General features: G+C 69.3%; 52 protein-coding genes and 2 pseudogenes (1 of these 54 only partly in view). 23 read left to right on the top strand and 31 right to left on the bottom strand.

Translation table 11 applies throughout. The features are described 5' to 3' along the window. The 4 genes from ACWD4J_RS39065 to ACWD4J_RS39050 all read right to left on the bottom strand — a co-directional run. Positions 1-66: the 5' end (the start) of a helix-turn-helix domain-containing protein gene (locus ACWD4J_RS39065; protein WP_451400304.1), read on the bottom strand. The gene continues 945 nt to the left of window position 1, outside the view; only the first 66 of its 1011 coding nucleotides appear in the window; its start codon is at positions 64-66; its stop codon lies off the left edge, out of view. After that, positions 48-1103, bottom strand: coding sequence for a helix-turn-helix domain-containing protein (locus tag ACWD4J_RS39060; RefSeq protein WP_451400303.1), 1056 nt, complete (start codon positions 1101-1103; stop codon positions 48-50). Before ACWD4J_RS39060 ends, ACWD4J_RS39065 begins: the two co-directional genes overlap by 19 nt. An 84-nt stretch (positions 1104-1187) precedes the next feature. Next, positions 1188-2174 carry an alpha/beta hydrolase gene (locus ACWD4J_RS39055; protein ID WP_451400302.1) on the bottom strand — a complete coding sequence of 329 codons (987 nt, stop codon included), beginning with the start codon at positions 2172-2174 and terminating at the stop codon, positions 1188-1190. A gap of 123 nt (positions 2175-2297) precedes the next feature. Further along, on the bottom strand, positions 2298-5390 hold the full coding sequence (locus tag ACWD4J_RS39050) for a helix-turn-helix transcriptional regulator (RefSeq protein ID WP_451400301.1): 3093 nt from the start codon (positions 5388-5390) through the stop codon (positions 2298-2300). 56 nt (positions 5391-5446) lie between these two features. On the opposite strand from ACWD4J_RS39050, the gene ACWD4J_RS39045 reads away from it, so the two are divergent. Next, positions 5447-8224 (top strand): AAA family ATPase, encoded by a 2778-nt coding sequence (locus ACWD4J_RS39045; RefSeq protein ID WP_451400300.1) that lies wholly within the window; start codon positions 5447-5449, stop codon positions 8222-8224. A 104-nt stretch (positions 8225-8328) separates the two neighbouring features. On the opposite strand, the gene ACWD4J_RS39040 is transcribed toward ACWD4J_RS39045, so the two are convergent. After that, entirely contained in the window at positions 8329-8832 is a 504-nt protein-coding gene (locus ACWD4J_RS39040) for a carboxymuconolactone decarboxylase family protein (RefSeq protein WP_451400299.1), read from the bottom strand. Between the two features lie 109 nt (positions 8833-8941). Here ACWD4J_RS39040 and ACWD4J_RS39035 point away from each other — a divergent pair, with 109 nt between their 5' ends. The 4 genes from ACWD4J_RS39035 to ACWD4J_RS39020 all read left to right on the top strand — a co-directional run bounded on the left by ACWD4J_RS39035 (position 8942) and on the right by ACWD4J_RS39020 (position 11945). Next, positions 8942-9922 (top strand): pirin family protein, encoded by a 981-nt coding sequence (locus ACWD4J_RS39035; RefSeq protein WP_451400298.1) that lies wholly within the window; start codon positions 8942-8944, stop codon positions 9920-9922. 12 nt (positions 9923-9934) lie between these two features. Further along, positions 9935-10276: a GNAT family N-acetyltransferase gene (locus ACWD4J_RS39030; protein ID WP_451400297.1), complete on the top strand. Its 342-nt coding sequence runs from the start codon at positions 9935-9937 to the stop codon at positions 10274-10276. A gap of 41 nt (positions 10277-10317) precedes the next feature. Next, complete coding sequence (locus ACWD4J_RS39025; RefSeq protein WP_451400296.1) at positions 10318-11457, top strand: winged helix DNA-binding domain-containing protein; 1140 nt, start codon at positions 10318-10320, stop codon at positions 11455-11457. 284 nt (positions 11458-11741) lie between these two features. Further along, positions 11742-11945 carry a cold-shock protein gene (locus ACWD4J_RS39020; RefSeq protein ID WP_451400295.1) on the top strand — a complete coding sequence of 68 codons (204 nt, stop codon included), beginning with the start codon at positions 11742-11744 and terminating at the stop codon, positions 11943-11945. A 73-nt stretch (positions 11946-12018) separates the two neighbouring features. Here ACWD4J_RS39020 and ACWD4J_RS39015 read toward each other — a convergent pair whose 3' ends face one another. The 6 genes from ACWD4J_RS39015 to ACWD4J_RS38990 all read right to left on the bottom strand — a co-directional run bounded on the left by ACWD4J_RS39015 (position 12019) and on the right by ACWD4J_RS38990 (position 17300). After that, a complete protein-coding gene (locus ACWD4J_RS39015) occupies positions 12019-12930 on the bottom strand; it encodes a COG4705 family protein (RefSeq protein WP_451400294.1) in 912 nt (303 codons plus the stop codon). 139 nt (positions 12931-13069) lie between these two features. Next, complete coding sequence (locus tag ACWD4J_RS39010; protein ID WP_451400293.1) at positions 13070-14464, bottom strand: sensor histidine kinase; 1395 nt, start codon at positions 14462-14464, stop codon at positions 13070-13072. A gap of 125 nt (positions 14465-14589) precedes the next feature. Then, the gene (locus tag ACWD4J_RS39005) at positions 14590-15252 is read right to left on the bottom strand and encodes a response regulator transcription factor (RefSeq protein WP_451400292.1); all 663 of its coding nucleotides are present in this window, start codon (positions 15250-15252) and stop codon (positions 14590-14592) included. Beyond that, positions 15206-15988 (bottom strand): phosphatase PAP2 family protein, encoded by a 783-nt coding sequence (locus tag ACWD4J_RS39000; RefSeq protein WP_451400308.1) that lies wholly within the window; start codon positions 15986-15988, stop codon positions 15206-15208. The genes ACWD4J_RS39005 and ACWD4J_RS39000 overlap by 47 nt, the downstream gene beginning before the upstream one ends. Positions 15989-16011: 23 nt before the next feature. Then, a complete protein-coding gene (locus ACWD4J_RS38995) occupies positions 16012-16638 on the bottom strand; it encodes a phosphatase PAP2 family protein (protein WP_451400291.1) in 627 nt (208 codons plus the stop codon). Next, positions 16635-17300 carry a DedA family protein gene (locus tag ACWD4J_RS38990; RefSeq protein ID WP_451400290.1) on the bottom strand — a complete coding sequence of 222 codons (666 nt, stop codon included), beginning with the start codon at positions 17298-17300 and terminating at the stop codon, positions 16635-16637. Before ACWD4J_RS38990 ends, ACWD4J_RS38995 begins: the two co-directional genes overlap by 4 nt. A gap of 123 nt (positions 17301-17423) precedes the next feature. On the opposite strand from ACWD4J_RS38990, the gene ACWD4J_RS38985 reads away from it, so the two are divergent. Together ACWD4J_RS38985 and ACWD4J_RS38980 are read left to right on the top strand one after the other, a co-directional pair. After that, positions 17424-17837, top strand: coding sequence for a BlaI/MecI/CopY family transcriptional regulator (locus tag ACWD4J_RS38985; RefSeq protein WP_451400289.1), 414 nt, complete (start codon positions 17424-17426; stop codon positions 17835-17837). Beyond that, positions 17834-18796 carry a M56 family metallopeptidase gene (locus tag ACWD4J_RS38980; RefSeq protein ID WP_451400288.1) on the top strand — a complete coding sequence of 321 codons (963 nt, stop codon included), beginning with the start codon at positions 17834-17836 and terminating at the stop codon, positions 18794-18796. The genes ACWD4J_RS38985 and ACWD4J_RS38980 overlap by 4 nt, the downstream gene beginning before the upstream one ends. 99 nt (positions 18797-18895) lie before the next feature. Here ACWD4J_RS38980 and ACWD4J_RS38975 read toward each other — a convergent pair whose 3' ends face one another. The 3 genes from ACWD4J_RS38975 to ACWD4J_RS38965 all read right to left on the bottom strand — a co-directional run bounded on the left by ACWD4J_RS38975 (position 18896) and on the right by ACWD4J_RS38965 (position 21367). Next, positions 18896-19921: an alcohol dehydrogenase gene (locus ACWD4J_RS38975; RefSeq protein WP_451400287.1), complete on the bottom strand. Its 1026-nt coding sequence runs from the start codon at positions 19919-19921 to the stop codon at positions 18896-18898. A gap of 97 nt (positions 19922-20018) precedes the next feature. Next, a complete protein-coding gene (locus tag ACWD4J_RS38970; RefSeq protein ID WP_451400286.1) occupies positions 20019-20624 on the bottom strand; it encodes a GOLPH3/VPS74 family protein in 606 nt (201 codons plus the stop codon). 140 nt (positions 20625-20764) lie between these two features. Then, positions 20765-21367, bottom strand: coding sequence for a sugar O-acetyltransferase (locus tag ACWD4J_RS38965; RefSeq protein WP_451400285.1), 603 nt, complete (start codon positions 21365-21367; stop codon positions 20765-20767). Between the two features lie 258 nt (positions 21368-21625). Here ACWD4J_RS38965 and ACWD4J_RS38960 point away from each other — a divergent pair, with 258 nt between their 5' ends. From ACWD4J_RS38960 to ACWD4J_RS38950, 3 genes are all read left to right on the top strand, one after another. Next, complete coding sequence (locus ACWD4J_RS38960) at positions 21626-22999, top strand: FAD-dependent oxidoreductase (RefSeq protein WP_451400284.1); 1374 nt, start codon at positions 21626-21628, stop codon at positions 22997-22999. A 210-nt stretch (positions 23000-23209) separates the two neighbouring features. Then, positions 23210-24322, top strand: coding sequence for an ABC transporter substrate-binding protein (locus ACWD4J_RS38955; protein ID WP_451400283.1), 1113 nt, complete (start codon positions 23210-23212; stop codon positions 24320-24322). Between the two features lie 133 nt (positions 24323-24455). Then, positions 24456-24932 (top strand): MarR family winged helix-turn-helix transcriptional regulator, encoded by a 477-nt coding sequence (locus ACWD4J_RS38950; protein ID WP_451400282.1) that lies wholly within the window; start codon positions 24456-24458, stop codon positions 24930-24932. 208 nt (positions 24933-25140) lie between these two features. On the opposite strand, the gene ACWD4J_RS38945 is transcribed toward ACWD4J_RS38950, so the two are convergent. Further along, positions 25141-26709 carry a carbohydrate-binding protein gene (locus ACWD4J_RS38945; RefSeq protein ID WP_451400281.1) on the bottom strand — a complete coding sequence of 523 codons (1569 nt, stop codon included), beginning with the start codon at positions 26707-26709 and terminating at the stop codon, positions 25141-25143. Between the two features lie 495 nt (positions 26710-27204). On the opposite strand from ACWD4J_RS38945, the gene ACWD4J_RS38940 reads away from it, so the two are divergent. After that, a complete protein-coding gene (locus ACWD4J_RS38940; RefSeq protein WP_451400280.1) occupies positions 27205-27630 on the top strand; it encodes a PPOX class F420-dependent oxidoreductase in 426 nt (141 codons plus the stop codon). A gap of 180 nt (positions 27631-27810) precedes the next feature. Then, positions 27811-28455 carry a hypothetical protein gene (locus ACWD4J_RS38935; protein WP_451400307.1) on the top strand — a complete coding sequence of 215 codons (645 nt, stop codon included), beginning with the start codon at positions 27811-27813 and terminating at the stop codon, positions 28453-28455. A gap of 255 nt (positions 28456-28710) precedes the next feature. On the opposite strand, the gene ACWD4J_RS38930 is transcribed toward ACWD4J_RS38935, so the two are convergent. The 3 genes from ACWD4J_RS38930 to ACWD4J_RS38920 form a co-directional block, all read right to left on the bottom strand. Beyond that, positions 28711-29544, bottom strand: a complete 834-nt coding sequence (locus ACWD4J_RS38930; protein ID WP_451400279.1) for a DUF2690 domain-containing protein — start codon at positions 29542-29544, stop codon at positions 28711-28713. A 93-nt stretch (positions 29545-29637) separates the two neighbouring features. After that, positions 29638-30648: a phage baseplate protein gene (locus ACWD4J_RS38925; RefSeq protein WP_451400278.1), complete on the bottom strand. Its 1011-nt coding sequence runs from the start codon at positions 30646-30648 to the stop codon at positions 29638-29640. Positions 30649-30727: 79 nt separating this feature from the next. After that, the gene (locus tag ACWD4J_RS38920; RefSeq protein WP_451400277.1) at positions 30728-31159 is read right to left on the bottom strand and encodes an SH3 domain-containing protein; all 432 of its coding nucleotides are present in this window, start codon (positions 31157-31159) and stop codon (positions 30728-30730) included. 783 nt (positions 31160-31942) lie between these two features. Between ACWD4J_RS38920 and ACWD4J_RS38915 the strand changes: the two genes are divergently transcribed. Together ACWD4J_RS38915 and ACWD4J_RS38910 are read left to right on the top strand one after the other, a co-directional pair. Further along, the gene (locus tag ACWD4J_RS38915; RefSeq protein ID WP_451400276.1) at positions 31943-32155 is read left to right on the top strand and encodes a hypothetical protein; all 213 of its coding nucleotides are present in this window, start codon (positions 31943-31945) and stop codon (positions 32153-32155) included. A gap of 270 nt (positions 32156-32425) precedes the next feature. Continuing rightward, positions 32426-34969: a Pls/PosA family non-ribosomal peptide synthetase gene (locus ACWD4J_RS38910; RefSeq protein ID WP_451400306.1), complete on the top strand. Its 2544-nt coding sequence runs from the start codon at positions 32426-32428 to the stop codon at positions 34967-34969. A gap of 98 nt (positions 34970-35067) precedes the next feature. Here ACWD4J_RS38910 and ACWD4J_RS38905 read toward each other — a convergent pair whose 3' ends face one another. Together ACWD4J_RS38905 and map are read right to left on the bottom strand one after the other, a co-directional pair. Further along, on the bottom strand, positions 35068-36549 hold the full coding sequence (locus ACWD4J_RS38905) for a hypothetical protein (protein ID WP_451400275.1): 1482 nt from the start codon (positions 36547-36549) through the stop codon (positions 35068-35070). Between the two features lie 269 nt (positions 36550-36818). After that, positions 36819-37586: a type I methionyl aminopeptidase gene (gene map, locus ACWD4J_RS38900; RefSeq protein WP_451400274.1), complete on the bottom strand. Its 768-nt coding sequence runs from the start codon at positions 37584-37586 to the stop codon at positions 36819-36821. 61 nt (positions 37587-37647) lie between these two features. On the opposite strand from map, the gene ACWD4J_RS38895 reads away from it, so the two are divergent. Continuing rightward, positions 37648-37926, top strand: coding sequence for a helix-turn-helix domain-containing protein (locus ACWD4J_RS38895; RefSeq protein ID WP_451400273.1), 279 nt, complete (start codon positions 37648-37650; stop codon positions 37924-37926). A gap of 185 nt (positions 37927-38111) precedes the next feature. Next, positions 38112-39305 carry an AAA family ATPase gene (locus ACWD4J_RS38890; RefSeq protein ID WP_451400272.1) on the top strand — a complete coding sequence of 398 codons (1194 nt, stop codon included), beginning with the start codon at positions 38112-38114 and terminating at the stop codon, positions 39303-39305. A gap of 60 nt (positions 39306-39365) precedes the next feature. On the opposite strand, the gene ACWD4J_RS38885 is transcribed toward ACWD4J_RS38890, so the two are convergent. Both ACWD4J_RS38885 and ACWD4J_RS38880 read right to left on the bottom strand, forming a co-directional pair. Further along, positions 39366-39980, bottom strand: coding sequence for a flavin reductase family protein (locus ACWD4J_RS38885; protein ID WP_451400271.1), 615 nt, complete (start codon positions 39978-39980; stop codon positions 39366-39368). Between the two features lie 140 nt (positions 39981-40120). Then, positions 40121-40639: a DUF4188 domain-containing protein gene (locus ACWD4J_RS38880; RefSeq protein WP_451400270.1), complete on the bottom strand. Its 519-nt coding sequence runs from the start codon at positions 40637-40639 to the stop codon at positions 40121-40123. A 90-nt stretch (positions 40640-40729) separates the two neighbouring features. Between ACWD4J_RS38880 and ACWD4J_RS38875 the strand changes: the two genes are divergently transcribed. Then, on the top strand, positions 40730-41374 hold the full coding sequence (locus ACWD4J_RS38875; RefSeq protein ID WP_451400269.1) for a MerR family transcriptional regulator: 645 nt from the start codon (positions 40730-40732) through the stop codon (positions 41372-41374). 153 nt (positions 41375-41527) lie between these two features. After that, entirely contained in the window at positions 41528-42091 is a 564-nt protein-coding gene (locus ACWD4J_RS38870) for a cysteine hydrolase family protein (protein WP_451400268.1), read from the top strand. A gap of 93 nt (positions 42092-42184) precedes the next feature. On the opposite strand, the gene ACWD4J_RS38865 is transcribed toward ACWD4J_RS38870, so the two are convergent. Together ACWD4J_RS38865 and ACWD4J_RS38860 are read right to left on the bottom strand one after the other, a co-directional pair. Further along, positions 42185-42751: a hypothetical protein gene (locus tag ACWD4J_RS38865; protein ID WP_451400267.1), complete on the bottom strand. Its 567-nt coding sequence runs from the start codon at positions 42749-42751 to the stop codon at positions 42185-42187. Between the two features lie 175 nt (positions 42752-42926). Beyond that, on the bottom strand, positions 42927-43493 hold the full coding sequence (locus ACWD4J_RS38860) for a GNAT family N-acetyltransferase (RefSeq protein WP_451400266.1): 567 nt from the start codon (positions 43491-43493) through the stop codon (positions 42927-42929). A gap of 1220 nt (positions 43494-44713) precedes the next feature. Between ACWD4J_RS38860 and ACWD4J_RS38855 the strand changes: the two genes are divergently transcribed. Then, positions 44714-45499 carry a VOC family protein gene (locus ACWD4J_RS38855; RefSeq protein ID WP_451400265.1) on the top strand — a complete coding sequence of 262 codons (786 nt, stop codon included), beginning with the start codon at positions 44714-44716 and terminating at the stop codon, positions 45497-45499. Positions 45500-45588: 89 nt separating this feature from the next. Here the strand turns inward: ACWD4J_RS38855 and ACWD4J_RS38850 are convergent, their stop codons facing one another. The 4 genes from ACWD4J_RS38850 to ACWD4J_RS38835 form a co-directional block, all read right to left on the bottom strand. Further along, positions 45589-45792, bottom strand: coding sequence for an FCD domain-containing protein (locus ACWD4J_RS38850; protein WP_451400264.1), 204 nt, complete (start codon positions 45790-45792; stop codon positions 45589-45591). A gap of 247 nt (positions 45793-46039) precedes the next feature. After that, the gene (locus ACWD4J_RS38845) at positions 46040-48751 is read right to left on the bottom strand and encodes a M4 family metallopeptidase (protein WP_451400263.1); all 2712 of its coding nucleotides are present in this window, start codon (positions 48749-48751) and stop codon (positions 46040-46042) included. Positions 48752-48937: 186 nt separating this feature from the next. Then, a complete protein-coding gene (locus ACWD4J_RS38840) occupies positions 48938-50008 on the bottom strand; it encodes a hypothetical protein (protein WP_451400262.1) in 1071 nt (356 codons plus the stop codon). Between the two features lie 123 nt (positions 50009-50131). Beyond that, positions 50132-51382: a PP2C family protein-serine/threonine phosphatase gene (locus ACWD4J_RS38835; protein ID WP_451400261.1), complete on the bottom strand. Its 1251-nt coding sequence runs from the start codon at positions 51380-51382 to the stop codon at positions 50132-50134. 351 nt (positions 51383-51733) lie between these two features. Between ACWD4J_RS38835 and ACWD4J_RS38830 the strand changes: the two genes are divergently transcribed. Both ACWD4J_RS38830 and ACWD4J_RS38825 read left to right on the top strand, forming a co-directional pair. Next, complete coding sequence (locus ACWD4J_RS38830; RefSeq protein WP_451400260.1) at positions 51734-52114, top strand: hypothetical protein; 381 nt, start codon at positions 51734-51736, stop codon at positions 52112-52114. 11 nt (positions 52115-52125) lie between these two features. Then, a complete protein-coding gene (locus tag ACWD4J_RS38825; protein ID WP_451400259.1) occupies positions 52126-52482 on the top strand; it encodes a patatin-like phospholipase family protein in 357 nt (118 codons plus the stop codon). Here the strand turns inward: ACWD4J_RS38825 and ACWD4J_RS38820 are convergent. Then, a pseudogene (locus ACWD4J_RS38820) lies at positions 52465-53058 on the bottom strand (IS200/IS605 family accessory protein TnpB-related protein); the annotation flags it as partial. The gene ACWD4J_RS38825 and the pseudogene ACWD4J_RS38820 sit on opposite strands and share 18 nt — an antisense overlap. 97 nt (positions 53059-53155) lie before the next feature. Then, on the bottom strand, positions 53156-53605 hold the full coding sequence (locus ACWD4J_RS38815; protein WP_451400258.1) for a MarR family winged helix-turn-helix transcriptional regulator: 450 nt from the start codon (positions 53603-53605) through the stop codon (positions 53156-53158). 164 nt (positions 53606-53769) lie between these two features. Here ACWD4J_RS38815 and ACWD4J_RS38810 point away from each other — a divergent pair, with 164 nt between their 5' ends. Beyond that, positions 53770-54648 carry an LLM class flavin-dependent oxidoreductase gene (locus ACWD4J_RS38810; RefSeq protein ID WP_451400305.1) on the top strand — a complete coding sequence of 293 codons (879 nt, stop codon included), beginning with the start codon at positions 53770-53772 and terminating at the stop codon, positions 54646-54648. 18 nt (positions 54649-54666) lie between these two features. Here ACWD4J_RS38810 and ACWD4J_RS38805 read toward each other — a convergent pair whose 3' ends face one another. Then, the gene (locus ACWD4J_RS38805; protein ID WP_451400257.1) at positions 54667-55266 is read right to left on the bottom strand and encodes a DinB family protein; all 600 of its coding nucleotides are present in this window, start codon (positions 55264-55266) and stop codon (positions 54667-54669) included. A gap of 153 nt (positions 55267-55419) precedes the next feature. On the opposite strand from ACWD4J_RS38805, the pseudogene ACWD4J_RS38800 reads away from it, so the two are divergent. Beyond that, positions 55420-56265 (top strand): annotated as a pseudogene (locus ACWD4J_RS38800) (LLM class flavin-dependent oxidoreductase); the annotation flags it as partial. Positions 56266-56391: the final 126 nt, after the last annotated feature.

The following is a 56391-nucleotide window of genomic DNA, read 5'->3' as shown; positions in this document are numbered from 1 at the left end:
GGTTCCGGTTGTGTCCGTGGACAGGACCATCTGCGGCACACCGGTCGTCAGCTCGCCGCCAGGCACCAGTCCTCCTGGACCGAACGCCGGGCGCGTTCGAATCGAAGCCATTCGGTGGGGGACATTCCGTACTCCCTGCGGAAGGCCCGCCCGAAATGGGCAGTGCTGGTGAATCCCCAGCGGCGGGCGAGGCTTCCCACGCTCCCGCTCTGCGCGTCGGTGACCGGCAACTCCCTGCGGCACTCGTGCAGTCGGAGCTCAAGGATCCAACGGCCGACCGTCGTGCCTTCCTGCTCGAACAGCCGGTGCAAGTACCGCACTGAGATGCGATGGGCCCGTGCAATGGCCGCCGGAGTGAGGCCCGGTTCTGCCAAGTGCCAGCGAATGAACCTCTGGACGCGCAGCAGGAGGACCCGGTCGGCGCCGGGCAGGCCCGCCGGTTGCACGCCGAGTTGCTCGGCCGCGACCGCGGCCAGCAGGTCCACGACGCTGCCGGCCAGCCGTTCGGCTACCGGCCCGGAGTAGGACTCGGACGTGTCCGCCAGGCGCGACATGAACGGCGAGAGCACGGCTGCAAGCCCGGCCGCCGGGCGCATGGCGCGCCCCGTGATCCGGCTCAGGCCCGCCTCCGGCTGGCCGAGGAGGCATCGCGGCACGGCGAAGATCTTCATCTGGAACTGCTGCGGAAAGCACGTACGGAAGGGGCGAATTGTCTCGAAGAACGCGACATCGCAGGGCCGCAGCTCCGCGTACCGGTCATCCTGCTCGACCTGGGCGATGCCACTGCTCATCACGGCGACGAACACCTGCTTGCCGTCGCCGCGGTCGATGAAGCGCGGGGCCCGGTAGACCTCTGCGGGATCGGAGTCGACCGTGGTGATCTGAAGATCGCCGATGTGGTCCGTGCGCATCGTGGCGGCGTACGTTCCGCCCTCCGCGGAGATGTCCATCCCGACAAGCGTCGCCATGACGGCGTCATGCCAGAACTCCAGACTCTGCCGAGCAGGCACAGAAGTCGTGGACACTATCTGACCGCGTCGTCTTGCGGGCGAGTCATGGCCGAGGCCGCCGTCCCCGCTGAAGGAACCAGTGAACGCTGACATGCCCACCAGCGTGCCTTCGTCCAGATGCGTGATGCATCAGTCAGCCGACTGGTCTGCGTTTTCGCGCGGTGGCCTGAAGTCTTGTCAGCTCAGCTTCCGGCGCAGGAAAGCACCGCCCTGTCGCACGGCTGCCTGCGTTGGCGGACTGTCACGCAACGCGGTCAGCGACACGAAGTCGTGGACCGTGCCAAGGAAACGGACCGCGGTCACGTCGACTCCCGCACGGCGCAGCCGACTCGCGTACTGCTCGCCCTCGTCCCGCGTCACATCGGCCTCCGCCGTGATCACCAGCGCCGGCGGCAGCCCCGCGAGCTCCGCCAGGCTCGCGCGCGACGGGGACGCGGTCGGTTCCGCCTGCTCCCGGGGATCGTCGCTGTACTGCCGCCAGTACCAGAGCAGCGCGTCCCGGGTGAGGAGATACCCAGTGGCGAACTGCCGCTGGGACGGGCTGTCGCACCGTGCGTCGGTGATCGGGTAGTACAGCAGCTGGGCGCGAATCCTCGGGCCGCCGCGCGACTTCGCCATCATGGACAGCGCCGTGGCCATGGTGGCGCCCGCACAGTCCCCGGCGGCCACCAACCGGTCCGGGTCCAGCCCGAGCTCCGCAGCGTGCCGGACCGCCCAGGTCATCAGGGCGTAGCACTCCTCGACGGCCACGGGATAGCGGGCCTCGGCAGTGCGGCTGTACTCGGGGACGACGGCGGCCGCACCTGCGCTGAGCACGAGCTCGCTGACGAGCCGGGCGTGGGTGTGCGCGTCACCCAGCATCCACCGGCCCCCGTGGATGTAGAGCATGGCGGGGAGCGGGTCTCTCACGCCGGGCGGTCTGAAGATCCAGAAGCCGACCAGACCGGACGGCCCCACGGGTGCCACCTGGAAGGTCGCCTCCACGTCGAAGTCCTCGATCAGGTGGACCTGGGACTCCCTCAGCGCCTGCCGGCCGTCGACCGGTCGTAGCTCGTGCAGATAGGGCGGGGCCGAGGACGCGTCGACGAGCCGTTGCACCAGCGGATCGAGGATCAGGGAGGACGGGGACTTCCCGCCCCCGTTCTCGCTGGGGTCCGACTGCATCCCGCACACACCTCCCGCTCGGCCCTGTCGGTCCTGGTTCGTCGCTCGGTGGCCGAGGAGGACGAGCACGGGTCGTGCACCAACCCGTGGGCACCTGACGCCAGGTCTACTGCTGTGCGTCCGTCACTTGGCGTGCAGGAGAAGGTCGCGCAGCTGGTGGCGGCTGCTGATGCCGAGCTTGGGATAGACCTTGTACAGGTGCGAGCCCACAGTACGCGGCGAGAGGAACAGCTGTTCGCCGATCTCGCGATTGGACAGGCCGTTCGCGGCCAGCCGCACGATCTGCTGTTGCTGGGCGGTCAGTGCGGTCAGAGGATCTGCCGAGGCGGGAGCCTGGGCCACCCCGCTCGCGCGCAGCTCGCTGTGGGCCGATGCGGCGAGGTGACGGGCGCCGAGCCGGGCCGCTGTTTCCGATACGACGGTCAGCTGCGTGCGCGCTTCCAGGGGCCTCCTGCGCCTGCGCAGCCAGATCGCGTAGTGCAGTCGGGCCTGGGCCCGTTCCAGGGGCCACCTGGCTGCCTCCGTATTGACCACGGCCAGCTGGAAGTGGTGCTCGGAGTCGGCTTCCTTGTCGACGAGTGCCGCGGCATGGTGCATGAGCAGGGTCATCCGGGTCGTAGGCCGGGAGCCCTGGCGTTCCCGTACCTCCGTCAGGATGTGTGCCGCCTCCCGCTGCCGGCCGGTGCGCTGTGCGGCGGCGGCGAGTTCGGCGATGCAGCGAGGTGAAAGGTAGGGATCAAGAGGGGACCCGTCCTGCGCGAACAGGGCCCGCAAGTGACGGAAGGCGGTGTCTCCGTCCCCGAGGACCAACGCCGTCAGACCGCAGGCCCGCAGCATCCGGGCATACGTGGCCCGGTTCTCCTCCAGGCTGACAGAGCGCCAGTTCGGGCCGGTGAACTGCGTACCCGATGCGCTCTCGCCGCGAAGTGCGCGCAGGGTCGCTCGCAGGGCTTCGAGGTCCATCTCGATGCGGGTCCACCTGTGGACGGCGGCGAGAGAGAGGCCCTCCTCGATCAGGGTCTCGGCTTCCGCCCACCGTCCGATGCTCAGGAGTGCGTCCACCTGGGCCGCGAGGGTCCCTGCGTGGGGTCCCAGGGCCCCTTGCGAGCGAAGCAGCTCGCCTGCCTGGCGGTACTGCTCTGCGCAGAGGTCCGACTCGTCGGCGCGGTAGGCGACCGAACCGGTCGCGATCAGCCGAGTCAGCCGGCCCGGACCGCCGGGGGTGCCGGGACGGGGGCTCGTCAGCTTTCGCAGGGCGCTGTCGGCGTGGGCGGCTGGATCGATTGTCGTCGACACGAGGGTCTCCAGGGCCGCGAGGACCTCAGGCCCCACGGTCTCGGGAAAGGTGTTCGCAGGCATACGGACGCCCCGCGCCACCGTTGACCGGCCCTCCTGCCCGAACCGTTCCGTCCCCGGCTCTGCCGCCCGTACCGCTTGGTCGAGCAGGCGTGGCAGCTGCGTCCGGTGCTCGGGGAGTCCGGACTGGCAGGCGATTCCCGTGGCCACCGCCGCCAGGGCGAAGGCTGTTGCGGCGCTGCCCGGGGGAGTGTGCTGCGACACCCCGAGCAGCAGGTCGAAGGCCTCCCGCTGGAACGACAGCAGTGACAGTGCACCGCTCATGGCGCAGGCTGCGACGCACATCAGTTCCGGGTCGCGGTTCACTGGGGTCAGCATCGCGTACAGGTCGCGCACCCACCCCGGATCTCCGAAATCGCTCGCGGCGGTCAGGGCTTTGGCGAGACGGCGAGCCCGGTCGTGGTCGAGCGGGCTGAAACGCGCGGCCTGTTCCAGTGCCTTCCCCGCGGCGAAGCGATCTCCCCCCTGCTCGGCGGGGATGGCACAGTGGGCGCCGGCGGCTTCCTCCAAGGCCGCGGCCACGGACTCGTCCGGGCCGATGGCCGCCGCGGCCAGATGCCAGGCCCGGTGCGCAGGGGGGCGGCCCTCGACGGCAGCCAGATCCCGGTGGGCCTGCTGACGCAGCTTCGCGGGCTGCCTGTGGTAGGCCGCTGTGCGGATCAGCGGGTTGCGGAAAACGAGCCGGCCGTCGGCGATGGTGATCAGGTCGGCTTCCTCCGCCGGGACCCACACCGTCAGGTCGTGGGTACCCAGAGCGGCCATGAGGGTCGTGAGTTCCTGCTGCTGCGAAGCGGCCGCCGCGTACAGCAGTGCGCGTTCAGTCCCTTCCGGGAGCGCGTCCAGTCGTCCTGCGCACATCTGCTCGATGCGCGACGTCTGCCACAGTTCGCCACTGGAAGGTGAGGGTTCGGTGCGGCTGCGTGCTGCCCGGCCGAGCTCGATGATCGCCAGTGGGTTCCCCTCCGCTTGCTGGAGCACGTCCAGCCTGGTCCTTCCGGTGGGTGCAGCGGGCTGCGCATCGAGAAGCTCCGCCGACGCCCGCCGTGACAGCGGTCCGAGACGAAGGACGGCAAGATCCGCAGGAACCCAGGCCGGGGGAGCCTCTCCGCGTGCCGTGAACAGCATCGTCACGGCCTGGTCGGTCAGGCGTCGCGCCGCGAAGAGGAGGACATCCATCGAGTCGCGGTCGCAGTTGTGGATGTCGTCGACGGTCAGCAAGACCGGGCTTTCCTGCGCGAGGTGACCCAGCAGGGTCAGGACTGCGACGCGCAGGACCATTCCCTCCGGCGGGCCGGTGTCCGGAGCCGCCCCGAAGACGGTGCGAAGCGCCAGTCGCTGCTGCTCCGGGAGTACATCGAGCTCGCCGAGCACCGGGAGGAGAAGCTGATGCAGGGATGCGAACGGCTGCTGCGCCTCCGAGCCGCAGCCCTGCGCCGACAGGACCAGGGCTCGGCGATCTCCGGCCTGCTCCTCGGCGTTCCTGAGCAACGCCGTCTTGCCGGTGCCGGCCTCCCCGAGCATGAGCAGAGCGTGTGGCGGGCCACAGCGTCCGTCGACGGACCGCAGGATCCGGTCGACTTCCGCCTCCCGGCCGATCGGCACCATGCCACCCAGCCCCGAGCTGTCGCGGCCGGCTTCCTCACCGGCGGCCACTGCGCCCCTCACGTTCAAATCCCCCCATCGCGCTTCGATCACCCGAAATAGACGAAATCGTTCTCGGGGTGTCGATTCGGATGCTGCCAGGGGTTCGGGAAGGCACGCATCTGTCATGTGACCAGTCATGCGTACCTGCCGGCTGACCGGACTCCCCGCCGGTCCAGGCAACGGGCCTGGCAGGATGCCCGTCAGAACGGTGATCACGTTCGCCGCTTCGACGCCGATGTGCCAGGCGGATGGTCAGGAGGAAGAGGGACGTTTTGGACTTCGGCACCGAGTGGGCACCCGGCCTCGAGATCCTGGGCCGGGATCGTGAGATGTCGCGGATCAGCCAGCTGGTCGACGCCGCGGACGGCAGGGGCCCGAAGGTGCTCGTACTGATCGGTGAGCCGGGGGCAGGCAAGAGCACGCTGGTGGACTGGGCCGCATCCCGGGCTGTGGCCCGCGGCCGGCGCGTACTCCGGGTGCGCGGCTGCGAAGGCGAGAAGGACCTTGGTTTCGCGGGGGTTCATCAGCTGCTGGGGCCGGTTCTCACGGGTCTCGACGGGCTTCCGCCGCGGCAGCGCGACGCCTTGCGCTGCGCATTCGGCATGGATCAGGCCGACGGATCGCAGGCCCCGGACCCGTTGTCGATCAGGGTCGCGGTGTTGACGCTGCTCTCGGAAGCGGCGACGGAACGCCCCTTGCTGATCGTGGTCGACGACGCCCAGTGGCTCGATGTCGGCTCGCTGGACGTGCTCGCGTTCGTAGCCCGTCGCCTTGAAGACGAACCCGCCGCCCTGCTGCTCGCCGCACGCGACGAGGCGGTGCCGGTGCGCTTCGACCGCGACTTCCCGTATCTGACGGCCGGCCCGCTGGACCGGGCCGCGGCCGGGCTCCTGCTGGACGCGCAGCCGCATCCGCCACGGGGACGTGTCCGGTCCCGGATCCTCCAGCAGGCTGCGGGGAATCCGCTTGCTCTCATCGAGCTCACGCGAGCCTTCGCCAAGGATCCGGGCAGCCACGAAGCCGGCTCGAGCGGCTCGCTTCCGCTGACCGCCCGGCTGGAGCAGATCTTCGCCGCCGACCTGCCCAGCCTGCCCGACACGACACGACAGGTCCTGCTCTTGGCGGCGGCCGCCGGCACCGCGCACCTCTCTGACGTTCTCCATGCCGCCCCAGGTTTGAACGGGCCCGAGGTCTGGCGGCCCGCCGAGGAGGCAGGACTGGTGCGCGTCGAGGGCGGCCAAGTGCGTCTGCGTCACCCGCTGGTGCGCTCCGCCATCTACCAGGCCGCGTCCTTCCGCGAACGCCGCGAGGCCCACCTGGCGCTCGCCGCCGCGCTCGCTCATGAACCCGATCGACGCGCCTGGCATCTCGCGGCGGCCGCACTGGGCCCGGACGAAGAGGTCGCCGCCGCTTTGGCGGACACCGCCGAACGATCCCAGTACCGCGGCGGACACGCGGCCGCGGCCGCAGCCCTGGAACGCGCCGCCGAACTCACCCCGGAGCCCGAACAGCGCGCCCGCCGCCTTCTCGCCGCAGCCACGTCCGCCATGTTCGCAGGGCATCCGCAGTGGGTCGGTGAGATCGCGGCCCAGGTCGGCTCCCTCACGGACGATCCGCAACTCCTCGCGGAGGCGTCACTCCGCGCCGGCTGGTCCCTGGCTGTCACCCTGCGGCACGACGACTCTCTGGCGTTCCTCCTGCCCGTGGCCGAGTCCATGGCCACACCGGCACCCGCCCTCGCGCTGAGTGCTCTCGGAACGGCCGCGACCCCGGCATACAACTCCGGCGATCCCTCCTACCGGAACGAACTCCAGCGCATCAGCGGCCTCATCGCGCCACAGCCGGATGAGACCGATCGCGTGTGGCCGCGCGCGGCCGGCCACCCGTTCACGGACCGGGAGCGGGTTCTGACGAGCATGACCCACGCAGTGGACGCCATGCCGGACGACTCCCTGTCCGCCCTCGTCTCGCTCGGCGCTTCGGCCTGGATACTGGACGAGACCGACGACGCCGTGCGTCTGCTCGGCCAGGCCATGGACCAGCTGCGACGGGCCGCGACGGCCGGCGCCAATTGCACCGTCGCGCAAGCCCTCGCCCTCGCACAGTTCGAGAGCGGAGCCTGGAACGCGGCCCAGTCAGCCGCCGATGACGCCCTCTGGATGGCGACAGAGGCGGGCGCCGACAACGTCACCGTCGGCTCGCCGATCCTCCAGGCAACGCTGCGCGCCGCCCGCGGGGACCACACGGGGGCACGAACGCAGGCGGACGACGCCGTCCGCGGACGCGACTTGCGCAAGTCCCGCAGCCTGTACGTGCGTTACCGCCATGCGCTCGGCTTGGCGGCCCTCGCCGAGGGCGACCACACGACGGCGTACGAGCAGCTCCGCCGCGTCTTCACGCGGGACCCCCACCCTGCACCCGTGCACTACCACGCCTCCCTCTACTACCTCGCCGATCTCGCCGCCGCGGCCGTCCGCGCCGGACAGACGGACGACGCCCGCACCGTCCTCCACGCTGCTGAGAAGAGCCTGGACGAGTCCCGATCCGCTCGCCTGGACGCCGTCATGCAACGTGCCTCGGCGTTGCTGAGCGATCCTGACGACGCTGAGCCCCGATTCCGTGCGGCGCTCGGCGACCCGGGCAACGCCCGATGGCCTTTCGAGTACGCCTGCGCGCACCTGGACTTCGCCGAGTGGCTGCGGCGCCGCCGGCGGACCGCCGAGGCGCGTCCCCTGCTCGGCACCGCCCTCGACATCTTCGAGCGTCTGGACGCACGACCCTGGATCGAGCGCACCACTGCCGAACTCCGCGCGGCGGGCGTGGCCGTAGCGGCTTCCGCAGCGCCGGACGCCGTGGCCGACCTGACGCCGCAGGAGCTGCAGATCGCCCAACTGGCCGCGGGAGGCCTGACCAACCGGGACATTGGTGCCCGGCTGCACTTGTCTCCCCGCACCATAGGCTTCCACCTGCACAAGATCTTCCCCAAGCTCGGCATCACCGGCCGCACCCAACTGCGCGACGCCCTCGACCGCATACCGCGACCGGACTGACTCGGCGCGCGGTGTGCCGGCACAGGATGAGCATCGTCTGCGGGGCCACGTCGATCAGGATCGCCGCCACTGCGGTCAGGACGACACACTGTGCCGGAACCGGATCACTGCTGGGGGATACCTCGCACCGGATGCTTGCTCATCACGGAGACCCGGTTGAACGCGTTGATGGTGATCGCCACCCAGATCACCGCCGAGATCTCATCGTCGGTGAGGTGTTTGCGAGCTGCGTCATAGGCGCTCTCCTGCAGGGCTGCGTTCGCGGGTTCCGTGGTCGCCTCAGCGAGGGCGAGAGCCGCGCGTTCCTGTGCCGTGAACAGTTCGGTGTCGCGCCAGGCGGCCAGCACACCCAGGCGCTGGGTGGTCTCGCCGGCGCGCAGTGCGGCCCGCGTGTGTACGTTGAGGCAGTAGGCGCACCCGTTGATCTGTGACACACGGAGGTTGATCAGTTCCACGAGCGTGCGGTCCAGCCCCGCGTCGGCGGCGACCGCGCGAACGGCTTCCGCCGTCTCGACCAACGCGTGGTAGGCCTTCGGGCTCTGCTTGTCTACGAAGACCCGCTTGGTCACGGGGCCTGCTGCCGTGTCACTCAACCTGGACTCCTTCATGGGCCGCTCCGGGCCCTCGTTTGCGTTGCCGGGTGCCGCCGGGGCACGCTCCGTTTATCATCAACCATAAATGTTGAACATAAAACCATCTCGGGTGAGAGGGTGTGCGATGAGCAACGTCGAGAATGATCCCACCGAGCTGCGCTGTGGGGCCTTCGACCATGGTCAGCAGGTTCCGCAGGTCGACGTCCTCTCCGCGCGGGACGTCCCGTTGGGCGGTCCGAGGGCGATGACGGTACGGCGCACGCTGCCGCAGCGGGCCCGGACGCTGATCGGGGCATGGTGCTTCATCGACCATTACGGCCCCGACGACATCGCCGACACGGGCGGCATGGACGTCGCGCCCCATCCCCACACCGGTCTGCAGACGGTGAGCTGGCTGTTCAGCGGGGAGATCGAGCACCGCGACAGCCTCGGCAGCCACGCCCTCGTACGGCCCGGTGAGCTGAACCTGATGACGGGCGGGTACGGCATCAGCCACTCGGAGGTCTCCACCACCCGCACCACGATCCTGCACGGCGTCCAGCTGTGGGTGGCGCTTCCCGGTGAACACCGGAACACCGGCCGTGACTTCCAGCACCACGTCCCGAGCCCGGTTCAGGTGGACGGAGCCGACATCAGGGTGTTCCTGGGATCCCTCGCCGGTGACACCTCGCCGGTGCGGACCTTCACGCCCCTGCTCGGCGCCGAACTCGTCCTCCAGCCGCGCTCGACGACCACACTCACCGTGGATCCCGGCTTCGAGCACGGTCTTCTCGTCGACCACGGGGATGTCCGCATGGCCGGAACCCTGCTGCACGCGGCCGAGCTGGGCTACCTCGGTACGGGGAACGACACGCTGACACTGACGAACGAGTCGGATACCGCGGCTCGGACGGTCCTGCTCGGCGGGACGCCGTTCGAGGAACAGATCGTCATGTGGTGGAATTTCATCGGCCGGAGCCACGCAGACATCGTCGAAGCCAGGGAAGAGTGGCAGAACGCATCCGACCGCTTCGGCAAGGTCGATGGTTACGACGGCGACCGTCTTCCCGCGCCCGCCCTGCCGAACGCCACCATCGCACCGCGCAAGAACCCGACGCGCCACTGAAAGGCACAGACGATGACGCAGCCCGCCCCCGCTCCGACCGTTCAGCGAGTGGACCCCAGGCACCGTTACGAGATCCTTGTCGACGGGAAGCGTGCGGGCCTCACCGCGTACCGCGACCGCGGCGACCAGCGCGTGTTCTTCCATACCGAAATCGACGACGCCTTCGCCGGGCAGGGCCTGGCCTCGATACTCGTACAGCAGGCGTTGACCGACGTACGCGCCTCGGGGAAGCGCATCGTGCCTGTCTGCCCCTATGTGGCGAAGTTCCTCAAGAAGCACGAGGAGTTCGCCGACATCACCGACCCGGTGACTCCTGAGATCCTGCAGTGGCTGGAGACCGTGCTGCCGCACTGACCGCTGGCGGCAGCGGGCCGGTCGCGGCACAATCCATGGTCGTGGAGATCACCGCGCGCGAACTCAACCGGGCCACTCTCAGCCGTCAACTGCTGCTGCGACGGGAGCCGTTGAGTGTTGTCGAGGCGGTCCGGCGCGTGGTCGCGCTCCAGGCACAGCACGCCGCCTCGCCGTATCTCGCGTTGTGGAACCGGGTCACCGGCTTGGCCCCGGCCGATCTGGACGCCGCCTTCACCGACCGCGAGGTCGTGAAGGCGACCCTGATGCGCATCACGCCACATGTGGTCCACGCCGACGACTACCAGGTCTTCCGGGAGGCGATGCAGCCGACGCTGTACGCCTCCCGGCTCGGCTACCGCTTCGCGGCGGCGGGGCTCACTCCTGCTGACGCGGCCGAACTGGTGCCGGAGCTGCTGAAGTTCGCCCACCAGCCGAGGACGGCCGCGGAGATGGAGGCGTGGCTCGAACAGCGGCTCGGCGCCGGCAGGAAGGCCGGGGCGTGGTGGGGGCTGCGTTCGTACGCGCCGCTGCTGCACGTCCCGATCGGCGGTCCCTGGTCCTTCGGTACCCCGCCGTCGTATGTCGCGGCACAGAACGGACCCGTGCTCGCCGGCCGGGAGGCGAGGCCGGAGGCGCTGCAGACCCTCGTCCTGCGTTATCTGGAAGGGTTCGGGCCGGCGTCGGTGGCGGATGTGGCGCAGTTCGCCATGGTGCAGCGGGCACCGGTCCGTGCGGCACTGCGGGCGCTCACCGGCGTCGTCGAGCAGGTGCGGGGCCCTGACGGCACGACGCTGTACGACATCCCCGGCGCCCCACGCCCGGCCGGGGACACTCCGGCCCCACCTCGGCTGTTGGCGATGTGGGACAGCATCCTGCTGGCATACGCCGACCGCGGCCGCGTGATCCCCCCGGACTACCGCCCGCTGGTGACCCGCAACAACGGCGATGTGCTGCCGACCCTGCTCGTCGATGGGTACGTAGCGGGCGTATGGCGTCCGGTCGACGGCGGCATCGAGGCGACGGCCTTCCACGACCTCTCGCCCGAGACGTGGGACGGACTCGCCGCGGAGGCCGGTTCCCTGACGATGCTGCTGGCCGATCGCGATCCCCGGGTCTACAGCCGATACGACCACTGGTGGGCCAAGCTCCCCGAAGCCCAGGTACGGATACTCCCGAGCTGATGCGGGGGGCAACAGCCCGTGCCGCCCGGCCCCCGCCACGTCCGCAACCACCCGGCCGATCGGTCTCGTAAGCCGCATGGCTTACGAAACGCCCGCACACCATCGCAGCCATTCCCCCGTGGCTACGGCCGCCAGCCCCTATCGGTCGTCGCCACACCGGGCGACTTGGGCGGTGCGTTCACCGATGAAAGCCCGGTGGGGATGGCAGGGTTCAGGTGCCGCAGCCGCGACGGGGCTGCGGGGCGCGGCGAGGTCGCGCCGCGGTATGAGACAAGGACGGACTGATGGCGACAGGCACTGTGAAGTGGTTCAACGCCGACAAGGGCTTCGGCTTCATCCAACCGGACGGCGATGGCCCGGACGTGTTCGTCCACTTCTCCGCCATCCAGGCCACAGGGTTCAAGGAGCTGCAGGAGGGTGACAAGGTCGAATACGACGTCACCCAGGGACCCAAGGGTCCGCAGGCGGAGAACGTCTACCGCAAGTAGGTCCCTCCTTCGCCGCTCTCGGTGGCGCTCCTGGCCGGCCCCGGGCCGTAGAAGAAGCAGGTCGCACCCCCTGTCAGCCTTCCCGCTGTGCGACCGGCTCCTCCTGCCCGGCGCCCGTCGCCAGGTTCTTCCGCTCCTGCGCCTGGGCGTAGGCCATCAGGCCGAAGAGGATGGCCAGGAGCACCGCAGACGAGCCCGCCGTGCCGAGGTTCAGACCGCCCTTGGCGACCGGCTTGGTGAGGAAGTCGCCGGCTGTGGCGCCGAGCGGGCGGGTGAGGACGAAGGCGATCCAGAACAACAGCACGTTCGGGACCACGGGCACCTTCATCAGGACGACGAGCACCAGCAGGACGCCGGTCACCAGGGCAGCGCCGCCCGCGTAGCCGAGGCCGGAGCTGTCGGAGAGGAAGTCGCCCATCGACGTGCCGAGGGTGTTGGAGACGAGGATCGCCGACCAGAACATGGCCTCGCCGCGGAAGGTGACGATGTCGCGGATCTGGAACGTCATTCCGGACAGCTTCCACACCGTGAAGATCACCAGCAGGATGGAGATCAGGATCGCCGCGCCGACGGGGTAGCCGAGGCCAAGCCCCTGCGGCCCCCAGCCGAGCGAAGTGGCGCCGTTCGAGAGGAATTTGGCGCTCGCATCACGGTTCATGAAGTCGGACATCGTGGTGCCGGCCATGCTGGTCGACAGGATCACGGTCCAGTAGAAGAACGGGTTGTAGTGCCGGGACCTGAGCTGGACGACCAGCGTCACCACGAAGATCAGGAACAGGGCGATCGTGGTGAGGAAGTAGCCGATCTTCAGCGTCTGCGCGAACAGGTCACCGGCCGTCTCACCCAGGGTCGTCGCGGCGATCTTCATGATCCAGAAGACCAAGGTGACCTCGGGCAGCTTCTTCATCACCGACGTGGTCGCACTCGCCGCGGACTCATGTGTGTTCGAGACGCCGCGGCCGGTGAGGGCTTCCGGTTTCTCCAAGGTCGGACACTCCTGTTCGGCGCTATGGCGGGGCGCCCGTCCCCGGCGGGGCGGAAGCCCAGTGACAGCAGACGACCCGTAGACGACGGGCGTGGTGTCCGACTCTGGCAGCCACAGCCTGAACGTATCCTGAACGCCCTCATCCGGCCGGCAGGGTGATCACGAACCTGGCACCGGGGGTGTGTCCGGGATCGTGGGAGACCTCACCGCCGACGGAGCGGGCCAGGCGCCGGGCGAGCGGCAGCCCCAGACCCGCTCCGCCGTGCCCGTCGTCCGGGTCGGCCCGTCTGCCGGGCTGGAAGAGCTGCCCGGCGAACGACGGCGGCACGCCGGGGCCGTCGTCCGTGATGTCGATCCATACGCCCCGGACGCCGCCGGGTTCCCGGCCCGTACGAAGGCTGACGCTCGACCGGGCGTAGCGCAGGGCGTTGGTCAGCAGCGGGCTGACGATGCGTTCGAGAAGGGCCTCCTGGACTCCGGCCTCCGGATTCCCTGCCTCGCCGCCGATGGCGACGGTCACATGGCCGGGGGCGCCGAGCTGTCCGGCGATGCGGCGCAGCGTGGGCAGGACCGCGGTCGTGCCGGGGGCCGCGGACACCTCGTCGCGGGCGTGGTTCAGGAGGGTGTCGCAGATGGTGCGCATGGACTCGGCGGCGTCGGCGATCACCTGATGGGTGGCCCGGGTCTCGGCGACCGAGCGCGGGCGGGACTGCCACCAGTCCAGTTCGGCGACGACCCGGCTGAGCGGAGTGCGCAGCTCGTGCGACAACTCGCCGGTCAACTGCCGCTCATGCTGCAGCACCGCCCTTATGCGGTCCAGGAGCGCGTCCAGCGACGAGCCGAGCCTGGCCAGCTCGGCGGGGCGGTCGACGGCGCCGAACCGTTCGTCTGAGGCGACCGCGCTCCAGTGGGTGGCCTGGTCGGTCATGGCCCGCACAGGACGCAGCGCACGTCCCACCGCCAGCCGCGTCAGGGCATACGTACAGGCGAGCATCACGGAGTCCAGGGCGAACGACCCCAGCAGCAGGGCGTCGGCCGAACTCCGGTAGGGGGACAGGTCCAGGGCCGTGACGACAGTGGCCGAGCCTGTCCCGGCGGATACCGGTACGGGTTCCGAACACAACCGGATCGGACCGCGTTCGTGTGCCTCTGCGTATCCGTTGGTGGTGACGCAGTGCCGTCCGCCCCGGCGGACGAGGTCGTCGGCGACGTGGGTGAGGACGCCGGTGGCCACGGCGGACGGCGGCTGTTCGAGGAGCCGGGTGTCGGCGTAGACCCACACGTTCGCGTCCATGAGCCGGTCGTTGGAGGTCTCGAGGACCCGCGGCGCCGGGCCACTGGTGTCGACGGTCGCGGCGATGGCGGCGGCCCGCGTGCGCAGTTCGTCGTCGGCTTGGCGCCGGAGGTGGTCGCGGGCCACGATGTTGAACGCGACGGTGAGCATCACCATCAGGAACGTGGCGGTGGTGAGGGCCACCAGGGAGAGCCGGCCGCGGAGTGTGCGGGGTGCCAGCAGGTTCGAAAGAGCGGTCATCGCGGTCATCTTCGGCGACGTCTTCGACGGCGCCGCGGCTTTCGACGGCACGGCGGTTTTCGACGACATGGTGGGCTTCGGGAACGCGGTGGCATTGGGACACGTGGTCGCCTTCGGAAGCGTGGTCATGACAGGCGGTGGCCGATCCCGCGTGCGGTGCCGATCGTCAGTTCGCTGCCCGCCTCACGCAGCTTGCGGCGCAGCCGGGTGAGGTACTGGTCGAGGGTGTTGTCGTTGACCTGGGCACCCTCCGGCCAGGCGGCCCTGACGAGTTCCCGTCTGCCCACGATGTCGCCGGGCGCCGCCATGAGCGCGGCGAGGAGGCGGAACTCCGTCGGTGTCAGATCGACCTCCGTACCGCGGGCGGTCAGGCGGTGCCGGACGGCGTCCAGCACCAGGTCCCCGGCCGTGGCCGCCGTCGGGCGCACCGCGCGTCTGAGTGCAGCCTGCAGACGTGCCGCGAGTTCGACCAGGTGGAAGGGCTTGGGCAGATAGTCGTCGCCCCCGGCCGAGAACCCGGAGAGCCGGTCCGTGAGGCCGTGCCGGGCGGTGAGGAAGATGACGGGGGACAGGAAGCCGTTCGCCCGCATCGCCTGGCACACGTCCCGCCCGTCCGCGTCGGGCAGCCCGATGTCGAGCACGGCAGCGGCGACCTCGTTGCCGGCCAGCCGCAGCGCGGTGGCACCGTCCGCGGCGGGCACGGTGGCGAAGCCCTCGTCACGCAGGCCTCGCAGCAGCACGTCACGCAGGGCGTGATCGTCCTCGACGACCAGGATCTTGTGGCTCATGGTCCTCCATCGGCTCTCGTGCCGTACGTCGCCTGCGGTCGGTGAGTGCCGTACGTGCGCCGCCTTCGGGTCCTGCCGTACGGGCCGCGGGCGCCGTACGTCCGGTGAACTCCGGGGGCAGCCACCAGGCCACGGCACTCAGGCACAGGCCCAGCCAGGCGGCGCCGAACAGCCAGCCGCCGACGACATCGCTGGCCCAGTGCACGCCGAGATACACCCGGGTCAGTCCGACGGCGGCCGCCCAGCACACCGCGAGCGTGCATGCCGTACGGGCCAAGGCCCGCCCGGCGCGGCGGGTCACAGCCCAGCACACCAGCCCGGCGGCCAGGGCGGAGGTGGTGGCGTGGCCGGAGGGGAAGGCGAAACCCGAGGCGTGCGTCGCCCAGTCGGTACGGGCCGGGCGGGCACGCGCGAACAGCTCCATCAATCCGGTGCGCACCAGCTGTCCCGCGGCCAGGACGGCCAGGGCGCCCGCGGCGGCCGACAGACGTTCTCGGGTGCTCCGCCCCGCGCACACCCCGGCCGCCACGGCCACCACATACGGGAAAACCCCCGTCCCCGTGCCGGTGATGCCGCGCGCCAGTGCCAAGGCGACCGGCGGCCGGTGCGCGAGTGCCCAGGAGTGGGCAGCCTGGTCACCAGGCAGCGGGGCACCAAGGCGTACGCACACCGCGACAGCGAGGGCGGCGAACAGCAGGACGCAGGAAGAGATGAGCAACAGCGGCCCGCGCCGCACCCGCTCCACCCACGTCGTGGGCGTCACGAGGCCGCCACCAGAGGACGCAGACGGGTGGCGGCCAGCCGGTCCACGACCGGGGCGGCCCGGTCCGCGAGGAGCGTGAGGGCCCAGGCGAAGGCGGCACCGAGCGCCAGACCGACGGCCACGTCATGCGGATAGTGCACGCCGATCCAGACCCGGGAAACACCCATGAGGACGGCGGCCGGCGCCGCGACGAGGCCGAGGCGGCGATCGGCGAGGACCAGGGCGACGGCGGCGGCCGCCGCGATCACCGCATGGTTGCTGGGGAAGGACCAGTCGCCGGCCGCGGGGCACGCCTCGACGGTCGCGGTGTGCAGCGTCCGGCAGGGCCGCTGCTCGTCGAAGAGCGACTTGATCAGCGAGTTCACGACGTAACAGGCCACGACGACCAGGGGAGCCGCGAGCACCCGGACCATCCGGACGTCGCCCGCGCGCCGTGCGGCCTCACCCGCACGCCTGGCCCGCCACCAGGCGGCGACCATCAGCACGGCGAAAAGGGAGAGCCCGTAGTCGGACCAGGTGGCGATCACGGTGTTCACGGAGTGCGGGGTGTGCCGGGCGAGGCCGGTGACCCAGGTGTACAGGGCGCCGTCGACCGACGCACCGCCGAAGGCGAGGACGGTCATGACGCCCTCCCTTCCGCGGCACGGCGGGCACGCGAGCGCCGCACCTCGAGAGCGAGCGGGATCAGGGAGACGAGCACCACGAGCGCGACCAGCGGCAGCAGATAGCGGTCGACGTTCGGCACCGAGGAGCCCAGTGCGTAGCCCGCCAGCACCAGCCCGGCCGTCCACACCAGCCCGCCGATCACCTGCCACAGCGTGAAGACCCGCAACGGGACGTCGAGCGCTCCGGCCAGCGGGTTGAGGACCGTGCGGACGACCGGAACGAAGCGGGCCAGGACCACCGCCTTCGCATGCCCGTACCGGGTCAGCAGCTCCTCGGCCCGCGCTGCCCCCTCGTGCAGCCGTCTTGCCCGGCTGCGGGCCAGCAGCGCACGACCGCCGCGCCGCCCGATCCAGTACCCGGCCTGCGCCCCGAGAAGTGCACCCGCCACGGCCGCCGCCAGCACCTGCGGGAGCGAGAGGTGCACGGGCCCGTGGGTGCCGCCCGTGCACAGCAGCCCGGCCGTGAACAGCAGGGAATCGCCCGGCAGGAAGAACCCCACCAGCAGGCCCGTCTCGGCGAAGAGCACGACGGCGACACCGAGCGCCCCGAAGGCGGACAGCAGCGATCCGGCGTCCAGGACGTTCATCGCCTGTGCGACGGCGAACTGGGCAGCGGCCATGGCGGTGACCTCTCTCATACTGGGATCAGGACGAGACGGGCGGGCACGCGCCCGCACTGAGCGACTACAGTCACGTAGACGGTCTACTGCACTGTAGACGAAGAGGAGTCGAGGAGCGTTCCCATGCCCGAGGGGCACACAGACCGGTCGGCCGATGGGCGGACGGACCGCCGCCCGGCGGGCGAGCTGGAGGCGAGCGTCCTGGCCGCGCTGTGGGCCGCCGACGGTCCGCTCACGCCCGGCGCCGTCCAGCGGGCGCTCGGCGGCGGCCTGGCCCGCACCACCGTGACCACGATCCTGACCCGGTTGCACGGCAAGGGCGTGGTCACCCGCGCCCGATCGGGCCGCGGCTACGCCTACGCCCCCGTCCAGGACTCGCCCGGTCTCACCGCCCGCCGGATGCACGCCGAACTCGACAAGGACGAGGATCGCGGCACCGTCCTCGCCCGCTTCGTGTCCGACCTGAGCCCCGAGGACGAGCAACTGCTGCGGGCTCTGCTCGACGGCGGACCGACGGACCCCGGAGGCGTCCTGTGATCTACGCCGTGTGGATCCCGCTGCTCGTCCCCCTGCTCGCCGTGCCCGCCGCCCGGCGCGGCGCCGAGCACCTGCCGCCCCGGACGGCCGTCTGGATGCTCAGCGCCCTCGCCCTCACACTCGCCGTCTCCAGCACGGCGGCACTGGCCCTGCTCGCCCTAGCCGGCGCCCTGCACCTGCCGTTCGTCGCGGCGCTCGGCCACCTCTCCCCGCCCCTGCTCGGCGGCGACTGGCCCGCGACCGCACCGGCCGCGATCCTGGCCGCCCTCGCGCTCGGGGCCCTCGGCACCCTGGTCCTGGGCCGCACCGGCCGTCACGTACGCGAACTACGCGCAGCCCACCGGCAGTGCACGAGCCCGGCAACAGCCGGCGACCTGGCCGTACGGCAGGACGACCGCCCCGACGCCTACGCCCTGCCCGGGCGGCCGGGCCGCATCGTGGTGACCACCGGAATGCTGCGCGCCCTCAGCGCCCGGGAACGCGAGGTGCTCTTCGCGCACGAGCGCGCCCACCTCACCGGCCGCCACCACCTCTTTCTCGCGGCCACCGAGTTCGCCCTCGCCCTGCACCCCGTGCTCCGCGGCCTGCGCGCACCGCTCTCCTACGCCCTCGAACGCTGGGCCGACGAATCCGCCGCCGCCGTGACGGGCGACCGCGCCCTCACCGCCCGCGCCATCGGCCGCGCTGCGCTCGCCGCCCGCACCGCGGGCCCCGGCCCACGCCCCGGTATGTCCCTCACAGCAACCGCCGGCCCCGTCCCCCGCCGCGTCACCGCCCTGCTCGACGCCAGCCCACCCTCGACCCGGGCCGGCCGCCTGCTCACCCGAGCCCTGGCCTGCCTGCTGCTGGTCTGCGTGGCCCTGTCGGGGGCCGCGGCGATCGATGCGGCAGCCGATCTGCACGCCGGCATCGAAGTCGCCCAAGGCGAGGCCCTGCCCCACCCCGGCCAAGCCGGCTGACGCCGGTTCACGGTGGGCTCCAGGGTGCCCGAGGGGCCGACGCCCCACGCATGCGGGCTGAGGTAATGGCTGCTGTGCCCGGCGGCGAGTACGGCGCGTTCAGCGGGTGGTGAGCACCATCCGGAATCGTGGAGTGCCGGAGAGCATCTTCCGGTACGCCTCATCGGCCTGGTCGAGCGGCATGATCTCGGTCATCGGGCGGATCCCGTGCAGGGCACTGAACGCCATCGTGTCCTGGATGTCCAGCGCCGTCCCGGACGGGTGGCCGCGTACGATCCTGGCTCGCATGAGCAGTTGCACCGGGGTGATCCCCAGCGGGTCGGCGTCCGCCCCGATGACCACCAGTTCGCCACGGTGGGTCAGTCCGTCAACGGTAGCCGTGATGGCGTCGGAGTTGGCCGCGGTGGCCAGGACCACTTTGGCTCCGCCGAGGGACTGCAGCGCGTCCGCGACGGTGGTGCCCGCCGTACTGTCGATGTAGTGGTGCGCCCCGAGCTGCTTGGCGAAGTCGGCCTTGTCGGACCCCCTGGCGATGGCCACTGTCTCGAAGCCCATGGCGGCCGCATACCGCACTCCCAGGTGGCCGAGGCCCCCGATGCCGAGTACGGCGACCAGATCGCCCGGCCGTGCGGAGCTCCGCCGAAGCCCGTTGTACGTGGTCACCCCCGCGCAGGCCAGGGGCGCCGCATCCGTCGCCGCCAGCGCATCGGGGATCCGGGCCAGGGCGTCGGCGGGTGCGATCACCACGTCGGCGTAACCTCCGTCGTACGCCCATCCGGGAACCTTCAGGTTCTCGCACACCACGAAGTCGCCCTGTCTGCAGGGTGTGCAGTGGCCGCAGCTGCCGCCGAACCAGCCCACCGCCACCCGGTCGCCCGTCTGCCAGCCGCGGCTCTGCGTGCCCTCGCCGAGCTCCTCGATGCGACCGGCGATCTCATGGCCGGGAACCAACGGAAACCGGACTCCGGGAAATACGGCGTCGACCATGCCGGCGTCGCTGCGGCAGATCCCGCAGGCGTCCACGGCAATCCGAACGTGCCCGGGGCCCGGCTTCGGTACCTCACGGTCGACGATCTCGAACGGCCCGCCGACGGCGGCCACCTGAGCGGCTCGATACGTGCTCATCCGGACCTCTCCAGGGTATTTGCCGGGACCTGCCCCCGAATCCATCAGACCATGTCCGGTCCTGTCGCGCCCGTGGGCCGGGGGCAGGCCGTCGTCGTCATTCGCCTCGCCAGATGTTGTCGAAGGCCGCATCCTCGATGGCTCGCCGCTGCCGAACGGCCTCCAGTTCCCTCAACGCGTCATGGACGGCGGCCAGCACTGTCGCCACCGAGTCGTCGACCACGGTCGAAGTCTCTTCAGTCCGCTTGCCGCCGATACCGAGGGCCGCCGCAAGCGCGGCGAGGATGGGCTCATCCGACGTCCAGCGGCCGGCCGCGTCGCGGCGAGCGAGCGAATCGGTCAACACCGTCTGACCGGTCCGGAAGGGCATCCAGTGGCGGCGCTGCCGAGTGAGCTGCCCTGCCGCTTCAAGGTCGGCCAGATAGGCGGAGGACAGGCCGCGGCCTCTACGCCACAGCCAGTCGCCGACCGATTCGTACGGCGCTTCCCGGACAAGCGACGAGGCGGCCTCGTCCAACAGGCGATCAGCGATCGAGGGCCGGTAGCCCGGCACGATGAGATCGTCGTCCAGTCTGATGGCTTGCGCCTCCAGCAGGTCGATCACCTCGGCTCCCGCCAGCACCAGCGACAGGTCACCCTGTTCCAGAGGACGATCCGACGCCGTGTCCATGGCGACGATCAACAGGTCCCGCGGTGTGGTCATGAACGGCTCCACGTCAGGAGACATCGGCCCTACCTCGTGCTCCTCGACGCAAGGCAAGGTCGAGAGGTGCAGAAGCCACGCCATAGACGAGCTTACGGAGAGACAACGGCAGCTGCATCCCACGCCGGCCCCGCCCGCACCTAATGCCCGGCGGTACGTGTGATGAGGTCCTCGTCCGTGATGGCGCGGAGAACCCGGCAAGGGGTTCCGACCGCGACGGTCATCGGGGGAATGCTGCGGCTGACGACGCTCCCGGCGCCGATGACCGACCCGTACCCGATGCGAACGCCGGGCAGGACCACCGCGTTGCTACCGATCCACACCTTGTCCTCGATCACGATCGGTTCCGAGAACCGTCCGAAGTCAGCGCGTCGTGAGGGATGCACCGGGTGTCCCGTCGTGGTCAGTGTCACGCTGGGCGCGATCATGACACCGTTGCCTATGCGGATGTCCACGTCGTCGACGAACGTGAGGTTCACGTTCCCGAAGAAGTCGTCGCCGATGTGGACGTTGCTGCCGAACCCGGCGTGGAACGGCGGGAGCAGCACCGTGCGTTCACCGACCGAGCCGAAGATCGCGACGAGCAGCGATCGGCGCTTCTCCGTTTCGCTCGGTGGTGTGTGGTTGTACTCGAAGATCCGCTCGGTACGGCGCCGAGGGCCCTGGAAGGCCGCTTCCGACTCGGTGTAGACAAGCCCCTTGGCGATCCGGGCCAGGACTTCTTCCTCGTGAGCATGCGTCACAGCGGAACGCTCCCTTCGTCCAACCCCTCGGGCACAAGCCCGGCGCGCCCCCGGTCGACCGCGCGCATCCAGAGCGTACGTGCATCGCCAAGAGGCCATGATCCCTTTCGGACCATGGATCGTGGTCGGACAAGCGGCTCGACCTGGCGTCCGTCGCTGCCGTGCCCCGCCCCCGCACCGCGACGGACGCCGCCGGTTCTCGAGCGGAGATCGCCAAGCAGTAGGCTCATTCCGCAACACGACGCGAAGGGGAGCTCAGTGGCGCGGGTTGCGGTGATCGGTGGGGGTATCAGCGGGCTGGGGACGGCGCTCATGCTTGGCCGGCGGGGCCACATGGTCGCGTTGTTCGAGCAGGACGCTCGGGAGGCCGGAGAGGACCTGAACCGGGACTTCTTCCACTGGCACAGGCCCCGAGTCCCGCAGGCCGTCCAGCCCCACTCGCTCCTCGCGCCCGTGCGCACTGTGTTGCGCGCCGAGACCCCAGATGTCTACGCGGACCTGCTGGCACGCGGAGCCCGGGAATACCACGAGTTCGACTGGTTCGGTGAGCATCCGCCGTATCGGGCCGGCGACGAGGACTTGGTGACCCTGCGCACCCGCCGCATCGTGCTGGAAGCCGCCCTGACCGCGGCCGTTGGGCGGGAACGCACCGTTGATGTGCGGCGAGGCTCCCGGGTGCGCGCCCTCACCATCGAGGAGGGCCGCCCTGCCCGGGTCACCGGCGTGCAGGTGGGCGCGGAGATGCACCAGGCGGACCTCGTCGTCGATGCGTCCGGTCGTCGCTCGCCGGTTCCCGCCTGGCTGATCGCGGCCGGCTGCCGCCCGCCCGTGGTCGACAATCACCGTACCGGGATCGCTTATCTGTGCCGCTGGTACCGCCTGCGTGCCGACGGCCCGCGTGACCCCGGGCGGGTGAGGACCGGCTCGGCCGCACCGTTCGCGCTCGCCGGCGTCTTCCCTTCCGACAACGACACCTTCGCGGTGAGCCTGGTGCTCTCCACGGGTGATCCGACCCGCGGCGCGCTCACCGACCCTGCCGTGTTCGAGGCCGTCGCCCGCCGCTTCCCCGCCACCGCCGCCTGGCTCGACCTGGCCCCCGAACCGCAGTCAGCCGTCCTGGCGATGGCCGGCCTGGACAACCGCTGGACCGCCCTCGCCGACGATGCCGGACCTGTCGTCACCGGCCTGGTCAGCGCCGGGGACAGCCTCATCCACACCAATCCCACCTTCGGTCATGGCGCGGCCCTCGGCCTGCGTGCCGCCCAGCACCTCGCCACCCATGTCGAGCAGATCGCCGCGGACCCCATGGTCCACCACACGTGGACGGCAAAGGCCCTCCGCCCGTGGTTCGACGCGCAGGTGACGGCCGACCGCGCCGACGAGCAACGCCTCGCCGACGGTTCACCACCAGCAGACCGGCGGGCTGCCGCCCTGGCCGCTTGCGCCTTTGACGACCCCGTCGTCATGCGAGCCCGAGCCCAGGTGCGCCATCTCCTGCGACCAGCCGACGACGCCTACCGCACCGACGAAGTGGACCGACACGTCGCCGGCTGGCTGGCTGCCCACCCAGACTTCACGCCGCAGCACGACGGCCCGACCCGAGATCAGTGGGATGCACTCATCCCAGGCTGAGCGCTTGAGCCCGCCAAGGTTTCTTGAAGTCTGGCAGCTCAGCGAACAAATAATCGGTTGTCTGTCGGCGATGGTGGTGGCTGCAATGTCCGGCATGATCACCCGGGTGTGCCCGCCACGGCGAGACGAGATGAACGCGCACTACCGGGCCTTGCCACTCTGCGATCCGGGCAAACGGCAACCGAATCGTCATACGGGAGACGCCAACGCATGAATACGCCACCAACGTCACCTGGAGTGGAGCGCACTGACGGATCATCCGTCCAGATCGGCGCTCTCGTTCCCCTGACTCGGCCTGGCTGGGTCGAGGCAGGCCACCACTTGCTCGCTGGACTCGAGTTGGCCGTTCGCGACGTCAATGACGCCGGAGGGATCGTCGGAAGACCACTCGAGCTGGTGGTCCGAGACACCGCGGCCGATCCACAGAGGGCCGCGGCGGCCGTAGACGAATTGGCTCGCCTGGGCGTGGCTGCCTTGGCGGGGGAGTATCACAGCGTCGTCGCTCGCGCCGCTGCCGCCAGGGCCGACGCCCTCGGCCTGCCGTTCCTCTGCTCGTCAGCGGTTCTCGACGCGCTCACCGAACAGCCAACGGAATGGGTCGCGCGCCTCTCCCCGCCGCAGTCCCGCGGCTGGCAGATCTACGCAGACTTCCTCCTCGGCGCGGGCCACAGCCGCATCGCCGTAGCGGCCCAGCCGAGTGTCTACTGGGCATCTGGGGCCCGCATTCTGCGCGACTGCCTCGCTCCACGCGGCGGCACCGTCATCGAACTCGACATGCGCGCGCTCACCCCCACGGCCGTGTGCGACGAACTCGTCGACAATCGAGCGACAGCCCTTCTTCTTCTGGTCGGCCACCCGGAGCCGGCAGTGTCGATCGTCAAGTCCGTCCGCCGCGACCGGCGCCTCGGCGAGATCATGATCGGTGCTCCGGCCGGGCAACCGGAGTTCGCCGAATGGGCGACGTTGCCGGGCGACGACGGCGCCGCGATCCCGTTCTTGCGCTACCTGCCCGAGCGCCTCAGCCCACTCGGTGCACGAGTCGAGACGGCCCTCCGCGAGCGGCTGGCCGAAGCGCCCTCCTTCGTCGCCTTCGAGGGCTACGACACGGTCGCCGTCCTCGCCGATGTGCTGCGTTCTCACGGCGCGGACCGGGCGCGCACTGCCGAATCCTGGCCGCGCGTTGCAGTCGAAGGCACCCGCGGGCAGATCCAGTTCTCCCGCACGCCAGGCATCAGCGTGTGGCAATGGGCTTGGGCACCGATCCAAGTCGTTGAGCGAGATCCGGCGGAACCCGATCGCTTTCGGATCCTTCACGCCGGCTGAGAGAGCACGGAGGTCCGACTGCCCCGGGTGAACTCGGCGGTCATCAGCATGAACGGCCGAGCCAGCTCGGTGGTGATCGTCGCTGCGCAGCCGGCCACAATTTTAATTTGAACAAAACCTGTAGGATGCAGGCATGGGTCACCCGAGATGGTTGAGCGAGGAAGAGCTGCGGGCCTGGCAGGCATTCCTCGCTGCCGGCGCGCTGCTGAACCGGCGCTTGGACCAGCAGCTCAAGGACGAGGTGGGCCTCTCTCATCTGCAGTACGAGATCCTCGTCCGGCTCTCGGCCGTGCCTGGGCACGAGATGCGTATGACGGAACTCGCCGACTCCCTGTTCAACACCAAGAGCGGACTGACCTACCAGATCACCCAGCTGGAGAAGGCGGGGCTGGTGGAGCGCCGCGCCTGTAGCTGGGATGTGCGCGGGGTCAAGGCGGTGCTCACCGAGGCCGGACAGGCGATGCTCAAGCGTGCAGCCCCGGGCCATGTGGCCACCGTCCGGGAGCTGCTCATCGATGTCCTCACCCCGGAACAGCTCACGGCGCTTGCCGATGGCCTCGGCGAGGCCAGTCGGCGCATGTGTGACGGGAACGCCTCCGGCATTCGGTAGGCGCCCTGGCCTGCCCTGCGAGCGGAAGCCCTCGCTCCGGGGGTGCATCGTTCTCAGGCACTCGACGCGGGCGCTCGGCCCGGAGGTCACCCGTGATCTGGCTGACCGTGATCCGGAAGAACGGGTCGATCGCGTGGCCGGCCCATCCGGACGAACCGGATGGGCCGGCGAGGGCCGTCGCCGGCCCGGCTCTCCGACTGGACGTCGGTTACGGCGTCACCACATTGCCGCCGAAAGTCACGACGAGGTGGCCGTCCGAGGCGAAGGACCACCCCAGGGCGCCGGAGTACGAGGAGCACCGGGACCCGTTCGAGCCGGTCCAGAACTGGTTCGAGCTGTCGGCGTCACCGACGGTCTTGTCGTTCGACCCGCTGACGCTGAACCGGCACGAGGTGTTGCTGCGGAACACCGAAGTCCCCGCGTCCCACGAGAAGTTGCGCTCGGCGTTGTCGATGCCGACGTTGTTCGAGATGGCCATCGTGCCGGGGTTGCTGTTGTAGGTGAACCCGTGGTGGCCGTTGCCGTAGGCGATGCTGTGCTGGACGACGTGGTTGACCGCGATGTCGTCGCCGCCGAGCTTGTAGCCGTTGCGGTCGCCGTTCGCGTTCACGGTGCCGTCGGACAGGGTGCCGTTCTTGTACGAGAGGGAGTACTCGATGGTCACCGGGCCGATGGCACCCGTGTCGGTCTTGGTGTAGAGGTCCCAGCCGTCGTCGATGTTGTTGTGCGACACGGCGTAGCGGAACACGTTCCCGGTACCGGTGGTCAGCTTGGCCGCAAAGCCGTCGGCGTCCTCGCCGTCGGAGTCGGCGTTGTCGTGCGACTCCGCGCTCAGGATCAGGTTGTTGGACGGCCACTGGCTGCTCGGGGTGCTGGAGGAGATGCGTCCGAGCTGCAGCCCCGTGTCGCGGTTGTAGCGCGTCACCGTGCGCTCGACGACGTTGTTGCTGCCGCCGACGTAGATCCCGTTGTCACCGGCGTGCTCGACGACGACGTCGTAGACGTGCCAGTACGAGGCGTTCAGCTGGAGCCCGCGGTTCGACGAACTCTCGCTCTGGGCGGAGAAGTTCAGCACGGGAGTCTCGCCGGGGTAGGCGGACAGCGTGGTGCGGGCGCTGGAGGTGCCGTCGGTGCCGGCCGGGATGGTGATCGTGGACGAGTAGGCGTAGGTTCCGCCGCGCAGGTAGATCGTCCCGCCGGGCGTGATGCGGCTGATCGCGGAGGTGAGCGTCGTCGGGGCCGACTCCGTTCCGGCCGCGCTGTCGGTGCCGCTCGGCGACACGTACAGCACGGTGCCGGCTGCCGCCGTGGACACCTCGGCGTCGACGTAGTCGATGTTGGGCAGGCCGGCGGAGGTGGTCGGGTTGAGCCGGATGGTGTTGTTGCCCGCGGTCACGGGTACCGTCAGCGTCTTCGTCGCCCACGTCCCCCAGGCGCCCGTGGACTCGAACGACGCCGACCCGGCCGTCGAGCCGTTCACCGTGACGTCCGCGGGCCGTGCGGTGGTGGTCCCGTTGGCGAAACCGACCTTCAGTGTCGCCGTGCCCGAGGTGGAGGCGTTCACGGTGAACTCCGCATAGGCGCCTAACGCGTTGGTGCCGTTGCAGAAACCGCTGCCGGAGTAGCCGGCCCAGTCGGAGTCGATGGTGCCGGTGCAGACCGCCGGAGAGCTCTCGGCCTCATAGCGGGTGGAGGCGGCCTGCGCCGTGGTGCCGGACAGCGCGACGAGCGCGCCGGCCAGCAGGCTGACGGACGCGATGACGGGTCTGATGTGCATCGTTTGTCTCCAGATGATTGGTTCGTCTGACCAGAGGTCGGTGAATGGGGCGGCCCAGGAACTGCGCGGCGGTGACGTTCCGGTCCGGCCATGCTTCCGCGCGTTCTTCCCGGTGGTCACAGCGCGGGGGTGGCCGGGCCCGCCAGGAGAGCAGATGCATGGGCTGACCCCTTTCTGTGGGGGTCCGGGTGCGGCGATGCGGCCGGTTGGATGGCATGAAGGGCAGGACAGCCGGACGCCGCATCCGGATGGGGTAAGCGCTTTCTCCGGACCGTAGATGCTTGCCGTGAACGCGTCAATAGACTTGTACTTGATTCATATTCACGCACATGAACGACGGTGGTAGTCGGGGGAGCGCTGTCGGACACTGCGTTCGGTGCGACGCGACAGGTGACTCTCTCGGTGAACGTCGACCAGCGTCAGGCCGGACGTGAGATGGTTCAGATCGAGCGAGAGCTGGACATTGGGTGAGTTCGTGGCAGAAGGGACCAACCTATGAGCGGCCTGCCGAGTGAACTGCGGGACTTGATCGCGTCCGGGCCCATGGCGCACCTGAGCACCATCAATCCCGACGGGAGCCCCCAGGTGACCGTCATCTGGATCGGGCTGGACGGTGATGACCTCGTCAGTGGTCATATGTCGCGGCACGTGAAGCTGCGCAACATCGAGAAGGATCCGCGGGTCGTCTTGTCCTTCGACGCGCCGCGGGTGCCCGGCATCTTCCTGAACGAGTACGCCGTGCTGAAGGCGCGGGCCACCGTTCAGCCGAGCGACGACGCATGGAATCTGCTCAACCGCCTGGCGAAGGTCTACATGTCCCCTGATGCCGAATTCCCGGCGCCGAAGGGTCCGGGCTACGTCGTTCGCTACTCCGTCGAACGCATCGGCGGCGTCGGCCCCTGGGTGTCGTCCTCGCGCTGAGTTGCGGGGGTGGACCGATCCGCGAGCAGGGCGAGGGGTCCGCGGGGCGCCTCGTGGTGCGGGCAGCGGAAAGCGTTCGACCGGGCGGGCCTTGGTGGGCCATCATCTGCACTCGTGACGAAGCCACAGCAGCTCCTGGTCCGGGCTGCGGCCCGCAACAACGCCGAGTGGTGCGCAGCGATGGGCCGGTCGCATGGTCTGGTGGGCGAGTTCGGGGCGCAGGCCTGGGCCTCTTCGGTGCGCACCCCTGCGTACTATCCCGACGCGGTGACGCTGGTGCCGGGAGCCGACCCGGCCGCGCTGGTGGCCCGGATCGACATCGCCGCGCCCAGCGCCTCCGTCAAGGACAGCTTCGCCGACCTCGACTTGACGGAGGCGGGCTTCCGGGTGCTGTTCGAAGCGCAGTGGATCCACCGTCCGGCGAGTGCACCCGCCTTCCCGTCGGATCATGTCTGGGACGTGGTGGGCGACCCGGCCATGCTGCGAGCCTGGGCACAAGCCTGGGACGACGGTGACGGCAACGCGGACCTCTTCCGGCCCGAACTGCTCGACGACCGCGCTACTTTCGTGCTCGTCGGACGGTCCGCCGACGGCCGGGTGGTCGGCGGAGCGGTGGCGAGCCGTAGCGACCGGGTAGTCGGAATCTCCAACGTCTTCGCAACAGACGGCAGTCCTGACGCGGCGTGGCCGATCGTGCTGGATGCGGTGCACTCGTTGTTCCCCACCTGCCCGGTGGTCGGCTATGAGCACGGCGATGACCTGGCAGCCGCCGTGCGCCATGGCTTCGAGCCAGTCGGTCCGCTACGGATCTGGGTGCACGGCTAGGTCCTGTCGTCACACTCCCGCCGACCGCCCGAAGGGCGGGCCGGCGAGGCGTTCTTGCTCGGGACCACGGCGCTGCTGCGTACCGACGGCGGGCCGGTCGGGCTGGACGGTCACACCCGGGCGGGTCCCTGCAATCCCCTGTACCGCCCGGGCCGACTGTGGCGACCGGCCGTGCCGGGCAGGGCCGCGTGTGTGTCGGACGTACGTTGAGCCAGGGTGGCGAGTGGTCCACAAGCAGATCCGGCTCAGACATCGTCAATGATTCCCCGGCAGCTCCACGGAGAGTTGCACAGCCCCGGTGCAGGCCAGTCGGTCGGACACCTCGGCACACGCCTCGGCGCCCTGCGGGTCCGCCGCGGCCAGCATGGGGCTGTTCTCGCCGTGCGTCACGCTGTCCCGGTGCGAGGCGAGCAGCTCATCCGTCGCAGACCTGATCGAGATCCTCCGAGTACCGCCGCGCACGTTCGTCTCCACCTCGGACCAGACCGTCGCGCAGGACGGGCTGAACCGCAGCCGTACGGTGTAGGCGCCGTCGAAAACGGTGCTCTCGGTCCGGGCATCCTGGTTGCAGTGCGAGGAGTCCGGATACTGACCTTGACAGCTCTGCCCGTGGCAGGACGCCGCCCGCCGATTCGGGTCGCCGGCCGACAGCACCGGAACGCCCACACCGCAGGCCACAGCGCCCAGAGCGGTGGAGGCGGCCAGCATGACGGCGGTCCGCCGCAGCCGCCGCACACGGGCATCCGCGAGGGGCAGTGGCACTGCGTGAGTCTGTGGCGCAGGGGGCTGTGCCGGCGCGCTCAGTGGTCCGGTCTCCACCCGGCACGCTTCCTCCCACAGCGCGAGCAGCGACGCCGTCTCCGCGCCGGTGAGCCGCCCCAGCGCCTCGACCGCCGTACGCGGTGGCAACTTGACGCCGTTGAGATAGCGATGCCATGCAGACTTGCTGTGGGCCGTGCGTATGGCGAGAGCGGCCAAGCTCAGCCCCGTCCGCTGCTTGAGGTCGCGCAGCCGCTCCACCAGGAGCCGTGCTTCGGGGCCGAGTGAGTCGGGCAGTGGCCGCCAGCGGGCTGTCCCTTGCTTCTCCATTCCGCTCCCAGTTTCCTTGGTGCGTCGTCCGGTTCGTCCCAGACGGACGGATGTGTACCCCTGGAGCGAAGGCCGCCACACGCACGGCAGGAGTCATCGGGTGATCGGCTTGTAGTAGAGAGAGAATCTGCGCTCCCGCACCCGGCCTTGGGTGAAGCCCATGCACAGCCAAGGTCCGCCCTGGCGCAGCACGGCCAGGCCCTCCGGCTCCCGCGGGTAGAGCCCTTTCGCAGTACTGTCCAGCACCTGCTGCAGCACCCGCCCGGTACGCAGGTCGATGCGGTAGAGCTGGACGTTGCCGGCAGAGGAGGAGGGGTTACCGGGGCCGTACGCGTTGCCGAGCAGCTGGTAGGCGTACGGGCCGTAGAGCGTCATGCCCTGGAAAGGGAGACCCAGTTCGGCGCCGGGCTGGGAGAAGTCGGCGACCGACCGGAAGTTGCGCGAGGCGAACTGACTGAGCTTGTACACCCCGTAGCGCGGTGTGCCGTCCACTTTGTAGCGCAGCAGCAGCTGGTCGTGCGCCGGGTCCAGGGCCACGTAGTTGCTCGTGGAGCCGGGGACCGGGCGGTACGTGGCGATGCGGCGGCTGGTGCGTGTCAGTACCGCGCCCGCGGTGAAGGGGAAGCGGCAGATGCCGCGGCCGTAACCGGAGGCCGGATGCGCGTCCCACTCCGTCCACAGCGCCCCGGTATTGCGGACGGTGTCCTCGACGCCGATGGCGCCGCCGTGACCGAAGCCGAGGAGGTACATATGGCCGATGAGCGTGCCGTCCATGGCGAGCCGGTTCAGGCACAGGTCACCGCCGGCTGCGCGTTCGGCATGGGTGTAGGCGTGCGGCTCGCCCGGCAGCCGGACGCCGCCCTCCATCACCTGGAGTGCGTACATGTGGCCGTGCCGCTCGTCGAAGGCGAAGGACTGCAGCACCGTGGAGTGGTGCAGCCGTGCATCCCGGATCCACAGCTTGCCCGCCGGGGCAAGGCCCGCCGGCTTCGGGTCGCGAGCGCCTTGGGTCCGGCCGGCGGAGAGTGTGGTGGCCAGTATGGCCGCGGTACCGAACCCGAGTACGGCCCTGCGACCCGGACTGGCTGGAAGGGAAGGAGACATGGGCTCTGCAGACCTCCTCGTCACATCCGTGGAACGGGCCGGCCCGCCCCGCAGGAGGCGGGACGGGCGGACCGATGGTTCAGCACCAGGGAATGGCGCTCAGGTTGCGGACGTAGCGGGCGGAGACATCGCCCTTCCGGCCGGCGAGCTTGTACCAGCGGTGGTTGCCACGGACGTTGCTGCCGTACTTCTTGCACTGGATGTAGACCGTGCTGCCGGACCGCACCGAGCCGATGACCCGGTAGCCGGTGCCCGGGCCGGAGCGGACGTTGAGCGGCAGGTACCGGGTCACCACGCGGCCCCGGAGGTGACGGGTGACGACCGTGTGCCGGGGCGTGGAGTGGCCTGGCCGCCACAGCTGCGGGGGTGTGGTGTGCTGCCCGGCCACGTGCTGCCGAATCGCTGCCGGCTTCAGGGATCCGGCGGCGGTATCGGTGGCGACGGCCGCGGTGGGGAGCATCGCGAGCGCCGCGACCGCGGCCACGAGGCCGCGCTGCATCGTGCGATTCATGAGAATCTCCTACGAGGTGCGGTCAGGATCAGCGGAGCGAGACCCTGTGCCGCTGAGCGTTACCGAGGCCCCGGACGAAGATTCCGTCCCACCTGTTTCCGGGAGAAATAGGGACGTCCCACGCTAGGGGACGGTTCGATCTCCAGCCGTTCTCGCCCGGCGTGACCGGGCGTGGTTCATACCCACGGGTCCATCGGCGTGCTGCAGGCTGGTGCGTTCGTGGGTTCGGGCGACCGACGGGTCGGCCCGCCGGCCGGCCACACGTCCAGGAGCTTGCCCCGGAACGCCAAGCGCACCGCCAAGCGCACCGCGACCAGCGTTCGGGCTGCGATCGCTTGTTCGGTGGCTGTTCGGCGGTTTCGGTCGACAACACCGCCAACTGGAAGGGGAAAGCAGCCTGGTTCGCCGAGTGCCGCGGAAGATTTGCGTGTGCGTACCGGCCTCAGCAGCGACAGACGGGGGGAGCGGTGTCGGTGCTGGTCGCCGACGGTTGGGGCGCCTTGCGCTCGAGGTGCCTGGCAGCCGGTACGCCGCTACCGTCGAAAGAGGTGACGATCGCTGGACAGGCCCCGCGACACGTTCCCGTCAGGGTGGGCGACAGCTGGGGGCGTGCTTCCGGGCCGGCACACGGCGACCTCGACGACAGCGCCGCATCGTTCTTGAGCGGCATCGTCCAGCAACCTCAGCGGCTCACGCTTACAGCGCCCAGAGCCTTCGGCGTGAGGCCGCGGCCATCCATCTCGTGCGGCGACAGCGCGAGAACGTGAAGGAAAGAGCGGATCCATGCGAGCACAACACGCCAAGCGCGCCTTCGCCTGTCTCGCGGCCGGCTTCATGCTGGCCGGCGGCACCGCGATCGGCACGGCGAGCACGGCCGCAGCGACGACCCCCGCCTCGACGAGTGCCTCAGTTTCCCAGAATGACCACTGCACGTGGCACAAGGGATGGTACGACAGCTACCACAAGTGGCACGCGGGCTATTGGGACTGCAGCTGAAGCAGGACCACCTATGACGGTGTCCTATGGGGCGCCGGGCGGCAGCATGACGTCCCGCGGGATCCCGGTCACGCGTGAGTGCACCGACGAGACCACCTCACGGGACTACACCGCCGAGGCGGCCTGTCGGGTGCAGCGGGGGAAATGGCCGGGGCTCGCACACACACGGTTGTGGAGCATGTACTCACCGATGCGGTGCGGCCGATAGGGGAGCGCCAATCTCGAGGGGCTCGCATGGTGGAGCGAATTTTTGAAAACTCGACGAACAAGATGAGCAACTCGACGAACAAGATGAGCAAGACGAGCAAGGCGAATAGGCCGGATGAATCCCCGATCGGCGAGAGGAAGTGCACCGGTCGACAGGAAGGCCCTGAGAGCCGTTTCGCCGAGGTGCTGGCTCAGGTCCTGGGTGTGCAGCAGGTGTCGCTCGACAGTCACTTCTTCGACGACCTCGGTGCCAATTCGCTGGTGATGGCGCAGTTCTGCGCCAGGGTGAGGAAGCGTGCGGACCTGCCGTCCGTGTCCATCAAGGACGTCTACCGGAATCCGACCATCCGAAGCCTGGCCAGGGCAGCGGGGAACGCCACGTCCGCCTCCGACTCGATCTCACCAGCACCGGCACCTGCGGTGGCGCAGACGAGCACCCTGCGTTACACCTTGTGCGGGACGCTGCAGTTGCTGGTGTTCCTGGCCTACGTCCTCGTCGTCGGCACGGTGGCCACCCGATGCTACGAATGGGTCGCCGCCGGCTCGGGCCTGACGGACATCTATCTGCGGTCGGTCCTCGTCGGCGGCGCCGGTTTCCTAGGGCTGTGCCTCTTCCCGATCGTGGCCAAATGGATCCTCATCGGTCGCTGGACACCCCGTCAATTCCCCATCTGGGGCATGACCTATCTGCGGTTCTGGACCGTGAAGGTGCTGCTGCACGCGAATCCGATGTTCCTTCTCATCGGCAATCCACTGCACGTCCTCTACTTGCGGGCCCTCGGCGCGCGGATCGGGAAGAACGTCACCATCCTCACCCGTCATGTTCCGATCTGCACCGACCTGCTCACCATCGGTTCCAACACGGTGATCCGCAAGGACACGTACTTTCTCTGTTACCGAGCGCACGCGGGACGTATCCAGACCGGCGAGGTCACCATCGGCACAGACGCGTTCATCGGAGAGAAGACCGTGCTCGACATCGACACGGGCGTGGGAGACGGAGCCCAACTCGGTCACGCGTCCTCCCTGCACAGCGGCCAGGCGGTCCCGGCAGGCGAAAGCTGGCACGGTTCCCCTGCCCAGCGCACGGAGACCGACCACGTGAGGGTGCCACCGGCGACCTGCGGCACGCCCCGCCGCGCCGTCTACGGTCTCGTCACCCTGCTCCAGATCTTCTGCCTGGTCGTGCCGCTGACCGTCGGGGGCTCGTACATGCTGCTCGCCGCCGTCCCGGCCACGGACCAGGTACTGGGCGCAGGCAACGACACAGCGGGGGGCATGACGCCGCAGTTCTACCTGGACGCGATACGTACGTCCCTCGTGCTGTTCTTCGGATTCGTCGTCATGGGCGTCATCGTGCTGTGCACCGTCCCACGGCTGCTGGCCCGCCTGATCAAACCGGACACGGTCTACCCGCTGTACGGCCTTCAGTACTCCGCTCACCGGGCGATCGCACGCATGACGAACATCAAGTTCTTCAAGCGGCTCTTCGGCGACAGCTCCTACATAGTTCACTATCTGCGAGGACTCGGATACAAACTGTCCCCGGTGGAGCAGACCGGATCCAACTTCGGGACGGAAATCCATCACGAGTCACCGTTCCTGAGCTCTGTCGGCACCGGAACGATGGTCGCCGACGGCCTCTCGATCGTGAACGCCGAATACTCGAGTACGTCCTTCCGCGTCTCCCGTGCCGCGATCGGACCGCACAACTTCATCGGGAACAACATCGCCTTTCCCGCCGGCGCCAGGACGGGCGACAACTGCCTGCTGGCGACGAAAGTGATGGTGCCGCTCGACGGCGGGGTCCGCGAAGGGGTCGGTCTGCTCGGCTCCCCGCCCTTCGAGATCCCGCGCTCGGTGGAGCGCGACAGCCGGTTCGATCACCTCCGCACCGGGGACCGCTTGCGCCGACTCCTCGCCGCGAAGAACCGCTACAACCTCCGCACCATGGCGCTGTTCCTGGCCGTGGGGTGGCTCGACTTCTTCGTGGTCACGTCGCTCGGCATGACGGCCGTCCAGTTGCGCGGTGTGGTGGGACAGGTGATGGTCGCCGTGTCCTCGGCCCTCGCCCTTGTGTTCACGGCCGTCTACCTCATGCTCGTGGAGCGTGCCATCGTGGCGTTCCGCAGGCCGCGACCGCGGTTGTGCTCCATCTACCACCCGGACTTCTGGTTGCACGAGCGCCTGTGGAAGCTGCCCGTCGAGTTCTTCCACGTGTTCAACGGCACGCCGTTCAAGCCCCTGGCCTGGCGGCTGCTCGGCGCCCGGATCGGCAAGAGGGTCTTCGACGACGGCTGCTACCTGACGGACCGTACGCTCGCCACCGTCGGCGACGACTGCACGCTCAACGCGGGCAGCAGGATCCAGTGCCACTCACAGGAGGACGGCACCTTCAAGTCCGACCACAGCACCCTCGGCGCCGGAACCACGCTCGGTGTCGCCGCCCATGTCCACTACGGCGTGACGATGGGCGATGGCGCGATGCTCGCCCCCGACTCCTTCCTCATGAAGGGCGAGGAAGTCCCGCAGCACGCCTGCTGGGGCGGGAATCCGGCCACGGAAACGCGGAACGCCGCCGCTCGGGAGGCCGCCGTCGGCGTGTGAGGGGCCGCGGGGAGAAGCGTCGCTCGCTCGCACTCGTCCGTGGGGTCTGCTCCGGCGCTGTACGGTGCCGGAGCAGACCCCGCTCGACATACGTCAGGTCAGTGCAGGTCCTGCACAGCCGAGTCGGTGAAGCCGACCGCGAAGACCGTCCGCAGGGACGAGGTCGTCGAGCCGTTGTAGCCGTAGCAGGCGTCCAGCGTGCTCGTCGGCGTGTGCTCGTCGTACCGCGAGTCGCTCGGGCTCCAGCAGATGCCCTCGGTCAGGCCCCACAGCTCGTCGACCTGGGTCGTGTCGAGCTTCGGCCAGTAGCTCAGGGCCTGCGGCGGCCCGGCCGCCCAGTTGCCGCCGTCAGCACAGGTCGTCCCGGCTCTCGTGTCACCGATCCAGGTGTGGGAGTACACGCCGGGCTGGGTGCCGCAGCCCTTGTGGAAGGCGAAGTTCAGCACGCCCGCGGAGTCTGTCCAGGTCATGCCGCCCTGCAGTCCCCGGTAACGGGAGGCGGCGTAGGCGTCCTGGATGACGGTCTTTCCGCCGGACATGTTGAGGAGCCCGGGGTAGGTCGAGGAACTCGTCGGGTTGAGCTGGTAACGCACCACACGGCCGCCGTCGACCCCGCCGTACCACTCACCGGTGACCAGCTTGTACGGGGTGCCGCCGGTCTTGTCGAGGGAGAGCCAGGAGTAGCACAGGTGGTCCGGGTCGAGTGTGCCGGCGTTGGCGTCCGAGTCGCACGCGGTGGGTGTGCCCGACTGCTGGTAGTAGTGCACCTCGGGCAGCACGTACGGGTAGCCGCATGCGCTGGAGCGGCCGCCGTTGATGCCGTACGTGTCGACGCCGGAGCCGTAGTCGTCGACCTTGGCGAGCTTGTTGATGTCGAACACCCGGATGCCGTGTGTGGTGTCCGTGACGTAGATGTAGTTGGCGTACCAGACGATGCCACCGCCGTGGCCCGTGACGAATTTGAAGTCCGACGCGCTCGACGAGGTGCTCGTCGGCTCGGCGAGCAGGACATGGCGATACTGGCCGGTGTCGCGGTCGATGAAGGTGAGCTTCAGCAGGTTGTCCGTCTTGCAGCCACTGGAGGTCTCCCCGGACAGCGTCTCGTAGTGCCAGGAGACCGCGGCGACGTGATCGCCCTGGATCGCGCCGTCGCCGCCGTCGGCCGTGCCGGTGGTGCTCAGGCCCTGCGGGTACCAGTGCTGAGTGGTGTCGTCGCCGTGCGCGGACGACCAGCACCAGGCGACCTTGGTGGTCACCGGCGGCAGCGCCTTGGTCTCGTTGCCGGAACAGGTCCGCATCGAGCGGAGGTTCAGCCAGGAGTCGGTGGCGCCCGACGAGTTCGTGGTGTAGTTCGTCGTGATGACGTCCGTCAGGCTGGCGTGGTTCGTCAGGTAGTTGTTGTAGAGGTTGCTCGTCGCGGCGGCATAACTGGTGTCCGTCATCTTGAACTGGTCGCCGCTCAGCGTCAGTTGCGTGACCGCGGGGGAGTCCGCCGTCGCCGGCTGCCCTGTCAGCCCGGCGAACAAGGCGGCCGCGGCCGCGACTGTCGCCAGCTGTCTGAATCTTCCTATGAGCGCCACGCGCACCTTCCGTGAAGTGAAACTAGGCATGCCTCGTCTGGAACATGCCAAAGATGCAAAAGTGCGTAGATCATAGGAGTGTCGAACGGTAGGTCGCGGTGCGTATTCGCACATTTGACCTGGAATTGGTGATGGATTGCCCGAGCTGCGATGCTCGGCGCTTCAGCGGTGGGTGTCCGGATCCCGCCCCGCACCGCCCCGCACCGCTCTGCCCTGCCCTGCCCTGGCCAGGCCAGGCCAGGCCAGGGCAGAGCGGTGCGTGATCAGGATCAGGGCAGGGTCAGGATCCGGGGGCCCTCTTCGGTGATGGCGATGGTGTGCTCGATGTGGGCCGCTCGGCTGCCGTCGACGGTGTACAGGGTCCAGCCGTCGGTGCCGGTGCGGTAGTCGTCGCGTCCGCCGGCCATGAGCATGGGTTCGATGGCGAGGGCCAGGCCGGGGCGGAGGGGGAACCCGCGGCCGGGACGTCCCCGGTTGGGGACATGGGGGTCTTCGTGCATGCTGCGCCCGATGCCGTGCCCGCCGAAGTCGGTGGGCACGCCGCAGTGTGCGGCTCGGGCGGCGGTGCCGATGGCGTGGGAGATGTCGCCGATGCGGTTTCCGGGGGTGGCCGCGGCGATGCCGGCGTCGAGAGCGCGCTGGGTGGCGTCGATCAAGTCCACGTCGGCGGGCCGTGGGGCGCCGACGATGAAGCTGATGGCCGCGTCGCCGGTCCAGCCGTCGAGTTGCGCGCCGCAGTCGATGCTGACCAGATCGCCGTCCCGCAGGCGGTAGTCGGTGGGGATGCCGTGCACGAGGGCGTCGTTGACGGATGCGCAGATCACCGCGGGGAAGGGGGTGGGGGCGAAGGAGGGCCGGTAGCCCAGGAAGGGTGAGCGCGCCCCGGCCTTCGTCAAAACGGCGCGGGCCGACTCGTCCAGCTCCCGCAGGGACGCCCCGATGCCTGCGGCTTCCCGGGCGGCGGCCAGGGCGTGGGCAACGACGCGCCCGGCTTCCCGCATCGCATCCAGCGCTGCTTCGGTCTTGATCTCCACCATGTTCTGCGACTCCCGCGTCCTGGTCCTACCCAATTCTTATACCGGTATTAGTATCACGGGTATGGTGAGAACTCCTTTGACTCCGTGGGAACGGCAGCGCGGAGAGCGGTTCGGCGCGCTGCTGCGTCAGGCGCGCGGCGACCGCAGCATGGTGGAGGTCGCCGCGGCGGCGGGTGTGTCCGCGGAGACGCTTCGCAAGATCGAAACAGGTCGGGCGCCGACGCCCGCCTTCTTCACCGTGGCGGCCCTGGCCGCAGCACTGAATGTGTCCTTGGACGAATTGGTCTCTGCCTGCGCGCAGGAAACCAGCGAGTACGGTGACCACGCACTCTCCGCGTGATCTCGATGGCGGGTTCGGCAGCAGCGCGGGGACAGGCATCCCGTCAGTGCCGCCGGGCTCCCTACGAGCGGTTAAATCTGTCGACACGGCGAGTACGCGATCACGAGAATCCGAGCCATGAGGTCTGTCATCGAGTCGGCCTGTCCGGCGCTCATGGTGTGTCGCCCGGCTCCAGGGGTGGGCGGGTGAAGGGCGCTGTGCTTCCCGTGCTGTGGCTGTGCGGCCCGCCAGGAGTCGGTAAGACCACGGTCGCCTGGGAGATGTACTCCCACCTCACACGGGCCGGGATCGAGACCGGCTTCGTCGACATCGACCAGTTGGGCATCTGCTACCCCGAGCCCGCGGCGGATCCCGGCCGGCATCGTATGCAGGCACGCAACCTTGACGCGGTGGCGGCCGGTTTCCTTGCGGCAGGCGCCCGGTGCCTCATCGTTTCCGGCGTCGTCGATGCCGCCCGTGGAGTGCACGTCGACCAGATTCCGCAAGCCGTAGTGACGGTGTGCCGTCTGCGTGCCGACCGGGATGAGCTGAGGCAGCGGTTCACCGGCCGTGGCCAGCCTGCCGAACTGGTCGACCGCGTGCTCCGGGAAGCCGATGCCCTGGACGCGAGCACCTTCGCGGACGCCTGCGTCGACACCAGCGGTCTGCTGGTGAACGAGGTGGCACGGCTCGTCAGGGAACGGACCGCTGGATGGCACACCCGGACTCCCGGACGGTCAGCCTGCGCAGTCGAGCCGACTGTGGTCGCAGCTGTCACCGAAGCGGACAGGAGCCCGGCCTCGGCCCACGCGGCGCCTTTCGTCGACTGTCCGGTTCTGTGGCTGTGTGGCGCGACCGGAGTCGGCAAGTCGACGGTCGGCTTCGAGGTGTACCAAAGGGTCCTGCGCGCCGGGGTCACCGCTGCGTATATCGATCTCGACCAGCTCGGCTTCTGCCACCCGGCACCCGACGGCGATCCCGGCAATCACCGGGTCAAGGCCCGGAACCTGGCTGCCGTCTGGGGGACCTACCGTGCTGCCGGGGCCCAGTGCCTGATCATGACCGGCCCGGTGGAGTCCGAGGCCGCGGTCGAGGCGTACGCCGACGCGCTGCCCGCGGCAGAACTCACACTGTGCCGGCTGCACGCCGGACGGGAGCAGTTGACGGAGCGCATCATGCTCCGCAGAGACGGCGGTAGTTGGGTGCAGCCGGGCGACCCCTTGCGCGGGCAGCCCGTCGCGCACCTGCTCAAGATCGCCGACCAGGCGGTGGCATCGGCCGCGGCCTTGGAAGAGGCCGGGCTCGGCGACCTGCGGATCGACACCGACGGACGCACAGCCGAGCAGGTAGCCGATGTGCTCGTCGCCCAGGCCGCGTTGCCTGGCCTGCGTACCTCGTGACTTTCTCACTCAGCCGTCGGGCGATACGTGGCACAGGGGGCGGCGTCGGGTGGCCGCCGGTCAGCGCTCGTTCTCCTGCCACTTGGTGTACGGGACGCGTGCGATCTCCTTGATCTGACCCATGGTGCCCCACTCGTCCCTGCCCAGCCGCGAGAGCGGACGCAGCAGCTCGATGTCGGGGTGGCCGTCGACGACGACGTCCTCGCTCACCACGGCGTGGACCACTCGTCCGAACACCACGGTCGAGTCGCCCAGGCACAGCGTGCTGTGCAGGCGGCACTCCAGGGCCACCGGCGACGCCGCGACCCGCGGCGGCTTGACTCGCAGGCTGGGCTCCTGGTCGATGCCGACCGCCTCGAACTCCCCGAGATGGGCGGGGAAGTCCGTGCCCGTGGCGTTGACCTGCTCGAACAGCGGCTCGGAGCAGAAGTTGACGACGAACTCCCCGGTGTCCTCGACGTTCCGCAGTGAGTCCTTGCGCCCCACCGACGTGAACTGCACGATCGGCGGCTGGGTGCAGGCGACGGTGAAGAAGGAGTGCGGTGCGAGATTCGGTACGGAGTGGTCCTTAGAGATCGTTGACACCCATGCGATCGGCCGAGGTACCACCACGGAGGTGAGCAGCCGGTAGAAGCGGTGGGGGCTCATGGTCTCGGGATCGAAGTCGACGCGCATGATCGCCAGTATCCAGGACCGGATCTGTGCGGCGTAAGGCCGTCCCGCTCCGGCCGGCCGTCGGGCGTTTCACCGAGGAGGGCCTGCCTCGAGGCCGCGGCAGACTCTCCTCGTTCCCCCGATGTTCCCCCGAACACCCGTCACCCGGCCTTCTCGGCCGCCTCGGACGAGCGGTACGCGAACCTGTCCGCGGCCCAGCGCCCGCGGCTCTCGATCGGCAGCACCCCCGTGGCTGCCGCGAGACCGAACGGGGGCATGTCCAAGTAGATCGACTCGTACGACCCCTCCGGCGCGATGTAGGCCTCGTGCCACAGTCCCACGTGCTGGCGCACCTTGCCCGCGCGCTCCTTGCGGTTGGCGATCGCCCACACCTTGTGGTGGAACATGTCTGGCGAGGTCGCGTACGCGTAGAGCTTCTCCTTGGACTCCCAGTACTGGACCACGTAGTACGTCCGCGGCGAGGCGGTGAGCAGTATTCGCCCCAGCAGCCCCCGGCCCCTGTCTTTGGCAAGCTCCCCAAGCATGCGAAACATCGACAGCATGACCGGCAGCCACTGGTGCACCGCCCAGAAGTGATTGATGCGCATGCCGATCAGCAGGACCACCGCATCGCCTTCCGCCGCAGCGGTGGTCCGGCCCGGAATCGGTTTTGCGAACACGGCGACCCCTGGATCTACTGGTCGGATAGCGGAACTATCCTTCACGGGTGGTGATGGGATAGTGGCACTTCCCAAGGAGAGGCGCAAGAGATGCGGCTGGCCGAGTTGAGCGAGCGCAGTGGCGTGTCCATCGCGACGATCAAGTACTACCTGCGCGAAGGGCTGTTGGCGCCCGGTCGCCAGGTCAACGCGACGACCGCCGATTACGACGAGGGGCATCTGCGCCGGCTGCGCCTGGTGCGCGCGATGATCCAGGTCGGCAGGGTCCCGGTGGCGACGGCCCGGGAGGTGCTCGGACACATCGACGACGACTCCCTCGGCCGTACGATCCGGCTCGGGGCCGCCCTGTGGGCGTTGCCGCAGGTCCCCGAGCCGGACGAAGAGGACGAGGCCGTCCGGGATGCGCACCGCGAGGTGGACCGGCTGCTGGAGACGCTGGGCTGGTCCAACGCCCAGGCCCTGGTCACCATCTCTCCCGCCTATCGGTCGCTGGTGGTGGCGGTGGCCACGTTCCGGCGGCTCGGCTACGACTGGGGCGCCGAACTCATGATTCCGTACGCCCAGTTGATGCACCGGGCGGCCACCCTCGACCTGGACTTCGTGGAGACCCACCCGTCGGAGGCCGAGAAGGTCGAGACCGCGGTCCTGGGGGCGATCCTGGTGGAACCGATGCTGCAGGCCCTCCACCGGCTGGCCCAGGAGGAGGAGTCGGCGCGGCGGTACGGCTTCGAGTGAGTCCGGTCTGGCGCCCGCCCGCCAGGTCTGGTGGTCGGTCGCCTGGGAGCATGGCGATGATTCTCTGGTGCGCCGAATTCGGAAATTCTCCAACGCGGTTCGATTGATTCGCCAGACTCGCTGTGGTTTCTCAGCGACGAAGGGACAGCACGAATGGCGAACAGCGCCCTACTCGTGATGGACGTTCAGCGGGACATCGTAGAGGTGGCCGATGACGGTTCCGGGTATCTGCTGCGTCTGCGCAGGGCCATCAGCGGCGCTCGGGCGGCGAGCATTCCCGTGATCTACGCGGTCATGGGATTGCGGCCGGGCTATCCGGAAGTGAGTACTCGCAACAAGGTGCTGGCCAATGCCGTGGCGGCCGGCCTTTTCATCGAGGGGGAGCCCGGTAGCGAGATCCACCTCGACGTCGCGCCTCAGCAGCGTGACATCGTGGTCACCAAGAGGCGGGGGAGCGCTTTCTCGGGCAGCGATCTCGACGTGGTGCTCAGGGCCCGCGGCATCGGCCATGTGGTTCTCGCCGGGATCGCCACCAGCGGTGTGGTGCTCTACACCCTGTGCCAAGCCAACGACCTGGACTTCGGACTCACCGTCCTGGCGGATGGCTGCCTCGACACCGACCCTGAGGTGCACCGGGTCCTCACCGAAAAGCTGTTCCCGCAGTGGGCGGATGTCGTCACCGTGGAGGACTGGCTGAAGGTCATCGCACCGCAATAGCTCATGCGTCTGCTGTTCTGAGTGTGGACGTAGGACATGCCCGGTGGGATGGTCCGGCGCCGCGCGTGGCGTGCGCCGGATCGTCGCCGGGGCTCAGGCCTGCTGCTGCCTGGCCCGCTTCATCGCCGCCGCCGAATAGCGGGTGGTGAAGACCGCGGGGATCACAAAGCTGGCGACCTTGATGGAGATGGTCGCGGTGGTGGCGTGCGGTGCCGCCTTCAACAGGGCATACAGGGCCACGGCGGCGATGGTGAACGCCACCGCCCACGCCACTGTGATCACCGCGTTGACCCGGTAGAAACGCGGGGTGGTCCAGACGTGTTCGGGCACCGCCCGGCGGGCGACGCCGAGGGTGAAGGGCCGACGGATGATCAGCGAGCCCCAGGCGGTGAGCGCGAGCCATGCGTTGACCAGCGCCGGACCGTATCTGACCAGTGGGGAGTCCGGCCAGGCGAAGGATATGCAGCTGATCCCTACGAAGAACACGGCGGCGCTCAACTCGATGACCATCTCGTCCCACGTCTTACCGCTCCAGCGGTCGTACACGATGATGACCAAAGCGATGCCGAGTCCTAACAGGGCGCCGCTGCGCCACTCGTCACTCGTGGCGACGACTCCGTAGGCGATCCAGGGGAGGAAACTGATGACATAGCGGTACATGGGCAGCTCCTTTCGAGGCTTCATCCGAGCAGATGAAATCCGACGCCGGAGCGGTTTTGATCACCTTTGAAGGACCGTTTGAGCGCGAGCCGCTTCTGTTGCGGTCGACGGCCGCTGCCATGGTCCCGCCCGAATGCCTCTCAGGCACCCGCGACACCTGCGCTGGAAGTGGATCTCAGGCATCCCTGCACCGTGTGTGCAGATGGCCTTCGAGAGGAAAGGAGGGTGGCGCTGCGGTCAGGACTGCGCGGAGGTCGTACCGGCTCTTCTGCGCCACGCGACACGAGGCCAAGTTGTCCACCTGGTGCAGGAGTTCCAAGCGCGTCAGGCCGCCGGTCCCCAGGGTGTCGAAGGCCCATCCGGTGAGAGCCTCCAGGGCGCGAGACGCCACGCCCCGCCCGCGGGCATGCGACACGGTCCAATAGCCCACCTCGGCCGATGGTTTGCCGGGTGACACTTCCTTGAGGACCACGTTTCCGACCAACTGCCCTTGGGCCGTGTCGGATTGCACTTCGAAGACTGCGAAGCCGAATCGTTCCCCTGCTGCCCATTCCTGTTCCTGACGGTCTATCCACCGCATCGCGTCAGCCTCGTTCTCCACGACAGAACTCGTCCAGTGGCGCAGTGCGGGATCCCGGTACGCCTCGACCAGCGCGGCAACGTCCTCCAGGCACCAGGGGCGAAGGACCAGGCGAGGAGCGGACGGCGTCGCGCTCGCCCGCAGGATGGTGGTGTCACTCACCGGCCGATCGTATGCCCGCAGCGTCGTCGGGCCGTTGGAGGGCGAGTATGTAGTCGCTGCGCCCATGTGCGACCTGACACGCGGGCAATGGGCGCACTTCGCTCGCACGAGTGACGTTGGCATGCCGTCAAAGGATGCAATTCTTCATTCGGGGCACTCGGTTACCGCACTCTGACGGCATGTTGATGAAACGTATCTGCATCGCCGCCTCTGTCGTTCTCGGCACCACGATGAGCGGTCCTCTCGTCCACTTCCCCTCGGCTTCGGCAGCACAGGTGACCCCGGAAACGTCCACGTTCGCAAGAACACCACAGTCGTTCACCGTGCCGAAGAGAGTGTCGGAGCCGACGACCGAGGCGTCCGGCACGGCGGGCGGCACGGACCAGTACGGCGTCGAGGGCGGCAGAGAAGCAGGTGTGACTGCGGTTGAGGAGGATGCCGCGGGTGAGGTCGTCGACGGGGACGGGGGTGGTTCGGGCAAGCACGGCAGCGATCCCACGGGACGCTCGGCAGGGGGCGTCTCGGTCGGCGGTGGAGGCGCCGCATCGCCCGCGGCCGAGGGTTCGGGAGGAGGAGACGGAAGTTCCAGCAGGCGCCGGGCGGACGCCGAGTCCACGACAGGTGTCCGTGACACAGACTGCTGTGAGTCGTGTGGTTGCCAGTCGTGTGGTTGCCAGTCGTGTGGTTGCCAGGCGTGCGCGTGCCAACCGTGCGCTTGCCAGGTGTGTGTTTGCCAGCCGTGTGTTTGCCAGTCACCGTCCCCCACCCCTACACCAACCCCAACTCCCACACCCACTCCTCCCCACACTCCCCCCGGATCCCCAACCCCCTCTCCGAGTCACAGTGCCCCACCACGACCCGTGCCCTCTGCCCACAAGCCCCCTGCCGCCGGTCATCGCGGGCAGCTCGCGGAGACAGGTATCAGCGGCGGGCCCGGCAGCACACCGGTGCTGGGTGCGGCAGCGGTCACGGCCGTCACCGGACTCGTCCTGGTCAGGTGTGTGCGTAAGAGACGCAAGGCGTAGTCGATGCGAGGGGGCCTTGCGGGAGCGGATGTTCGACCGGCGATGCGTCAGATGGGAACAAGGCGTCATCCCGGAGTGTGAATCCGGCGTCCCGCCGGGCCGGGTGCGGCGAGGGGGCGGGTGGACACGTGCATCGTTGCGGGGGTCGTTCGGGGCTGTGGAGCGGTGGTCCCGCAGAGCCGTTGGAGGTCGCGCATGCTCGGCACGGATTTCACCCATGGATCACCTTGCTGGATCGATCTCGGCAGTGCGGACACCACCGGGACGGCCTCCTTCTACGGGGGCGTCTTCGGCTGGCAGTTCGTCTCTGCCGGGCCCGAGGCGGGCGGGTACGGGTTCTTCCAGAAGGACGGCGAGACCGTCGCCGCACAGGGCCCGCTCACCGAGGAGGGCGCGAGCAGCGCCTGGACGGTGTATTTCCGCACCGATGACATCCAGGCCACGGTCAACGCCGTCGAGCAGGGCGGCGGAGCGGTGCGGCTGGCGCCCGTGGAGATCATGGGTGAGGGGTGGCTGGCCCAGCTCACCGACCAGCAGGGGGCCCGGTTCGCGGTGTTGCAGATGGGCAAGGCGCAGGGAGGCCTGGAGAAGACGTCCGAGGACGACGCCCTGGTGTGGGTGGAGCTCCATGCACCCGATCCGGTGGCCGCGATCGGCTTCTACCGGGGCCTCTTCGGCTGGCGCTCGCAGGAGATGCAGGCGCCCGGGATGACCTACCGGGTGCTCAGCCTCGAACACGGGGACCAACAGGACACGTCCTTCGGCGGAGCGGCCCAGCTTCAGGAGGGCGGCCACGGCGCGAGCTGGGTGCCGTACTTCGCGGTCGCGGACGCCGACGACACTGTCAGGAAGACGGAGGCGAACGGCGGCTCGGTGCTGATGCCGGCGGCGGACGTACCGGACGTCGGCCGTATCGCGTGGCTGGCGGACACGGGCGGTGCGGTCTTCGCGGTGCTCAAGCCGAACCCGCGGCAAGGGTAGACCGCACGACGCCTCTGGGCGGCCGCTCCGCAGACGGCCGGCCGCCCGGAGGCGCCCGGAGCCCCCGGTTCAGCTTCCGCCGTCGGCTCTCAACCCTCGTGCTGCCGGTCGTCCATCCCGGCCATGAGCGCCTGGTGGCTGCGGCGGACGTGTTCGCGCATCACGCGCTCCGCGCCGTCGCCGTCCTTGGCCAGGATGAGTTCGAGTACGTGGTGGTGCTCGGTGTCGGACTCGCTGAGGCGGCCCGGCTGGGCCAGTGACGGGGGCGGGGGCGGCCCTGTACCTGCTGACATATCGGCTGAAGCCGCTCTGGGTGCGGGGCACCTCGGGCGCAGCGCCCGAGCTTGCCTCCGACACGACCTCACCCGTCGTCTCCTGACGGTGGCTCGGGGCCCGACGCTGCCCCTCTGCGGGCGGCGTCCGGCCTTCTCCGCTTTTGCGGAACGGCTGCGTGGGGCGTGGGCCGGACCTGCGGCTTCGACGGCGTAGTGCGGGCCGTCGTCCTGTCCGCGGTGATCCGGGCCACGCCCCGGGAGGGAGCTACTCGCAGCTTCCCGCGAACGTCTCGCGGGTCACCACGTCCGTGTCGGCTGCCGTGGTGTCCAGCCACGTCACTCGCTGGCCGTCGCCGAGGGACGGGGCCAGCTGGGCGCCGGAGGAGCACGAGACGCGGCTGAAGGCGTTGACGCCCGCGACCACGTCGGCCGTCTCGGCGACCTTGACCTTGCCGGGTCCGGTCCAGGAACCGAGGGCGCCCCAGAGGTCGTACGTCGCGTACGCGAAGTAGTCGTCGGTGACCGAGAACTGGGCGAGGTAGGTGCTGGACGGGTAGCGCAGCTTCGCCGCCTTGGTCAGGTCGCCCAGCGGCGCGGACACGAAACTGGTGCTCGGGATCAGGAAGCCGCCGTCCTCTCGCCAGAAGACGCGGTCCGAGGTGAGCTGGATGTCGCCTACGGAGTTGAAGAGGAAGCTGGTGATCCGCTTGACCTGTGTGGTGCCGGAGGCGATGTCATGGACGTGGACGTACGTGCCGTCGGCGCCGCCGGCCCAGGCGACCCTGCCGTGCTTCATCGCCAGGCGGGCGGCCTTGGTGCCCTGCTCGGGCGTCAGGTTGACCGTGGTGCCGTCGGCCTTGCGGAGCATGACATCCTGCTCGCCGTCGGCGGTGGTGCTGATGTAGGCGAGGGCACCGTGGTCGGTGACCGGCTCGGTCTCGTCCGCTGCCGGGTCGTCGACCAGCTTCTTGATCTCGCCCTGGCCCTTGTCACCCGCGCCATAGATGCCGATGCCGTCAGCGGTGATCCGGGTGAACACGACCCGGTCGTCATCGAGGGACGGGTCGAGCAGGTAGGCGTCGTCCTGCGCGAGTTCGTGGTCCGAGTTGCCGTCCTGCTTGCTGAAGCGGCCGACCGTGATGCCGAAGGCAGCGGAACCGGCTCCCCAGGCGGCTGCGTCGCCGTGACCGATCGCGTAGACGTCGCCGTTGATCTGCGCGGCCTGCTCGTCCAGGCCGCCGTAGACCTCGTACGCGGGCAGGACATGGGCGCTGATGGTGGTGCCGTCGTGCGTGCCGCCCTGCTGCTCCCAGCCCTGCTCGATGCCGTGGTCGTCGAAGGCCTTGCCGATGAGGGCGAGATCGTCCTTGGAGACCTTCAGGGACTTGGCGGCCAGGGTGACGGCGGTGCGCATGTCGGTGAAGCCGGACAGCGGCGTGAGGTAGTTCTGCGCGGACCGGTAGACGATCTGGTCCGCGAGCTTCGGGTCGAGGTTCTTGCGGATGTCCCACAGCGCGCCGCCGACGATGGTGGAGTTGTAGTGCACCCCGCCGTTGTCGATGTCGAGCGTGATGGGCTCGTAGTCCTTCTGCGCGTCACGGCCGTCGTTCAGGTCGCGCAGGGCGCACTCGTCGAGCGGCTTCGTGCCGTTGCACAAGTACTCGCCCACGAGGCCGGAGGTCGGGTCGCTCATTGCGATGCCCTTGTCGGCGGTCTCCATGGCGTTGCCGAAGTAGTCGGAGATGGCCTCGTTCAGGGCACCCGACTGGTTGAGGTAGACGAGCCCCGCGGAGTGCTCGGTGACGCCGTGCGTCATCTCGTGGCCGACCACGTCCAGGCCCACGGACAGCGGCACGCCGTCCATGTGGCCGTACACCATCTTGTTGCCGTCCCAGAACGCGTTGGCGTAGTCCTTGCCGCTGTTGGAGACGTTGACGACGGAGTAGATGGTGCCACCCCTGCCGTCGATGCCGTCGCGGCCGATCTGCTCCTTGTAGAACTCGTAGACCTTGCCCGCGTTGAGGTGGGCGTCCACCGCGCCGGAGGTGGTATTGGCGCCGTCGAAGCGGTCGGTGGCGGACGCCACCAGCGGGATGTCGTCGGCGACCGGTCCGTTCGCGACGACCTTGTAGCTCTCGCGCTGCGCGTCGTAGGTGCGTATCTGCCCGCCGGTCTCGGCGTACATGGATCGCGTGGAGTCGACCAGCGTGTACGAGCCGTCCGCCTCCTTGTTGACGTTCAGCTTCGTCTCACCGCCGTCGACGCGGACGCCCGTACCCTCCGCGGGCGACGCGTCGGCGGCATCGATGTTGTTGTACGAGAGCGCGATGCCGCCCACGCGCGCGTCCACGTACACCTCCTGGCGCACGGGGCTGCCGTCGGCCTTGGCGCCGGTGACGGTGAAGTGCCAGGCCAGCCTGCCGCCGTCGGCGTCGGGCAGGACGACGAGACCGTGCTCCGCGGTCTTCGCGTCCTCCACCGACCGCACGTTCCGGTCGAGCGCGAACAGCCGCTGCTTCGCGGTGGCTTCGGCGACCTTCGGGGTCGTGGGCACCGTGAGGTCCGTGTAGAGGGTGCCGGTCGCGGAGGTGACCTGCTGGCCCTCATCGGCCGCCTGGGTCTGCACGGCGTACTGGGCGCCGAAAACCGGGACGCCGTCGTGCTCCTGCTGGAAGCGGACCGAGGACTGCTTGCCTTCCCTGGTGGTCTTGAGGGTCTTGAGGTCCGACACGGGGACCTTGTACGTGTCCTGGTGGTCCTTGATGTGAGCGCGCGCCGCTTCGGCAGGGCTGCCCTCGCGTGCCTCGGTGTCCAGGCCCTCGGTCATCGCGGGAGCCACCGGAACCGCGTCGGTCGTGTCCGTGACCGCGCCGGTGGCCTCGTCCTCCGCCCAGGCCGGAGCTGCCAGCAGCGCCGAGCCGGTGGCAGCCACGACCACACCGGTGGCCAGGATCCGACGGATCCGTCTCTTCCTCAAGGAACCCTCCCCATCACATGAGTTCGCGAGGGCGGACCGGCCCTCGCGACTGACGGGATCGATCCTTCGGGAAGAAAGGTTCCGCATACAAGGGATGCAGGGTGGCGCAAAGCCGCCGGGGCGTAAATACGCCTGGAGCGGGCGGGGTTCAGAGCACCGGCAGCCTCGAAACCACTCTCGTACGGCTCAGGCCTGGGCCGGTTCCTTGTCCAGCCAGCCCGAGACGGCCGCGTGCCAGCCGAGTTGGAAACGGGTCGCCACGCCGACCGCGTTCATCAGCTCGTGCAGCCTCCGCTGCACCGTGCGATGACCCATGCCCAGCTGCCGGGCGATGGCCGCGTCGGTGAGACCCACGTGGAGCAGGGCGAGGATCTGCCGGTCGACGGCGTCGAGCCGCCCGGGACCGTCGTCTTCCACCTCCGCGTCCGCCTCGACGTCGACGGCGTGCAGACGCCGGCCCTTCGCGAAATACTGCTCGAACAACGAGATCAAGGCGGTCAGCAGACCACTGCGGTGCACGACGAGCGCCACAGGCTCGCCGGTCTCGTCCCGCTCGGGATCGAGCGGCAGCAACGCGACGTCATGGTCCACGATGACCAGTTTGATGGGCAACTTGTCGGCGACCGCTATCTGTTGGCCCTCCGCGGCCACTTGTGCGAGAGAGTGCGCGAAGCCGGGATCCTCCAGGGACGCGCGCTCCACGACAGACCGCAGGATCAAGCCCCGGCGCATCGACTCGCGTTCGACCTCCTCGAGGTTGTCCTCGAAGGTGATGACCGCGGCCACCTGCATGTCCGGGACCAGAGTCCTTACCTCGTACCTGGCCTCACGCTGCATCGCGATCAGCCGGCGCCGGATCGCGGCCGCCCCGGACAGCACCTCGACAGGCGCGCCGGAGAGACGGGACTGCGCGGCGCGGTGGCGCTCGGCGAGCTCCGTGACGAAGTGCTCGACACGATGCAGGGCCGCCCGCCGGGACTCCAGCAGCGGGCCCAGCGCGAGGACGGGCGACGCGGCGCGATACCGCACCACCTCGCCGTACCGTTCGGCGCTGGCGAGCCCGCGATCGACCAACGCCGCTAGGACGCGCGTGACGGCTTCCTCATCCGCGTCCGGCGAGGTGAGGGCCGCCGGCTCGCTGTCGGGTCGGTCGACCAGGAGCCGGTAGACGGTGTCCTGCTGCGCATCGAGACCGAGCATCGCCAGCCAGGACGGGTCCGTCGGTTCCGGTTCCGGCTGCGGTATCGGCCCGGCCACTGGCTCCATCCCTCTTCGTCCGCCCTGCTGCGGAGGTCAGAATAACGGGGGAGGAGGCCCGTTCCGCGGGTGGGCAGTGAGGCAGCGCCCACCATCTGCCGAGCTGGGGGGTGGAGCGGGGTGTCAGAGCCGGACGACGACCAAGGCGATGTCGTCCCGTGCGCCGCCGCTGAGGCCGAGGGCGGCCAGCAGCGCGTCGGCCAGGTTTTCCGCGCCGAGGCGGCTCTGTCCACTGAGGGCGTGGGTCAGGCGGGCCACGCCGGTGTCGATGTCCTCGTTGCGGCGTTCGATGAGGCCGTCGGTGTAGAGAACGAGGGTATCGCCGGGGGAGTAGGAGACGCTGGCCTCGGGGCGGGGGATGTGTACGGGGCGGGCGCCGAGCGGAGGGTCGGTGGCCTGGTCGAGCAGGGCGCAGCTTCCGTCGGGGTGCAGTAGGACGGGCGGCGGGTGGCCGGCACTGCTGTAGGTGATCAGATGGCGGTTCTGGTCGATCAGGGCGTCGACGGCGGTGGCGGCCAAGGCACCCTCGACGGAGCGGGCGTACTGGCCCAGGATGTTCAGGGACTGCGCGGGGCCCTCGACGGTGCGCATCGCCGCGCTCAGTGCGCTGCGCAGCATCCCCATGACGCTGGCGGCCTCCAGGCCGTGCCCGACCACGTCACCGACCGCCACCGCGAAGCAACTGCCCGGAAGGTCGATCAGGTCGTACCAGTCGCCGCACACGTTCAGCGATCCGACCGCGGGCAGGTAGCGCACGGCGACGTCCTTGTGCTCGGCGAGGTCGGGGGAGTGGAGCATGGCCTCCTGCAGCGTCACCGCGACCTGGCGTTCGCGGGCGTGGGCCTGCCGCAGCTCCTCGTTCAGTCGCTGCAGCTCCCGTGCGCGGGCGTACAGCTCCGCTTCCATCGCCTGCTCGCGTTCGCTGAGCTCTCCGCCGGGCAGCTGCTGTCGGTACCGGCGGGCGCGCACGAAGGCGGTCACGTCCTCCACCCGGTGGATGATCCACGCCACCGAGCCGTCCGGACCGAGGACCGGCGTGTTGATCGGGCTCCACCACCGTTCCTCGAAGGTTCCGGGCCTGTCCATGACAGGGATGTCGTACTTCTGCAGCGCCATGGTGTCGGGCTGCCGGGAGGCCAGTACCCGGTGCAGCGAGGCCTTCAGATTTCTCACCCCGTCGGCATGGGGGTCCTCGGGGTTGTCCGGGAACGCGTCGAAGATGTACTGGCCGATCAGATCGTCCCGGGTCCGGACGGTCGCCTCCAGGTACGCCCGATTGACGTCCACGACCACCAGGTCGGGCCCCAGCACCAGGTACGGGCTCGGCGTGGCCGCGAAGAGCGCCGCAAAATCGATCTCCGGTTTAGTTGACATGCGCCCGCCCGTCCCCTCATGGCCGACGGACCTACTCACCAAATTTATGCGCCGCCTGGCGGCTTCGCCCGCCGCGATGGCAGGCCTGCGGCCCCGCCCGACCCTCACCCCGACACCCAGCCCGACCCCGACTCCTACCCGGACACCCAGCCCGCCCCCACCCGGCGGGCCTTTCCCGAAGCGGGCGTGGTCGCGGCGCTCCTGCCGAGGTTGGTGATTGGTGATCTTCTCGTTCGTTACGTATCCGCCCTGAAGGGCGGAGCATCCATGCAGGTAAGCGGAGCATCCACGCGGGCAACCAGAAGACCCGGGTGGCTGTCGGGAACAACCCTCAGCGCCCGGGGCGGCGGCGTGGCGGGCATCGCCTGGACCACCGGCGTACTGGCCGGTCTTGCCGATGCCGGAACGGATGTCAGCGATGCCGAGTTCCTGCTCGGTTCCTCGGCGGGATCGGTGGTGGGCGCGCAGCTCGCCGGCGGCGCCGACCTGACGTCCCTCTACCGCGCGCAGGTCGACCCGGCCCTCCAAAGGCACGAGTTGATGCCCCGGGAGGGGGCGCTTGCTGCGGTCTTCGAGTTCGTCGGCAAACTCGACGCGGATGTCTCGGACCCCGTGGAGCGTCGCCGCCGCATGGGCGAGATGGCACTGGCCACGGACACCGTCGCGGAGGCCGATCGCCTGGCGTTCATCGAGGCCGGCTGCCTGTGCACACCTGGCCGGAACGCCCGCTGACCGTGGTCGCGTTGGACACCTCCACAGGGGGGACCCGGCTCTTCGATCGCACGTCGGGCGTCTCCCTGGTCGACGCGGTGGCCGCGAGCTGCGCTGTCCCCGGCGTCTGGCCCCCGGTCACGATCGGCGACGCCCGATACATCGACGGTGGCGTCCGTACCTTCACCAACCTCGACCTCGCGGCCGATTACGCCCGCGTACTGGTCATCGCCCCTATGCCCGACCCTGCGCTGGAGGACGACGCGGCATCCATTGTCGAGCACGGTCGCATCGAGGTCACACCCCCGACGACGACGCCCGCACCGCCTTCGGCACTGATCCGCTGGTTCCCACGACTCGAACCGTTCCAATTAAGTGAGCAGGAGTGAGTGTTGGACCCATGCCTGGTCACTGCGCGCATCCCGAACGGTGTTGGATGCCCGGCTGGTTCCCCGCTTTCGCGTCCTGCTCGGCGACGGCACTCTGGGTGCGCGGTCCGTGGCAGGCGGGCAGGGTTCCTCGCGCCCTGGGGTGTCCGGTCGGGCCTGGGCGGTCCGATGCCCCACCGCATCGCTCTGGTGCTGTGGGGGCGGTGCCGTCCGTCGCCGGATCGGATGCCGGAGGGCGCGTCGCCCGATCGCGATGCTCGCGGCATCGTGCCGGGTTGTCTGTCGTCGTGGGGTGGCCAGTGGTTTCTGCCAGTGCTGGGCACCCCACCGGCTGGTGTAGGCCGGGTCGACCGCGACGATCGCCATGTCCTGCTCGGCGGCCATCGACACCAGTCGAGCCTTGAGCTTCGCGGTCGGGAAACGGGAGAGAAGACGGCGGAACCGCTTGTTGCGGCCGTGCTTCTCCCGGGTCTTGCTGTCGGCGAAGTCGAGGTCCTCGATGGCGATCGCGGCCACGCCGCAGCGGCGGGCGTAGTTCAGCAGCCGGATGAGCGCGTGCCGGATCTGCGCGTCCCGGCTTCCTCGGCCGTCATGCCTGCGGGACACCACCTATCTGCAGAGCGCTCGAGGCCGCGCCTGACCGGCAGTCAGTCCCGGCGTGACGATGACGACGTCAGCTCGCGGTCTTCGAGGTGATGACCAGAGTCTGCAGGGCACGGACCAGGCGGTCTGCATCCGAGTCGGAGAGAGGGGCGAGGAACTGACGCTCCATCTCCACGCGGGCGCGTTCGGCTCGGGACAGGCAGTCCTGGCCTGTCGGGGTCAACTGCACGGTGTTCTTACGCCGGTCCTGGGCGCTGCGACGGCGCTCGACGAGTCCCTTGCCCTCCAGCGCGTCGATGAGCGCAACCATCGTCGTGCGGTCGACGCCGAGTCTGCTGGCCGCTTCGAGTTGGGACAGTGGGGACTCCGTCGCCAGCACCGCCAGGGCTGCCAGCTCGCGGCCATCGATCCCGAACGGCGTCAACGCGTGTGCGGACGCCTCAGTCAGTCGCAGATATGCGTGCTTGAGCAGATAGCCCAAGCGGGAGCCCAGGGGGTCGGAGGGTGCAGCGCTGGTCATGTCGCCATCGTATCCGAGGCTGATAGTCAGTGATGCTGATGATCTCATATAGTGACGATATCGCCATCGCCGTCTCCGGGCGGCGGCACGTCGAAGCGAAGGGGCCTCGCGCCGTGAGCGACCAGCAGCAAGACCGCGTGACGTTCGGTATCAAGACCACCCCGATGCGCGTCAGCTACGAGGAGATCCTGCGCGTGTGGCAGGAGGCCGACGTTCTGCCGGAGATTGCCGACGCATGGCTGTGGGACCATCTGATGCCGATCGCAGGCCCGAGCGACGGGCAGATTCTCGAAGGCTGGACGCTCCTGAGCGCCCTCGCCGCACAGACCCGGCGACTGCGGCTGGGGCTCCTGGTCACCAGTAATCGAATCCGGCAACCTGCCGTCCTGGGCAAGATCGCCACGACGGTCGATGTGATCTCCCGAGGCCGCCTGATCATGGGCCTCGGCGTCGGCGGCACCCATCAGCCGCCCGACGCCGGAGGCATCGCAGGCGAGAATCCCGCCATCGCGGAGTACGAGGCATACGGCCTGACCCTGGTCCCACCGGCCGAGGGCATCGCCCGTCTGGCGGAGACCATCACCATCCTCAAACGCATGTGGACAGAGGACGTCTTCGACTTCGACGGGCGCTACTACACCCTCAAGGGCAATCGCAACGAGCCGAAGCCCATCCAGCGACCCGGCCCACCACTGCTGATCGGCGGCTGGGGATCCCGGACACTGCGCCTGGTAGCCGAGCAGGCGGACATCTGGAACATCCCCGGCCCCCCGCACAACACCCTCGACTACATCACCGAGCGAAGCCGCGTACTGGACGCACACTGCGCGTCCATCGGCCGGGACCCGCACGCGATCACCCGCTCCGTGCAGTACATCGTGTCCTACGACGACCCCGCCGGTGACCGGAAAGCGATCCTGGATCTCATCGCTGCCGGCCTGACGCACATCGTGCTCAGCCTGCGAAGCCCATACCCTCCGCGGGTCGCCCAATGGCTCGTCGACGAGATCATCACGCCTGTGCGGGGAGCCCAAGGCGTCTGAATCAGCCGTTGGTTCGGATCAGCCGTTACCGGCCTCCCGCGCCACGCGTTCCAGTCGGCGCCGGTGGGTCTCCCACGATGCCTGATCGCCCGGTGGCATGCTGTCGTTCCCCTTCAGCATCCCGACCGCCCCGTCGATGAGCTCTCGCACGATATCGGCGTGCCCGGCGTGCCGGTGGGTATCGGCGATCACGCGCACCAGGACGTGGTGCAGTGTCGTCTCTCGTCGTTCCTCCGGCCACCACGGGACGTGACCGACCGCGTCGAGCGCCAGCGTCGCGATGGTGCTGTTCGAGTGCTCCCACGCCTGGTGGTACAGCCCGGTGATCTCTTCGCGTGACTCCTCCGCGGTGGCCCACATGTCAGCGTTGGGTTCGGCGTCCTCCGTGTACCACCAGGGCGGTGGCTTCTCGTCGAAGAACGGCCGCCCGAACGTGTCGCCGAAGTACCCCAGCTCCACGCCGGTGATGTGCTTGACCAGCCCCAACAGGTTGGTGCCCGTGGTCGTCAGGGGGCGGCGGATGTCGTACTCCGAGAGCCCGTCGAGTTTCCACAGCAGGGCCTCACGCCCGTCCTGCAGGTAGCGGAGGAGGTCCGCTTTCGCGTCTGTCTCGATCATGCCGGGCAGTCTGCCACCCGGCACTGACATCAGAGCCCTGCCGCAGCGGAAGGGTGCTGCAGCGACGTTGTCTCGACAGGAGAGCGCAGTGCCGACCGGTCAAGTGACCACGCATTCCTTGCCGTTGAAGGTGCAGGGCGCCACTGGGTGCCGATGCGCTCGACGTCGCTCGGAGCGTTGATCGTTCATCCGGACTGGCATAGGTTTCGCCGCATGACAAATGTCCGTATCGGTGTGATGTACGACCGCGACTGGGCGCCGGAGGAGTTGCCTCAGTTCGCGCGAGAGGTCGAGGCGCTCGGAGTGGACGACCTGTGGGTGGTCGAGGACCTCGGGTGGAACGGAGGGATATCGGCGGCTTCCGTGGCGCTGGCAGCGACCGAGCGGCTACGAGTGGGCATCGGAATCATGCCCGCGCCGTTGCGCAGCCCGGCGTTGCTGGCGATGGAGGTGGCGACGCTGGCACGGGTGTTCCCGGGGCGGCTCGTGGCCGGGATCGGGCACGGGGTGCCGGAATGGATGGCCTCGGCGGGCGTTGCGGCGCGGTCGCCGCTCGCTCTGCTGGAGGAGACGATCAACTCGGTACGGGCGTTGCTGCGCGGTGAGCGGGTCGAGGTGGAAGGCCGGGAGGTGCGACTGGCAGGTATCCAGTTGGTGCACCCGCCTCTCCAGCCACCGCCGGTGATCGCCGGCGTGGTGCGGCCTCGCTCGCTGGAGCTGTCCGGACGAGTCGCGGACGGCACGCTGATCGCGGAGGGCCACGGGCCCCACGATGTGGAGAGCGCCCGGGCGTTGATCGACAAGGGCGGAACCGGCGCCGACCACGCGGTGACGGTGTTCGCCTTCTGCTGCGTGGGGGACGACGCCGAGCAGGTCGCGCAGACGCTGCAGCCTTGCGTCGAGGGCCACGGCGCCTGGCTGGGCCGCCCTCCGGAGCAGGTGTTCACCGTCTCCGGCAGAGCTGGGGAGGCCGCCGAGCGCGTCCGCGAGCTGGCAGCGTCCGGCGCGGACACGGTCGTTCTGCGGATGGTCCTCGAACAGTTCGCTGCCGTGTGCGTCGTAGAACCACTTGGGCGGCAGCGTTTTAGGGGTGTGGGTGAGGCCGTGCAGGACGTCGGCGCGCAG

This window comes from Streptomyces sp. NPDC002577 (assembly GCF_053594815.1).
The sequence above is the reverse complement of the archived record's forward strand: the minus strand, read 5'-3'. Positions and strand labels throughout refer to the sequence as shown.

Coding starts and splice junctions, on each gene's coding strand:
- ACWD4J_RS39060 (WP_451400303.1), bottom strand. CDS start 1,103: ATGTCAGCGTTCACTGGTTCCTTCAGCGGGGACGGCGGCCTCGGCCAT.
- ACWD4J_RS39055 (WP_451400302.1), bottom strand. CDS start 2,174: ATGCAGTCGGACCCCAGCGAGAACGGGGGCGGGAAGTCCCCGTCCTCC.
- ACWD4J_RS39040 (WP_451400299.1), bottom strand. CDS start 8,832: ATGAAGGAGTCCAGGTTGAGTGACACGGCAGCAGGCCCCGTGACCAAG.
- ACWD4J_RS39035 (WP_451400298.1), top strand. CDS start 8,942: ATGAGCAACGTCGAGAATGATCCCACCGAGCTGCGCTGTGGGGCCTTC.
- ACWD4J_RS39030 (WP_451400297.1), top strand. CDS start 9,935: ATGACGCAGCCCGCCCCCGCTCCGACCGTTCAGCGAGTGGACCCCAGG.
- ACWD4J_RS39020 (WP_451400295.1), top strand. CDS start 11,742: ATGGCGACAGGCACTGTGAAGTGGTTCAACGCCGACAAGGGCTTCGGC.
- ACWD4J_RS39010 (WP_451400293.1), bottom strand. CDS start 14,464: ATGACCGCTCTTTCGAACCTGCTGGCACCCCGCACACTCCGCGGCCGG.
- ACWD4J_RS39005 (WP_451400292.1), bottom strand. CDS start 15,252: ATGAGCCACAAGATCCTGGTCGTCGAGGACGATCACGCCCTGCGTGAC.
- ACWD4J_RS38995 (WP_451400291.1), bottom strand. CDS start 16,638: ATGACCGTCCTCGCCTTCGGCGGTGCGTCGGTCGACGGCGCCCTGTAC.
- ACWD4J_RS38990 (WP_451400290.1), bottom strand. CDS start 17,300: ATGGCCGCTGCCCAGTTCGCCGTCGCACAGGCGATGAACGTCCTGGAC.
- ACWD4J_RS38985 (WP_451400289.1), top strand. CDS start 17,424: ATGCCCGAGGGGCACACAGACCGGTCGGCCGATGGGCGGACGGACCGC.
- ACWD4J_RS38975 (WP_451400287.1), bottom strand. CDS start 19,921: ATGAGCACGTATCGAGCCGCTCAGGTGGCCGCCGTCGGCGGGCCGTTC.
- ACWD4J_RS38970 (WP_451400286.1), bottom strand. CDS start 20,624: ATGACCACACCGCGGGACCTGTTGATCGTCGCCATGGACACGGCGTCG.
- ACWD4J_RS38955 (WP_451400283.1), top strand. CDS start 23,210: ATGAATACGCCACCAACGTCACCTGGAGTGGAGCGCACTGACGGATCA.
- ACWD4J_RS38950 (WP_451400282.1), top strand. CDS start 24,456: ATGGGTCACCCGAGATGGTTGAGCGAGGAAGAGCTGCGGGCCTGGCAG.
- ACWD4J_RS38945 (WP_451400281.1), bottom strand. CDS start 26,709: ATGCACATCAGACCCGTCATCGCGTCCGTCAGCCTGCTGGCCGGCGCG.
- ACWD4J_RS38940 (WP_451400280.1), top strand. CDS start 27,205: ATGAGCGGCCTGCCGAGTGAACTGCGGGACTTGATCGCGTCCGGGCCC.
- ACWD4J_RS38935 (WP_451400307.1), top strand. CDS start 27,811: ATGGGCCGGTCGCATGGTCTGGTGGGCGAGTTCGGGGCGCAGGCCTGG.
- ACWD4J_RS38930 (WP_451400279.1), bottom strand. CDS start 29,544: ATGGAGAAGCAAGGGACAGCCCGCTGGCGGCCACTGCCCGACTCACTC.
- ACWD4J_RS38925 (WP_451400278.1), bottom strand. CDS start 30,648: ATGTCTCCTTCCCTTCCAGCCAGTCCGGGTCGCAGGGCCGTACTCGGG.
- ACWD4J_RS38920 (WP_451400277.1), bottom strand. CDS start 31,159: ATGAATCGCACGATGCAGCGCGGCCTCGTGGCCGCGGTCGCGGCGCTC.
- ACWD4J_RS38915 (WP_451400276.1), top strand. CDS start 31,943: ATGCGAGCACAACACGCCAAGCGCGCCTTCGCCTGTCTCGCGGCCGGC.
- ACWD4J_RS38910 (WP_451400306.1), top strand. CDS start 32,426: ATGAGCAACTCGACGAACAAGATGAGCAAGACGAGCAAGGCGAATAGG.
- map (WP_451400274.1), bottom strand. CDS start 37,586: ATGGTGGAGATCAAGACCGAAGCAGCGCTGGATGCGATGCGGGAAGCC.
- ACWD4J_RS38895 (WP_451400273.1), top strand. CDS start 37,648: ATGGTGAGAACTCCTTTGACTCCGTGGGAACGGCAGCGCGGAGAGCGG.
- ACWD4J_RS38885 (WP_451400271.1), bottom strand. CDS start 39,980: ATGCGCGTCGACTTCGATCCCGAGACCATGAGCCCCCACCGCTTCTAC.
- ACWD4J_RS38875 (WP_451400269.1), top strand. CDS start 40,730: ATGCGGCTGGCCGAGTTGAGCGAGCGCAGTGGCGTGTCCATCGCGACG.
- ACWD4J_RS38870 (WP_451400268.1), top strand. CDS start 41,528: ATGGCGAACAGCGCCCTACTCGTGATGGACGTTCAGCGGGACATCGTA.
- ACWD4J_RS38865 (WP_451400267.1), bottom strand. CDS start 42,751: ATGTACCGCTATGTCATCAGTTTCCTCCCCTGGATCGCCTACGGAGTC.
- ACWD4J_RS38855 (WP_451400265.1), top strand. CDS start 44,714: ATGCTCGGCACGGATTTCACCCATGGATCACCTTGCTGGATCGATCTC.
- ACWD4J_RS38850 (WP_451400264.1), bottom strand. CDS start 45,792: ATGTCAGCAGGTACAGGGCCGCCCCCGCCCCCGTCACTGGCCCAGCCG.
- ACWD4J_RS38835 (WP_451400261.1), bottom strand. CDS start 51,382: ATGTCAACTAAACCGGAGATCGATTTTGCGGCGCTCTTCGCGGCCACG.
- ACWD4J_RS38815 (WP_451400258.1), bottom strand. CDS start 53,605: ATGACCAGCGCTGCACCCTCCGACCCCCTGGGCTCCCGCTTGGGCTAT.
- ACWD4J_RS38810 (WP_451400305.1), top strand. CDS start 53,770: ATGCGCGTCAGCTACGAGGAGATCCTGCGCGTGTGGCAGGAGGCCGAC.
- ACWD4J_RS38805 (WP_451400257.1), bottom strand. CDS start 55,266: ATGATCGAGACAGACGCGAAAGCGGACCTCCTCCGCTACCTGCAGGAC.